Source organism: Streptomyces sp. NPDC024632, from assembly GCF_055559175.1.
Genome location: NZ_JBVHLD010000016.1, coordinates 172,790 through 215,877 on the forward strand (window position 1 = coordinate 172,790; position 43,088 = coordinate 215,877).

General features: G+C 73.2%; 37 protein-coding genes, 1 rRNA gene and 1 pseudogene. 10 read left to right on the plus strand and 29 right to left on the minus strand.

Annotated features, from left to right (window positions below; genetic code table 11):
• Positions 1-141 precede the first annotated feature (141 nt).
• Positions 142-843, minus strand: a complete 702-nt coding sequence (locus ACZ37P_RS29065) for a transglycosylase family protein (RefSeq protein ID WP_355333479.1) — start codon at positions 841-843, stop codon at positions 142-144.
• 217 nt (positions 844-1,060) lie between these two features.
• Positions 1,061-1,690 (minus strand): transglycosylase family protein, encoded by a 630-nt coding sequence (locus tag ACZ37P_RS29070; RefSeq protein WP_391048586.1) that lies wholly within the window; start codon positions 1,688-1,690, stop codon positions 1,061-1,063.
• 477 nt (positions 1,691-2,167) lie between these two features.
• Between ACZ37P_RS29070 and ACZ37P_RS29075 the strand changes: the two genes are divergently transcribed.
• Together ACZ37P_RS29075 and ACZ37P_RS29080 are read left to right on the plus strand one after the other, a co-directional pair.
• Positions 2,168-2,980 (plus strand): hypothetical protein, encoded by an 813-nt coding sequence (locus ACZ37P_RS29075; protein ID WP_355333484.1) that lies wholly within the window; start codon positions 2,168-2,170, stop codon positions 2,978-2,980.
• A 196-nt stretch (positions 2,981-3,176) separates the two neighbouring features.
• Positions 3,177-3,425: a hypothetical protein gene (locus ACZ37P_RS29080; protein WP_355333486.1), complete on the plus strand. Its 249-nt coding sequence runs from the start codon at positions 3,177-3,179 to the stop codon at positions 3,423-3,425.
• Positions 3,426-3,464: 39 nt separating this feature from the next.
• Here ACZ37P_RS29080 and der read toward each other — a convergent pair whose 3' ends face one another.
• From der to ACZ37P_RS29105, 5 genes are all read right to left on the minus strand, one after another.
• Complete coding sequence (gene der / locus ACZ37P_RS29085) at positions 3,465-4,931, minus strand: ribosome biogenesis GTPase Der (protein WP_401725229.1); 1,467 nt, start codon at positions 4,929-4,931, stop codon at positions 3,465-3,467.
• A 90-nt stretch (positions 4,932-5,021) separates the two neighbouring features.
• A complete protein-coding gene (locus ACZ37P_RS29090) occupies positions 5,022-5,717 on the minus strand; it encodes a lysophospholipid acyltransferase family protein (protein WP_467349348.1) in 696 nt (231 codons plus the stop codon).
• A complete protein-coding gene (gene cmk / locus ACZ37P_RS29095; protein WP_355333492.1) occupies positions 5,675-6,352 on the minus strand; it encodes a (d)CMP kinase in 678 nt (225 codons plus the stop codon). The genes ACZ37P_RS29090 and cmk overlap by 43 nt, the downstream gene beginning before the upstream one ends.
• 326 nt (positions 6,353-6,678) lie before the next feature.
• Positions 6,679-7,764, minus strand: a complete 1,086-nt coding sequence (locus ACZ37P_RS29100; RefSeq protein WP_355333494.1) for a prephenate dehydrogenase — start codon at positions 7,762-7,764, stop codon at positions 6,679-6,681.
• A 303-nt stretch (positions 7,765-8,067) separates the two neighbouring features.
• Positions 8,068-8,544: a YidB family protein gene (locus ACZ37P_RS29105; RefSeq protein WP_467349350.1), complete on the minus strand. Its 477-nt coding sequence runs from the start codon at positions 8,542-8,544 to the stop codon at positions 8,068-8,070.
• Between the two features lie 136 nt (positions 8,545-8,680).
• Here ACZ37P_RS29105 and ACZ37P_RS29110 point away from each other — a divergent pair, with 136 nt between their 5' ends.
• Together ACZ37P_RS29110 and ACZ37P_RS29115 are read left to right on the plus strand one after the other, a co-directional pair.
• Positions 8,681-9,043, plus strand: a complete 363-nt coding sequence (locus ACZ37P_RS29110) for a DUF952 domain-containing protein (protein WP_391048597.1) — start codon at positions 8,681-8,683, stop codon at positions 9,041-9,043.
• A gap of 135 nt (positions 9,044-9,178) precedes the next feature.
• Positions 9,179-9,892, plus strand: coding sequence for a nucleotidyltransferase domain-containing protein (locus tag ACZ37P_RS29115; protein WP_391048599.1), 714 nt, complete (start codon positions 9,179-9,181; stop codon positions 9,890-9,892).
• Positions 9,893-9,994: 102 nt separating this feature from the next.
• On the opposite strand, the gene ACZ37P_RS29120 is transcribed toward ACZ37P_RS29115, so the two are convergent.
• The 9 genes from ACZ37P_RS29120 to ACZ37P_RS29160 form a co-directional block, all read right to left on the minus strand.
• The gene (locus ACZ37P_RS29120; protein ID WP_188285806.1) at positions 9,995-11,128 is read right to left on the minus strand and encodes a pseudouridine synthase; all 1,134 of its coding nucleotides are present in this window, start codon (positions 11,126-11,128) and stop codon (positions 9,995-9,997) included.
• Positions 11,128-11,820 (minus strand): SMC-Scp complex subunit ScpB, encoded by a 693-nt coding sequence (gene scpB, locus ACZ37P_RS29125; protein WP_391048602.1) that lies wholly within the window; start codon positions 11,818-11,820, stop codon positions 11,128-11,130. The genes ACZ37P_RS29120 and scpB overlap by 1 nt, the downstream gene beginning before the upstream one ends.
• The gene (locus tag ACZ37P_RS29130) at positions 11,817-12,896 is read right to left on the minus strand and encodes a segregation and condensation protein A (protein WP_391048605.1); all 1,080 of its coding nucleotides are present in this window, start codon (positions 12,894-12,896) and stop codon (positions 11,817-11,819) included. Before ACZ37P_RS29130 ends, scpB begins: the two co-directional genes overlap by 4 nt.
• Before the next feature lie 85 nt (positions 12,897-12,981).
• On the minus strand, positions 12,982-13,698 hold the full coding sequence (locus tag ACZ37P_RS29135; protein WP_391048607.1) for a hypothetical protein: 717 nt from the start codon (positions 13,696-13,698) through the stop codon (positions 12,982-12,984).
• Entirely contained in the window at positions 13,683-14,645 is a 963-nt protein-coding gene (locus tag ACZ37P_RS29140; protein ID WP_355333513.1) for a ParA family protein, read from the minus strand. Before ACZ37P_RS29140 ends, ACZ37P_RS29135 begins: the two co-directional genes overlap by 16 nt.
• Before the next feature lie 377 nt (positions 14,646-15,022).
• Positions 15,023-16,138, minus strand: coding sequence for an alanine dehydrogenase (gene ald, locus ACZ37P_RS29145; RefSeq protein ID WP_355333609.1), 1,116 nt, complete (start codon positions 16,136-16,138; stop codon positions 15,023-15,025).
• 151 nt (positions 16,139-16,289) lie between these two features.
• Positions 16,290-18,887, minus strand: a complete 2,598-nt coding sequence (locus ACZ37P_RS29150) for a tetratricopeptide repeat protein (protein ID WP_467349354.1) — start codon at positions 18,885-18,887, stop codon at positions 16,290-16,292.
• Positions 18,888-19,077: 190 nt separating this feature from the next.
• Positions 19,078-19,701, minus strand: a complete 624-nt coding sequence (locus ACZ37P_RS29155) for an NUDIX hydrolase (protein ID WP_355333518.1) — start codon at positions 19,699-19,701, stop codon at positions 19,078-19,080.
• A gap of 74 nt (positions 19,702-19,775) precedes the next feature.
• Positions 19,776-21,446, minus strand: a complete 1,671-nt coding sequence (locus ACZ37P_RS29160) for a CTP synthase (protein WP_391048675.1) — start codon at positions 21,444-21,446, stop codon at positions 19,776-19,778.
• 591 nt (positions 21,447-22,037) lie between these two features.
• On the opposite strand from ACZ37P_RS29160, the gene ACZ37P_RS29165 reads away from it, so the two are divergent.
• On the plus strand, positions 22,038-23,855 hold the full coding sequence (locus ACZ37P_RS29165; protein WP_391048613.1) for a glycoside hydrolase family 15 protein: 1,818 nt from the start codon (positions 22,038-22,040) through the stop codon (positions 23,853-23,855).
• Between the two features lie 21 nt (positions 23,856-23,876).
• On the opposite strand, the gene ACZ37P_RS29170 is transcribed toward ACZ37P_RS29165, so the two are convergent.
• The 7 genes from ACZ37P_RS29170 to ACZ37P_RS29200 form a co-directional block, all read right to left on the minus strand.
• Positions 23,877-25,007 (minus strand): glycosyltransferase family 4 protein, encoded by a 1,131-nt coding sequence (locus tag ACZ37P_RS29170; protein WP_467349369.1) that lies wholly within the window; start codon positions 25,005-25,007, stop codon positions 23,877-23,879.
• A 141-nt stretch (positions 25,008-25,148) separates the two neighbouring features.
• Positions 25,149-25,994 carry a hypothetical protein gene (locus ACZ37P_RS29175; protein WP_391048616.1) on the minus strand — a complete coding sequence of 282 codons (846 nt, stop codon included), beginning with the start codon at positions 25,992-25,994 and terminating at the stop codon, positions 25,149-25,151.
• A 760-nt stretch (positions 25,995-26,754) separates the two neighbouring features.
• Positions 26,755-28,506: a DNA repair protein RecN gene (recN, locus tag ACZ37P_RS29180; RefSeq protein WP_391048619.1), complete on the minus strand. Its 1,752-nt coding sequence runs from the start codon at positions 28,504-28,506 to the stop codon at positions 26,755-26,757.
• Between the two features lie 376 nt (positions 28,507-28,882).
• Positions 28,883-29,842, minus strand: a complete 960-nt coding sequence (locus tag ACZ37P_RS29185; RefSeq protein WP_355333527.1) for an NAD kinase — start codon at positions 29,840-29,842, stop codon at positions 28,883-28,885.
• Entirely contained in the window at positions 29,839-30,645 is an 807-nt protein-coding gene (locus tag ACZ37P_RS29190) for a TlyA family RNA methyltransferase (RefSeq protein ID WP_391048624.1), read from the minus strand. The genes ACZ37P_RS29185 and ACZ37P_RS29190 overlap by 4 nt, the downstream gene beginning before the upstream one ends.
• A gap of 10 nt (positions 30,646-30,655) precedes the next feature.
• On the minus strand, positions 30,656-30,970 hold the full coding sequence (locus tag ACZ37P_RS29195; RefSeq protein ID WP_391048627.1) for a hypothetical protein: 315 nt from the start codon (positions 30,968-30,970) through the stop codon (positions 30,656-30,658).
• Positions 30,963-32,057: a histone gene (locus ACZ37P_RS29200; protein ID WP_391048630.1), complete on the minus strand. Its 1,095-nt coding sequence runs from the start codon at positions 32,055-32,057 to the stop codon at positions 30,963-30,965. The genes ACZ37P_RS29195 and ACZ37P_RS29200 overlap by 8 nt, the downstream gene beginning before the upstream one ends.
• Positions 32,058-32,218: 161 nt before the next feature.
• On the opposite strand from ACZ37P_RS29200, the gene ACZ37P_RS29205 reads away from it, so the two are divergent.
• Positions 32,219-32,566, plus strand: a complete 348-nt coding sequence (locus ACZ37P_RS29205; protein WP_467349371.1) for an SCP2 sterol-binding domain-containing protein — start codon at positions 32,219-32,221, stop codon at positions 32,564-32,566.
• A 250-nt stretch (positions 32,567-32,816) separates the two neighbouring features.
• On the opposite strand, the pseudogene ACZ37P_RS29210 reads toward ACZ37P_RS29205, so the two are convergent.
• The 3 genes and pseudogenes from ACZ37P_RS29210 to ACZ37P_RS29220 all read right to left on the minus strand — a co-directional run.
• Positions 32,817-33,614, minus strand: a pseudogene (locus ACZ37P_RS29210) (ABC transporter ATP-binding protein); the annotation flags it as partial.
• Positions 33,615-33,868: 254 nt separating this feature from the next.
• The gene (locus tag ACZ37P_RS29215; protein WP_467349358.1) at positions 33,869-34,903 is read right to left on the minus strand and encodes a FecCD family ABC transporter permease; all 1,035 of its coding nucleotides are present in this window, start codon (positions 34,901-34,903) and stop codon (positions 33,869-33,871) included.
• On the minus strand, positions 34,900-35,865 hold the full coding sequence (locus tag ACZ37P_RS29220; protein ID WP_401856360.1) for a FecCD family ABC transporter permease: 966 nt from the start codon (positions 35,863-35,865) through the stop codon (positions 34,900-34,902). The genes ACZ37P_RS29215 and ACZ37P_RS29220 overlap by 4 nt, the downstream gene beginning before the upstream one ends.
• A gap of 197 nt (positions 35,866-36,062) precedes the next feature.
• Between ACZ37P_RS29220 and ACZ37P_RS29225 the strand changes: the two genes are divergently transcribed.
• A complete protein-coding gene (locus ACZ37P_RS29225) occupies positions 36,063-37,106 on the plus strand; it encodes an ABC transporter substrate-binding protein (RefSeq protein ID WP_391048636.1) in 1,044 nt (347 codons plus the stop codon).
• 4 nt (positions 37,107-37,110) lie between these two features.
• Positions 37,111-38,013 carry a siderophore-interacting protein gene (locus ACZ37P_RS29230; protein WP_391048638.1) on the plus strand — a complete coding sequence of 301 codons (903 nt, stop codon included), beginning with the start codon at positions 37,111-37,113 and terminating at the stop codon, positions 38,011-38,013.
• Between the two features lie 204 nt (positions 38,014-38,217).
• Here ACZ37P_RS29230 and ACZ37P_RS29235 read toward each other — a convergent pair whose 3' ends face one another.
• Complete coding sequence (locus tag ACZ37P_RS29235) at positions 38,218-39,237, minus strand: HAD-IIA family hydrolase (RefSeq protein ID WP_391048641.1); 1,020 nt, start codon at positions 39,235-39,237, stop codon at positions 38,218-38,220.
• Between the two features lie 75 nt (positions 39,238-39,312).
• Here ACZ37P_RS29235 and ACZ37P_RS29240 point away from each other — a divergent pair, with 75 nt between their 5' ends.
• Complete coding sequence (locus ACZ37P_RS29240; RefSeq protein ID WP_391048644.1) at positions 39,313-40,590, plus strand: DUF1015 domain-containing protein; 1,278 nt, start codon at positions 39,313-39,315, stop codon at positions 40,588-40,590.
• Between the two features lie 142 nt (positions 40,591-40,732).
• Here ACZ37P_RS29240 and ACZ37P_RS29245 read toward each other — a convergent pair whose 3' ends face one another.
• Positions 40,733-41,740 carry a hypothetical protein gene (locus tag ACZ37P_RS29245; RefSeq protein ID WP_467349361.1) on the minus strand — a complete coding sequence of 336 codons (1,008 nt, stop codon included), beginning with the start codon at positions 41,738-41,740 and terminating at the stop codon, positions 40,733-40,735.
• A gap of 30 nt (positions 41,741-41,770) precedes the next feature.
• On the opposite strand from ACZ37P_RS29245, the gene ACZ37P_RS29250 reads away from it, so the two are divergent.
• Positions 41,771-42,895: a hypothetical protein gene (locus tag ACZ37P_RS29250; RefSeq protein ID WP_467349363.1), complete on the plus strand. Its 1,125-nt coding sequence runs from the start codon at positions 41,771-41,773 to the stop codon at positions 42,893-42,895.
• Positions 42,896-42,996: 101 nt separating this feature from the next.
• Here ACZ37P_RS29250 and rrf read toward each other — a convergent pair.
• A 5S ribosomal RNA gene (gene rrf, locus ACZ37P_RS29255) occupies positions 42,997-43,088 on the minus strand; the annotation flags it as partial.

The window sequence follows — 43,088 nt, forward strand, 5'->3', positions numbered from 1 at the left end:
GCGTGGTCGTCCCTTTTTTCCTTTCCCCCCGTGGGACGCGTTTCGCTCGCCCCGCACGACAGACCGGAGCACCCGCGCCCCCCCCCTTTCCCGACCCCCCCACGGACGGGTGAACGGGGTTGACTCGGGTGGGCCGCCGCGTCAGTTGACGGTGAGGACGGTTCCCGCGATCAGCCGGTCGGGGTCGGGGCCGATGAGGTCCTTGTTGAGCTGGTAGAGGTACTGCCAGCCCCCTTGGGTTCCATAGGAACGGGCAATGGCCGACAAGGTCTCGCCGCTCTTGACGGTGTGCACGATGTGGCGGTGGCCGGTGAAGCCGTTGCGCCGCGCGCAGACCGGCCAGGCGTTCCAGCCCTGCACCTTCAGCACTTCCTCCGCGACCGAGATCTGCTCGGCGGGGGTGGCGAGGTCGGCGCGCCGGGCATAGGCGCGACCGCCGAACAGCTCCCAGGTGGGCTGCCAGAACTGGAGGCCGCCGTAGTAGCTGTTGCCGGTGTTGATGTGCCAGTTCCCGCTGCTCTCGCACATGGCGATCCGGTCCCAGACGGTCGGGGACCCGGCGGCGGCCCGCGCGGCCTGGAAGGCGATGGCCGCCTGTACCGACGGCACCGACTGCGGGGACCCGCCGGACCGCTCGGGCTGCTGCGGCTGTCCCGGCCGCTCCACGGGCGGTGGGACGGCCGGCGCGCCCTGGGCGGCCGTCGCGGGTGGCGCGGCGGCCACCGGCAGCAGCACGGCCGCACCGAGCGCGGCCAGCGTGGCGGCGGCGCGTGCGACGGCCACGGCGACGCGCACCGAGGCACGCGGGGAGACGATATGACGATAAGACGACTGATCGCTCATCGGGCCACGCTAAGCACGGCCGCACCCCGGATCGGGGGCATCGCGTCCGTACGTCGCGCGTACCCCACCCGGTCGGACCACAACGGGGTGGGGCACACGGGGGAACGCGGCGGGTCCGGTTTACGGCGGCCTTACGACGCTCCGGCACCGAACGAGCGCGGTCCCGGGGCGCCCCGGCCGGGCGGGCGCCCGAACCGCCCCTCCGGCGGACGGTCCGTCACCAGTGCGGCCACCACGCCGGAACGACCGGGCCCTGACCCCGCTCCGCCGGGCCACGCACGACGGCGATCAGGGCGGTGCGTGTCGCGTTGCGGTCGGCCCGGCCCTCGGCGGCCGACTCGTAGCGCGGCATGGTCCGCCGTACGACCTTCGCCGGTTCCCGCTTCTTCGGCTCGGCGGCGGGCTTGACGGTCTTCCTGACGGGCTTGTCGAGGGACTTGCCCGTCGACTTCGAGGACGGCGTGCCCGCGGACGGCGTGCCCGCGGACGGCGCGTCCCCGTAGGCTCCCGCGCGGCGCGAGCAGACGGGCCAGGCGCCCCAGCCGCTGGCGCGCTGGAGCTTTGTCGCTATGGCGATCTGCTGCTCGCGGCTGGCGAGGTCCGCGGTCGGCGCGTACGCGGTGCCGCCGTAGGACCGCCAGGTGCCGGGGGCGAACTGGAGTCCGCCGTAGTAGCCGTTGTGGGTGTTGATGTGCCAGTTCCCGCCGCTCTCGCACTGCGCGATACGGTCCCACACCCCGTTGTCGGCCGCCGACGCCTCTCCCGCGGCGGCCAGCACGCCCAGCGGCGCCAGTGCGGCGACGCCGGTCAGGAGCGCGGTGTGCCGGTACTTGCAGTTCAAGACCATGGATTCCCTCTCCACGGACCCGGGTGTCCCCCCTGCTGCGTCACGACGGGCGCCGCTCCCCCACGGATGCGGCGCCCGTCCGAACCCGGGCGGTGCGATTTGCACACGGCGGGCGAATCTAGGCAGCCGCACCCCCTCGCACCAAACAATTGCCGTCCGCCGCAGGCCAGTTGAGGGTTACCGGCGGTAAGAAGACGAGGTTTACGGGTGATTGGCGCGTACGTATCGTCGTAAATGAGGATCTAAACGGCGCGCTCCGTGAGTAGCCTCACAGGCCCAACTTTCGTCACCCACACGGCCGTTCGACGCTGCGTGAGCGATTCGCCGGGAATCTCACCCTCGGCGACCGGTAACGGAATACATCCCCCCGCAAAGCGTGACTCCCACCACAGATCATCCGTTGTCACTATGCGCCGGGACAGGTCCGGCGTTCCGGCCGGATTCGTGACCGCACCACCGCACTTCAAGGAGACTCCCGTGCCGCCCATGCTCGACGTGAGTGACGAGGTACGAGCCGAGATCGGCGACGAGGAGACCCAGCGGCTCCTCAACGGCGCCAACGCTCCTGGCACGTACGACTGCACGTCCTGTCGCACCCCCGGGGACACCGGGCAGGAGCGGACCAGCACCGTGCTCTTCGTGGGCGACGAGACGGCGGTCCTCGCCTTCGCGCACGCCGCCTGCATCCCCTCGCAGGTCGTCCCGGTCACCGAGGAGCAGTTGCAGGGCGCCGTCCGCAGCATCGGCGGCCCCGAGACGGCGGCGGGGCCCTCGATCGGCGGCCAGGCCGACGCGCCGCCCGTGGAGACCGCGCCCCGGCAGGCGGTGCTCGGCATCACCTGCGGTCTGATCATCGTCGAGGAGACGCTGCGCCCGGCGCTCGTGATCGAGCCCACCGGGCCGGTCGCACGGGTCGGCGCCACCGGCGCGGGCGACGACTTCCTGCCGCTGCTGATCGAGCAGGGCTTCATGCCGCAGCTCGACCTGGAGGTGCCGCCGTCGCCGCTGTCGGGCTGGTCGGTGCTGCTGGCCACCGGGCGGCTGCACGCCGTGCTCCAGCCCGGCGCGGGCGGCACCCCCGGCACCGCGTGGTGGCAGGCGCACCAGCCGCTCCAGGTCAGCGACGGCTGGCGGAACGCCGTCAACCGGACCAACGAGGTGTACGTCTACGCCGCCCCGGCCGGTTCCATCGGCCGTCAGCCGCGCGAGGACCTGATGCGGGACGCCCTGGCCAGGGCGTGCTCGCGGGGCCTGCTGGTGGCCGCGACGATGCCGCTGTCGGGGACCTGAGCCACCCGTCTCACCGGAAACGAGGGGCGTGTACGGGACACCGTGCGCGCCCCTTCCGCGCGCCCACTGCCGCCCGGGTCAAAGATCTGCAATTCAACCGACTGGCCCGCATCCCGGACAACACCGGCTCGTTGGCACATACGTGCACACCTTTGACACCTCCTCCCGGGCCCCTTTCCAGCGCTACATCCCGTCCATGCGCAGCGCGCTGGACGCGACCGGGGGCGGTGCCACAGAAACACCCATCTACGACGCGCTCTACTCGGAGTACCAGCGGCTCTTCCGCACGCTGCCCGGCGACCGGACCGGCGAGGAGGCGTTGCAGTTCAACGGCTTCACCACCTGGCACGCGGAGCAGCCGGCGTACGCCCCCGGCAGGCACCGCGGCAACGGCCCGGCGGCGCTGCCGCCGGGCCGTCCCGACAATCGGATGCCCGGGCTCTGACCCCGGGAGCCCCCGGCTCGCGGGGGCCCGTGCGCGCCGCTACTTCTTGCGCCCGCGCTTCTCGCGGACCCGCACCGACACCTGGATCGGCGTACCGGCGAAGCCGAACTCCTCGCGCAGCCGACGCTCGATGAAGCGCCGGTAGCCCGCCTCCAGGAAGCCCGAGGCGAACAGCACGAACCGCGGCGGCTTGATGCCCGCCTGCGTCCCGAACAGGATGCGGGGCTGCTTTCCGCCGCGGATCGGGTGCGGGTGCGCGGCGACCAGCTCGCCCAGGAACGCGTTGAGGCGGCCGGTCGGCACCCGGGTCTCCCAGCCCGCGATGGCCGTCTCGATCGCCGGGACCAGCCGCTCCATGTGCCGCCCGGTGCGCGCCGAGACGTTGACCCGCGGCGCCCACTGCACCTGCACGAGGTCCTTCTCGATCTCGCGCTCCAGGTAGTAGCGCCGCTCCTCGTCCAGCAGGTCCCACTTGTTGTACGCGATCACGACCGCGCGGCCCGCCTCGACGGCCATGGTGATGATCCGGGTGTCCTGCTCGGCCAGCGTCTCACTGGCGTCCACCAGGATGACCGCGACCTCGGCCTTCTCCAGCGCCGCCGCCGTACGCAGCGACGCGTAGTAGTCCGCGCCCTCGGTGAGGTGGACGCGGCGGCGGATGCCCGCGGTGTCGATGAACTTCCAGGTGACACCGCCGAGCTGGATCAGCTCGTCCACCGGGTCGCGGGTGGTGCCCGCGACCTCGTTGACGACCACCCGGTCCTCGTTGGCCACCTTGTTCAGCAGGGACGACTTGCCGACATTCGGGCGGCCGATGAGCGCGATCCGGCGCGGGCCGCCGACGACGTCGCCGAAGGTCAGCGCGGGCGCCTCGGGCAGCACCTCGATGATGGCGTCGAGCAGATCGCCGGTGCCCCGGCCGTGCAGCGAGGAGACCGGGTAGGGCTCGCCGAGGCCGAGGTTCCACAGCGCGGCCGCGTCGGCCTCGCCGGACGGTCCGTCGACCTTGTTGGCGGCCAGCACGACCGGCTTGCCCGCGCGGCGCAGCAGCCGTACGACCGCCGCGTCGGTGTCGGTGGCGCCGACGGTGGAGTCCACGACGAAGACCACCGCGTCGGACGCCTCGATGGCGAACTCGGCCTGCGCCGCCACGGAGGCGTCGATGCCGAGGACGTCCTGCTCCCAGCCGCCGGTGTCCACGATCTTGAAGCGGCGGCCGTTCCAGTTCGCCTCGTACGTGACGCGGTCGCGGGTGACGCCCGGCTTGTCCTCCACGACCGCCTCGCGGCGGCCGATGATCCGGTTGACCAGCGTCGACTTGCCGACGTTGGGACGGCCGACCACGGCGAGCACCGGCAGCGGGCCGTGCCCGGCCTCGGCCAGGTCGTCGGCCACCTCTTCGAGGTCGAAGCCCTCCTCGGCGGCAAGCTCCATGAACTCGGCGTATTCGGCGTCGCCGAGCGCGCCGGTCCCGCCGTGCTCGGTCTGCTCGTCTGCGTGGTCCATGAGGTATCTCCGTCGATCAACTGTGGCGGCTGCGGTAACCAGTGTGGTGCAGCCGGTGCGGTTCGGCCTGCGCGTTTTCCGTCTGCGCGGTCAGCGGCCGGTGGCTTGCTTGGCGTGCGCCAGGTGGGCGGTGAGCCGCTCCTGGATGCGCAGCGTGGCGGCGTCCATCGCGCTGCGGGTGCGGCGCCCGCTGCCGTCGCCCGCCTCGAAGGGCTCCCCGAAGACGACGTCGATCCGCGAGCGCAGCGGCGGCAGCGCCGGGACCGCCCGGCCCTTGGCGGTGCTGCCGAGGACGGCGACCGGCACGACGGGCGCGCCGGAGCGCACCGCGAAGTACGCCAGACCCGAGCGCAGCTCGGCGAAGTCGCCGTCGCCCCGGGTGCCCTCGGGGAAGATGCCGAGCATCCCGCCGCGCTCCAGGACGCCGAGCGCGGAGGTTATCGCCGTACGGTCGGCGGTCTCGCGGTCGACCTTGAGCTGCCCGATGGAGCGCAGGAACGGGTCGAGCGGCCCGACGAAGGCTTCCTTCTTCACCAGGAAGTGCAGCGGGCGCGGCGAGATGCCGATCAGCATCGGGCCGTCGATGTTGTGCGAGTGGTTGCCCGCCAGGATGACCGGGCCGTGCGCCGGTACCCGCCAGGCGCCGAGCACCCGGGGCCGCCACAGGCCGTTCATCAAGACGATGCCGATCCGGCGTCCGACGGCCGCTCCGCGCGGTCCCGGCGCCGTGCCCTGCTCTGCGGTCACCTGGGCGCCCGCTTCTCCTCGACCAGAGTGACGATGCACTCGATGACCTGGTCGAGGGTGAGGTCGGTGGTGTCGACCTCGACCGCGTCGGCGGCCTTGGCCAGCGGGGAGGTCTTGCGGCCCGAGTCGGCCGCGTCCCGCTTGATGAGCGCGGCCCGGGTGTCCGCGACGCTCAGCGCGCCGTTCAGCTCGCCGCTGCGGCGGGCGGCGCGGGCCTCGGCGGACGCGGTGAGGAAGATCTTGACGGTGGCGTCAGGGAAGACGGTCGTGCCGATGTCCCGGCCCTCGACCACGATGCCGCCGGGGGACGCGGTGGCGGCGGCGCGCTGCAACTCGACCATCCTGGCCCGTACCTCGGGGACCGCGCTGACGGCGCTGACCGCGGCGGTGACCTCCTGGGTGCGGATCGGGCCCGAGGCGTCCACGCCGTCCACGGTGATGCCGGGGGCCGCCGGGTCGTGGCCCGCGACGATGGCGGGCTTGCCCGCGCAGTCGGCGACGGCCACCGGGTCGTTGACGTCGATGCCGTTGCTCAGCATCCACCAGGTGATCGCGCGGTACTGCGCCCCGGTGTCGAGGTAGCTCAGCCCCAGCTTCGCCGCGACCGCCCTGGACGTGCTGGACTTGCCGGTACCGGAAGGGCCGTCGATGGCGACGATCACCGGATTTTCCACAGCGGGTGGCCTTCCTCGTGCGCGGAGCGGGGGGCGGGCGGGCCGGCCGAGGGGCCGGATGCCATTCCCCCAAGGTTACCGGCCGCCCGCGCGCCGGAACGCCACGGGTTTTCCCTGCCGGGACGGGCACGGGGCCGGGGTGCCGGGCCGGGTGCCCGTCACGCTCGCGCCCGGGTGTGCCGGGTGAGCCATGTGCGCCCTGTGCGCTCTGTGCGCCCTGTGCCCGCGTACGGTCCTGCGGCTGACCCGTCCGGCACGCGTCCGATCCGTACCGCCGGAGCCCGGCCGCGCCCTGACCGTGCCACCGCCCGGCCCGCGCCGTACGTCTACTGCCGGATCGACCAGCCGCGTTCGCGCAGTGCCACGGTCAGGGCGGGCGCGGTGCGCGGCTCGACCATGAGGTGCACCAGACCGGCCTGCTGTCCGGTGGAGTGTTCGATGCGGACGTCCTCGATGTTGACGCCCGCCGCGCCCGCGTCGGCGAAGAGGCGGGCCAGCTCGCCCGGCTGGTCGCCGATGAGGACGGCCACGATCTCGTACGCCTTGGGCGCCGTGCCGTGCTTGCCGGGGACCTTGGCGCGGCCCGCGTTGCCGCGCCGCAGGATGTCCTCGATGCCCGCCGCGCCGCCGCGCCGCTTGTCCTCGTCGGCGGACTGGAGGGCGCGCAGCGCCGCGACCGTCTCGGTCAGGTCGACGGCGACGTCGGCGAGGACGTCGGCGACCGGTCCGGGGTTGGCGGCCAGGATGTCCATCCACATGCCGGGCTCGGAGCCCGCGATCCGCGTGACGTCGAGGATGCCCTGGCCGCACAGGCGTACGGCGGTGTCCTCGGCGTGCTCCAGGCGGGCCGCGACCATGCTGGAGACGAGCTGCGGGGTGTGCGAGACCAGGGCGACGGCCCGGTCGTGGGCGTCGGCGTCCATGACGACGGGGACGGCGCGGCACAGCGCGACCAGTTCGAGGGCGAGGTTGAGCACCTCGGTGTCGGTGGCCGGGGTCGGGGTGAGCACCCAGGGGCGGCCCTCGAAGAGGTCGGCGGTCGCGGCCAGCGGCCCGGAGCGCTCGCGGCCCGCCATGGGGTGGGTGCCGATGTAGTGGGTGAGGTCGCAGCCCAGCGCCTCCAGGTCGCGGCGCGGGCCGCCCTTGACGCTGGCGATGTCGAGGTAGCCGCGGCCGAGGCCGCGGGTCAGCGCGTCGGCGAGGGTGGCCGCGACGTGGGCGGGCGGCACGGCGACGATCACGAGGTCGACCGGGCCCTCGGGCTCCCCCGTGGTGCCCGCGCCGAGCGAGGCCGCGGTGCGCGCGGTGCCCGGGTCGTGGTCGGTGAGGTGGACGTCCACACCGCGCGCGGTGAGCGCGAGGGCGGCGGAGGTGCCCATCAGGCCGCTGCCGACGACCAGGGCGGTCCTCACTGGGCGACGCTCCCGGAGGCGTCCCGCTCGGGTCGGCCGCTCCCGCGGACCGTTCGTACCGCCACGTCACTGCTCCCTCGGCTGCTCACGTACCTGCCGACCAGGGTAGTCACCGGGGGCGGGGCGCGAGACGGACGCCCGCACTGCGAGACGCGCGCCGCGGGCGTACGGGCTGCACGGGCGTACGGGCTGCACGGGCGTACGGGCGTACGGGCGGCGCGGGCGTACGGGCGGCGCGGGCGTACGGGCAAGGCCCCCGGGGCGGCCGGGTACGCGAGCCGGACCGCCACGGGGGCGGGGACATTACTTGCCGAGGCCGCCGAGCTTGCCGAGCTGCCTGCTGATGACGTCCTGGAGGGACTCCCCCTGCGGGACCTCGCCCTCGGGCGTCAGCTTGTCCACCGCCTCGGGGAGGCTGCCCGCGAGGTGGTCGGCGGCCTCCTGCGGGGAGACGCCCGCGTCCTGCGCTGCCTTCTGGAGGGCGTCGTCGGGAAGCGCCTGGGCGATCTGGTCGCCGGTGACGGGCTTGTTGTCGCCCTGGCCCACCCACGACCTGGCCTGCTCGCCGAGGCCGGACTTGTTGAGCATGCCCAGCAGCCCTTCGAGGGGGTTGCCCGAGGCGCCGTTGGCCGCGGCGGCGCCGGTGCCACCGGCCGCGCCCTTGCCGCCGAGCTGGCCCAGCAGCGAACCGAGGAGGCCGCCCGCGCCGCCGGAGGAGGAGCCGCCCTTCGCGCCGCTGAGCAGAGTGCCGAGAAGGCTTCCGAGGTCGTTTCCCGCCATGGTCTCGTCCCTTTCAGGAGTCGGGCCGTCGGCGCGCGTCACGTCGCCCGGCACCGAACACGGACAATGTCCCGCAAACCCGTCTCCGCCGCCACTTGCCACCGCCTCACCTGCCCGGACCAGGTAGAACTTCCCCATGCTCTTCCACTTGGTGCCGCTGGACGACTGGCTGCACGCGCCCGAGCGCCCGTACGCCCCCGCCTCCCTGGACGAGGAGGGTTTTGTGCACTGCTCGCCCGACGAGGCCGTGACCCTCGCGGTGGCCGACGCCTTCTACCGGGAGGTGGCGGGGCCGCTGATGGTGCTGCTGATCGAGGAGGCCGCGCTGCGCGCCGAGGTCCGCTGGGAGGCGGCCGATCCGGCGCCGCCGCCCGGCGTTCCGGAGGGCACGGCCTTCCCGCACGTCTACGGCCCCATCGACCGGCCCGCGGTGACCGGCATGCTGGAGGTCGTACGGGATTCGTACGGCCGTCCGCTCGGGCTGACGGCCTGGTCGTAGTCCCGCTACGGCCCTCGGGATCTCCCCCGCCGCAGCGGTACCGTGGGCCCCGCCCTCACCGTCCGCAACGTGATCACCGCACGAAGCAGTGGAAACTCCGGCGCTTGGTCGGACTTCATGGCGATAATCGCCCTCATGCGCGATCCGCTGGGGCACGACCTTGTCCGGGACCACACGGTCTATGCCTGCGTCATGGGCTCGCGCGCCTTCGGTCTGGCCACCGACGGCAGTGACACCGACCGGCGCGGTGTGTACGTGGCGCCCACCGAATTGTTCTGGCGTTTCGACAAGCCGCCGACGCATGTCACAGGACCGCGGCACGAACAGTTCTCCTGGGAGCTGGAGCGATTCTGCTCGCTCGCGCTGCGCGCCAACCCCAATCTGCTCGAATGCCTGCACTCACCGCTGGTGGAGTACGCCGACCCGACCGGGCTCGAACTCCTCGACCTGCGCGACGCGTTCCTCTCCCGCCGCGCCGACGCCACCTTCCGCGGCTACGCCGCCCAGCAGCTCGGCCGCCTCGAAGCGGACATCCGCACCCACGGCCAGCCGCGCTGGAAGCACGCCATGCACCTGCTGCGGCTCCTGATGTCCTGCCGCGACCTGCTGCGCACCGGCCGCCTCACCATCGACGTGGGCGACCAGCGCGAGCGCCTGCTGTCCGTCAAGCGCGGCGAACTGAGCTGGGACGAGGTCCGCGCCTGGATGCGCACGCTCCACGAAGAGACCGACACCGCCGCCGCCCGCTCCCCCCTCCCCCCCGACCCCGACCGCCCCCGCATAGAAGCCTTCCTCACCCGCGTCCGCCGCACCTCAGCCACGTTCCCACTCCCCCCCAAGCCCGCGTAGCTCACCCGCGCGAAGGCGCCCGTCCATCTGGACGGACGCCCGCGCGGGTCCGCACTTCCAGGCCCGGCGGTCCGGCGGGGCCGGGGGCGTCCAGCGGTGGGGTTAGAGCTCGACCTCGTGCATCAGCATGCCGACCTCGGTGTTGGTCAGGCGGCGGAGCCAGCCGGACTTCTGGTCGCCGAGGGGGATGGGGCCGAAGCTGGTGCGGACCAGTTTGTCGACGGGGAAGCCCGCTTCGGAGAGCATGCGGCGGACGATGTGCTTGCGGCCCTCGTGCAGGGTGACCTCGACGAGGTAGTTCTTGCCGGTGTTCTGGACCACGCGGAAGTGGTCCGCGCGGGCCCAGCCGTCCTCCAGCTCGATACCGCTCTTGAGCTGCTTGCCGAGGTCGCGCGGGAGCGGCCCCTGGATCGCGGCGAGATAGGTCTTCTGCACGCCGTAGCGCGGGTGGGTCAGCCGGTGGGCCAGCTCGCCGTGGTTGGTGAGCAGGATCAGGCCCTCGGTCTCGGTGTCGAGCCGACCGACGTGGAAGAGCCGGGTCTCGCGGTTGGTGACGTAGTCGCCGAGGCACTGGCGGCCGTCGGGGTCCTCCATGGTGGAGACGACACCGGCCGGCTTGTTGAGCGCGAAGAAGAGATACGACTGGGTGGCGACGGTCAGCCCGTCGACCTTCACCTCGTCGTGGTCCACGTCGACCCGCAGGCCCTGCTCGGTGACGATCCGCCCGTTGACCTCGACGCGGTGCTGTTCGATCAGCTCCTCGCACGCCCGGCGCGAACCCATTCCGGCCCGCGCGAGCACCTTCTGCAGGCGCTCGCCCTCCTGCTCGGCGCCGGGGAAGGTCTTGGGCGTCTTGATCTGCGGCTTGCTGTGCCGCTCCCGGTTGCGCTCCTCGATCTGCGCGTCCAGCTCGCGCGGCCGGGCCGGCACCGGCTTGCGGCCGCGGTTGCCGGTCGGCTTGTTGCTGCCGGGCTTGGTACGCGGCATGCCGCCGGGCTTGTTCGCACCCGACTGGCCGGTGCTGCCCACGTCGTAGCGGCGCTCCTCGGGACGCGGCGTGCCCTTGGGCCGCTGGCTCTGGCCCTCACCGCGGCGCGCGTCCCCCGAGCGCCCGTCGCCCGAGCGGCCGTCGCCGCGCCGGTCGGCACCGCCACGCCGGTCGGCGTCACGGGGCCTGTCGCCTCCGCCGCCCCGCGGGTTCCGGTTGCCGCCGCTGTTCCTGTCGCTGCTTCGCATCAAGTGTCCGTTGTCGAGGTGTCGTCCGGCGCGTCCGGATCGAACGACGGAAGCCCCTCCTGGGACTCCGCCTCGATCGCTTCCGCCTCCGGCAGGAACGGTGCTAGCTCGGGCAGCTCGTCGAGGCTGCGCAGGCCCATACGTTCCAGGAAGTAGTTCGTCGTCCTGTACAGGATCGCACCTGTCTCGGGTTCCGTCCCACCTTCCTCGACCAGCCCCCGCTGGAGGAGGGTGCGCATGACGCCGTCGCAGTTGACTCCGCGGACCGCCGAGACGCGCGAACGGCTGACCGGCTGCCGGTACGCGACCACCGCCAGCGTCTCCAGCGCGGCCTGCGTGAGCCGGGCGTGCTGGCCGTCGAGGACGAACTTCTCCACGGCGGGCGCGAAGGCGGGCCGGGTGTAGAAGCGCCAGCCACCGGCGACCAGCCGCAGGTCGAAGCCGCGTCCCTCGCGGGTGTAGTCGTCGGACAGCTCGCGCAGCGCCCTGCCGACGGCCCGCCGCGGCCGTTCCAGGACCTTGGCCAGGTGCTCCTCGGTGGCCGGTTCGTCGACGACCATCAGCACCGCCTCCAGGGCGGGCTTCAGCTCCAGCTCGGCGGTCGCGGCGGCGAGCAGGCCCGCGGGCGCCGCCGTATCGCCTGCCGCGCCGGCCGCGGCAAAGGCCCCGGTGATATCCGACACGTCCGTCATTCCTCGGCCTCTCCCTGCTCGTGCTGCGGATCACGCACCGGCACTGACTCCGGAACCGGCACCGGTTCCGGCTTGCGCGCCGGAGCCGCCGCCTCCTGGTCGAACTCGTCGGTCACCAGCGGCGCCGCCGTGTCTTGTTCCCCGCCCGTCCAGCGGACCTGGAGCAGCCCCAGGGCCTCCTCCTGGTCCAACGCGACCGCCTTCTCCCGGTACAGCTCAAGGAGCGCGAGGAAGCGCGCCACGACCGTCAGCGTGTCCGGCGCGTCCTCGGTCAACTGCCCGAAACTGGCCACGCCGAGCTCCCGCAGCAGCGCGATCACCCGCTCGCCCTGCTCCCGGACGCTCACCAGCGGGGCGTGGATGTGGTCGACGTACACCTGCGGCTTGGGCTTGGGCAGCATCGCCTTCACCGCGAGCCGCGCGAAGCGCTCGGGGCCGATGCTGAGGACGACCTCGGGCAGCAACTCCGCGTGCTGCGGTTCGAGGCCGACGGTACGGGGGTAGCGCAGCGCCTCGTTGTCCAGCCGCTCGGCGAAGATCGCCGCGATCCGCTTGTACGCCCGGTACTGGAGCAGCCGGGCGAAGAGCAGGTCCCGTGCTTCCAGCAGCGCGAGGTCCGCCTCGTCCTCGACCTCGGCGGACGGCAGCAGCCGGGCCGCCTTCAGGTCCAGCAGGGTGGCCGCGACCACCAGGAACTCGGTGGTCTGGTCGAGGTCCCAGTCCGGGCCCATGGCGTGGATGTACGTCATGAACTCGTTGGTGACCTTCGACAGCGCCACCTCCGTGACGTCCATCTTGTGCTTGGAGATCAGCCCGAGCAGCAGGTCGAACGGCCCCTCGAAATTCGCCAGCCGTACGGTGAAACGGTCCCCTCCGGCCGGAGCCGGAGCCGGCTCGGCCTCAACGGCCTCCACGGCTTCGACCGCCGCCGCGGGCCCGGTCTCTTCCACCGCCTCTTCCACGGCCTGTTCCGCCACCGCGACAGGCGGCTCCGCTGTCACGGCAGGCGTCGGTTCCGCCTCGGCGGCGGCGCCGAGCCCGAGGCTGCGGCGGGGAGTGGCGGGTGAGGTCGGCATCGGGGTCCAGGGTACGAAGTGGTCTGTGCAGGCTACTCGCCGCAGCAGGCCATGCCCCGTTCCCCGACCGCGCGCCGTCGGGGCGTCAGCGGCCCCGCAGACGGCGTACGAGGATGCTCGCGTCGCCGCGCGACTCCAGATCGGCCAGCACCACGGCGACGGCCTCGCGGACGATCCGGCCGCGGTCGATGGCGAGCCCGTGCTCACCGCGCAGCACCAGCCGGGCGTGTTCCAGATCCATCAGCTCCTCGGCGGAGACATAGACGGTGATCTTCTCGTCGTGCCGCTCGCGCCCGCTGGGACGGCGGTTCTGCCGGGCGGCCTTGCGCCGCGCCTGCTGGGGCTGCGGCTGGGCGGTGATCGGGGGCTGGACCGGTGCGGCCTGCGGCTGCGGCGCGGGCGCGGTCATGGTGCCGGAGGAGGCGGCGGGCGACGGCATACCGGCCCGTTCGGCGGTCAGCGGGCGGCGTGAGGTCGGGATGTCCCGGCCGCCGTGTTCCGCGCTGTCCTCGCCCTGTCCCGCGGTGCCGGAGGGTCGTGTCCCTTCGTCGCCGTCCGCGGGATCGGCCGCGTCGTTCCCGGCGGCCGGGTCGGCCACCGGTACGGACCGCAGCCGGCCGTCCGCCTGCGTACCGTTCTGTCCTTCGCCCGGACCACCGGAGCCGCCGGAGCTCCCGGAACCACCGGAGCCGCCGGGGCCGGGGCCGCCGGGGTGCTGCCGTGGCTGCGGGGCCTGGAGCGCCGCTCCTCCGGTCGTCCGGAACAGCTCGTCGGCGCCCGGCAGACTCACTCGGCGTGGCACCGGGCGAGCACCTCCCTGGCGAGCTGGCGATAGGCGGCCGCGCCGACGGAGTTGGACGCGTAGGTGGTGATCGGCTCGCCCGCCACGGTCGTCTCGGGGAACCGCACGGTGCGGCCGATGACGGTGTGGAAGACGTGCTCGTCGAACGCCTCGACGACCCGGGCCAGCACCTCGCGGCTGTGCACGGTGCGCGAGTCGTACATGGTGGCGAGGATGCCGTCGAGCTCCAGCTCGGGGTTGAGCCGCTCGCGGACCTTCTCGATGGTCTCGGTGAGCAGCGCGACCCCGCGCAGTGCGAAGAACTCGCACTCCAGCGGAACGATCACCGAGTGCGCCGCGGTGAGCGCGTTGACCGTCAGCAGGCCGAGCGAGGGCTGGCAGTCGATGACGATGTAGTCGTAGTCGGCCATCAGCGGCTTGAGGGCGCGCTGGAGCGACGACTCGCGGGCGACCTCGCTGACGAGCTGCACTTCCGCTGCCGACAGGTCGATATTGCTGGGGAGCAGGTCCATGCCGGGCACCGCGGTCTTCAGCAGGCACTCGTCGGCCGCCAGTCCGCGTTCCATCAGCAGGTTGTAGACCGTGATGTCGAGTTCCATCGGGTTGACCCCGAGGCCGACCGAGAGCGCGCCCTGCGGGTCGAAGTCGACAAGAAGCACCCGGCGGCCGTATTCGGCCAGCGCCGCGCCCAGGTTGATGGTCGAGGTGGTCTTGCCGACCCCGCCCTTCTGGTTGCACATCGCGACGATCTTCGCGGGGCCGTGGTTGGTGAGCGGATTGGGGATCGGGAAGTACGGCAGGGGCCGGCCGGTGGGGCCGACGCGTTCGCGGCGCTGCCGGGCCGCGTCCGGGGCGAGGGTGGCCGCGTACTCCGGATCCGGTTCGTACTCGGCATCCGGGTCGTAGAACTGACCGTCCTGCAGGTCGTTGTCGTTGAAAGGCGCCATGGCGTAAGCAGGTTGCGTCTCTGTGTTCGTCTCGGGCCGGCGGGACTCGAAGGTGCGGACCGCGACGGAACCGACGGTCATTCCTGGTTGACCACCCCCGGGAGCAAATGTCGACTCATTCACAAGTCGTCTTACCTCCTTGGTGACCAGGAAACTTCTAGACAGGTCAGCGTGACTACAGCCGACGATTCGCGACTCTATGGCGTGTCGGTGGTCCACAGCAACACAATCCGCCGGACACGGCACGATGTGTCGGCAACCGAACACCCCGCTGTCAAGGGCGTAAGCACATGAACGGCCGGGCCTCGACACACAAGACCCGGCCGGTGGTGCGGTGTTGGCGCGATGTTGACGCGCCTGGTCACAGTGGCCGCCGGTCAGCCCAGCAGCGCGTGCAGGTCGGTGGAGTCGAGGCCGTGCGCCTCGGCCACCGGACCGTAAACAACTTGTCCCTCATGCGTGTTGAGACCGAGAGCGAGAGCCGCGTCACGTCGCAGCGCTTCGCGCCAGCCGCGGTTGGCCAGTTCGACGATGTACGGCAGCGTCGCGTTGGTCAGCGCGTACGTCGAGGTGTTGGGAACCGCGCCGGGCATGTTCGCGACGCAGTAGAACACCGACTGGTGTACGGGGAACGTCGGTTCGGCGTGCGTGGTGGGGCGGGAGTCCTCGAAGCAGCCGCCCTGGTCGATCGCGATGTCGACAAGGACAGATCCCGGCTTCATGCGCGAGACCAGCTCGTTGGTGACCAGCTTCGGCGCCTTCGCGCCCGGAATGAGCACCGCGCCGATCACGAGGTCGGCGTCGAGCACGGCCTTCTCCAGCGCGTAGGCGTTGGAGGCGATGGTCTGCACGCGGTTGCCGAACACCTTGTCGGCCTCGCGCAGTTTGTTGACGTCCTTGTCCAGCAGCGTGACGTGGAAGCCGAGTCCGAGCGCGATGGTGGTGGCGTGCCAGCCGGAGACACCGGCGCCGATGACGACGGCCTTGCCGGACTGGACACCGGGGACGCCGCCGGGCAGGACGCCGCGACCGCCGGCCGAGCGCATCAGGTGGTAGGCGCCGACCTGCGGGGCGAGCCGGCCGGCCACCTCGGACATCGGGGCGAGCAGCGGGAGCTGGCGGTTCGCGGTCTCCACCGTCTCGTACGCGATGGCGGTGGTGCCCGACTCCAGCAGCGCGTCCGTGCACGCGCGGGAGGCGGCGAGGTGCAGGTAGGTGAAGAGCGTCTGGTCCTTGCGGAGCCGGTGGTACTCCTCGGCGATCGGCTCCTTCACCTTGAGCAGCAGATCGGCCGTGGCCCACACCTCGTCGGCGGTGGCGAGGATGCCCGCACCGGCCGAGACGTACTCCTCGTCGGGGATGGACGAGCCGTCGCCGGCGCCCTGCTCCACGAAGACCTGGTGTCCATTGCGGACGAGTTCGTGCACGCCTGCCGGGGTGATGGCCACGCGGAACTCGTTGTTCTTGACCTCGCGGGGGATGCCCACCTTCACGTCGATCACGGTCCTTGCGCTCAGGGAAGAATGACCGCTTTGGGGCGGCAGAAAGCCAGTCTAGTGAAGGAAGACTCTCTGTCCAGCCTTACAAAGTGACCACTTTGGCCGAGACCATTGGCAGTTTCGTAGGTATACAGCGCGGCGATCGTCAGTTCGGCGCCGACTCGCCCTCGCTGAGCAGGCGGTTCGCGGCGGCGCGCTGGACCGTGGCACCGCTGGGATCGCCCAGCCGGTCGAGCGTGTCGGCGAGCCGCAGCAGGATCGCGCCCTCCAGCCGCCGCTCCCCCGCCTTGCGCGCCCAGTACAGCGCGTCGCGGCAGGTCCGCAGCGCGTCCTCCGGGTAGCCCGCGTACTCCTGCACCCGCGCGGCCTCGGTCAGCGCGCGGGCCTGCGCGCCCAGGTCGGCCAGCCGCCGGTACGCCCCGGCGGCGGCGCGCCATTCGCGCAGCGCGGGCCCGTACCGGCCGTCATAGGTGAACAGCGCGCCGATCCGGCCGTGCAGCCGGGCCTCGTGGAAGGTCTCGCCGCGTTCCTGGCGCAGCGCGAGCGCCCTGCCGTACCAGTCGGCGGCCCGCTGCGGGTCGTGCCGCTCCTGGTACGTACCGCCGAGGGCTTCCAGCACCCGGCCCTCGGCCTCCGCGTCGTCGCACTTGCGGGCCGCGCCCAGTGCGGCGCGGTACCGGTCGAGCGCCCGGTCGGAACGGCCCGCCGCCGCGTCCAGGTCGCCGAGATTGATCAGCGCCGCCGCCTTCTCCCGGTCCAGGCCGCGCCGCTCGGCGACGTCCAGGACCAGGCCGTGCAGTTCGTACTGCTCGGCCGCCATCGCGTTCCCGCCGGGGAAGGCGGCGAGCGCCTGCACCTGGGCGGCGATCAGCCGTCGGGCCAGGGTGTCCAGATCGCCGTCCGCGACGGCGACCCGCGCGGAGGCCAGCAGCGCGGGCAGCCGGGACCGCAGCCACTCGGCGGCCGTCGCGGGCGAGTCGAAGCTGAGGCTGCGCGGGCCGTCGTCCGGCAGCCGCATCCGCACGAGCGCCGAGCCGCACGACAGCAGCAGCCGTACGGTCCGCTCCAGCATCCTGGCCCGGGCCAGCCGGACCTCCTCCGGGCGGTCGCGGGATTCGAGCAGCCCGCGCAGCAGCGGCCCGAAGCAGCCGGGCAGGCGGTACTGCGGCGGCAGCTCGTCGCCCGTCACCGGACCCGGCGCCAGCAGTGCGCCGCCGACGAAGTCGTCGAGCGTGCTCTGCGCGGCGGCCACGGAACAGCCCGCGAGCGCCGAGGCGACCTGCGCGTCGACCATGCCCGCAGGTGCCAGCGACAGGAGTCGCAGCATCCGCGCGGCGGTCTGCGGCACGTCCTCGTAGACCAGCCGGAAGGACCGGACGAGTTCGCCCTGCGCGGTGGCGCGCGAGGGCGCCGTCCCGTCCGCTTCGGCCGAGGGCGCGGCGGGCGCGTCGGCCGAGACCGTACGCAGCCGGGTCGCGGCGTCCGCCACGGAGAGCGTCGGCCGGGCCGCGAGCCAGGCGGCGACCAGCCGCAGCGCGGTGGGGTGCCCGCCGATCTCCTGCACCAGGGCCTCGGCGGCGCGCGGGTCGCAGGTCACCCGGGTGGAGCCGATGCTGTGCGCGAGCAGTTCCACGGCGGCGGGCGTGTCGAGCCCGCCCAGCGTGCACGGCCGCACGTCCGGCACTCCGGGCAGCGGGCCGTCCGAGGTGACGACGACAAGACTGCCGGGCGCGTCGGGAATCAGCCCGTCGAGCTGATCGGCGCGCAGGACGTCGTCCAGGACGAGGAGCGTCTTGCGCGAGGTGGCGGCGGGGCCGCCGGACGGGGCGGCCGGGGCGGGAGCGGCGGGTGTTACGGGGGCGGCCGATCCGCCGGCTCCCGGAGTACGGGCGAGGGCTCGGCGGAGGGCGCGGACGGCCTGCTCGGCGGGTACGGGCTCCCCTTCCGGGGAGGTCATGCGCAGGAAGACCTGGCCGTCCGGGTAGTCCTCGGCCAGGTCTTCGGCCAGGCGCAGCGCGAGCGCGGTCCGACCGACGCCGGGGCGTCCGGCGACGAGCAGCACGCGCGCCCGCCCCTTCCCCTGCTTCCCGAGGCCCGGCCGTCCGATCTCCCCGCGCAGCTCCGCCAACTCCCTTTCCCGGCCCACGAATTGACCGTCGCCCCGGGCTCCCGCCCATACGGCGGCACCGACCCGCACCGTGACCTCGCCGGTCCGGCTCACCGGGCGGGCCGCGCCCGCGCCGACATCCGAAGGCGCGGCGGGCGCGGTCCCGGCCCTGGGGTCGGTCTTGGGGTCGGCCTTGCGATGAGGCGTGGGATCAGGCTTGGGGTCCGCCTCGACGTCGGCCCCGGTGTCCGCCCCGGACCCGTTCTCGGTTCCCGGCGCGACGGCGGCGGCGCGCTCGGCCTTCGCCGGACGCGCGGCCGGAGTGTCCGGTGCCGACTCGGACTCGGACTCGGGTTCCGGCTCGGCGTCCGGTCCGGCGGCGGTGCGTTCGGCTTTGGGGCCGGTCGCGGACGACGGCTCGGCGTCCTTCGCGGGCGACTGCTCCGGCCCGGACTCAACGTCGGTGACGGGCGGGGCCTCGGGGGCCGGGCCCTTGCGCGTCGGGGAGCCGGCGGAAGCCGACCGTCGGCGGCGGGCGCGCGCCTTGGCGGGTGCGGCGGCCGTGTCCGGTTCAGGTGCCGCCGGGGCGTCCGCTCCCGCAGGGGTCCCGTTGGGGTTCAGCGCCTGATCCGTCACGGCCTACGCTCCCGGCTCAGTGGGGTCGTCCGCGCGGGGCGCGGATGCGCGGGTACGCGGCTACGGCGACGAGCCTAGTTCACGCGGTCGGGCCGGTCCGGGGCTCCGACGCGGCCGACCGCGTAAATGATCACTCCATCGGATCATCGAGACCGATGAGGGAGCTGTGAAGAGGCTGGGGAGCGGACGGTCAGGGCGTGAAGGGCCGCGCGGGCCACGGCGACTCGGCGGGCCGCAGCGCGTCCAGACCGGCGCCGTTCATCGCGGCCTGGAGCGCGAAGACGCCCACGACCAGGCAATTGTTGTGCAGGTCGCCCGCGAGGATCCCGCTGACGAGGTCGGCGAGGGGGACGCGGGCCAGCTCCATGTCGGCCTCCTCCTCGGCGACCGCGAAGCGCTCGCCGTCCGCCTCGGAGACACCGCGCGCGAGGAAGATCCGTACCGCCTCGTCCGTACCGCCGGGGCTGGTGTAGACGTCGGTGAGGACCCGCCAGTCCTCGGCCTTGACGTGCGCCTCCTCGTACAGCTCGCGCTGGGCCGCGTGCAGCGGATTCTCGCCGGGGATGTCGAGCAGTCCGGCCGGGATCTCCCAGAGCTTCTGCCGTACGGGGTGCCGGTACTGGCGCAGTACGAGGACGCGGTCGGCGTCGTCGAGGGCGAGGACGGCCACCGAGCCGGGGTGGACCTGGTAGTCGCGGACGGCGGTGGTGCCGTCGGGCATGACCACCTCGTCCGTGCGTACCGACGTCTTCTTGCCGGTGAACGGCGTGGAGGTCACGGTGACCCGCCACTCCTCCTGAGTGTCCTTCAGCATGCTGCGCCTTCCGAGTCCGTGACCGTACCGAGTGACCGGGAGCGGGCGCCGGGCCCGCTCCCGTAACGCCGCCTTCAGCCCTGCCGCTCCTGCGGGTCCTGCTGCTGGCGCGCGACCGCCGCCTTGACCAGCCCGGCGAACAGCGGGTGGGGCCGGGTGGGGCGGGACTTCAGTTCGGGGTGCGCCTGGGTGGCGACCAGGTACGGGTGCACCTCGCGCGGGTACTCGACGTACTCGACGAGCTTGTTGTCGGGCGAGGTGCCCGAGAAGACGATGCCGGTCGCCTTCTCCAGCTCGGCGCGGTAGGCGTTGTTCACCTCGTAGCGGTGGCGGTGCCGCTCCTCGACGTACGGCTGGTCGCCGTAGACCTCGCGGACGATGGAGCCCTCGGCGAGCTTCGCCGGGTAGGTGCCCAGGCGCATCGTGCCGCCGAGGTCGCCCTTGCCGTCCACGATGTCGAGCTGCTCGGCCATGGTCGAGATGACCGGGTGTCCGGTGCCGGGGTCGAACTCGGTGGAGTTGGCGTCGGCGATCCCGGCGAGGTTGCGCGCGGCCTCGATGACCACGCACTGCAGGCCGAGGCAGAGTCCGAGCAGTGGGACGCGGTTCTCACGGGCGAAGGTGATCGCGGTGACCTTGCCCTCGACGCCTCGGTCGCCGAAGCCGCCGGGCACGCAGATCGCGTCCACGTCGCCGAGCTGCGCCGCCGCGCCCGCCGGGGTCCGGCAGTCGTCGGAGGTGACCCACTTGACGTGCACCTTCGCGTTGTTGGCGAATCCGCCGGCGCGCAGTGCCTCGGTCACCGACAGATAGGCGTCGGGCAGGTCGATGTACTTGCCGACCAGCGCGACCTTCACCTCGTGGGCGGGCTCGTGCACCCGCTTGAGCAGGTCGTCCCACTGGGCCCAGTCCACATCGCGGAAGGGCAGGTCCAGCCGCCGGACGACGTACGCGTCCAGGCCCTCGGTGTGCAGCACCTTGGGGATGTCGTAGATGGAGGGCGCGTCGATCGCGGCGACCACCGCGTCCTCGTCGACGTCGCACATCAGCGAGATCTTCCGCTTGATGGCGTCCGGCACATGGCGGTCCGCGCGCAGCACGATCGCGTCGGGCTGGATGCCGATGTTGCGCAGCGCGGCCACCGAGTGCTGGGTCGGCTTGGTCTTCAGCTCGCCGGAGGGGCCGATGTACGGCAGCAGCGAGATGTGCACCACGAAGACGTTGTCCCGGCCGACCTCGTGCCTGACCTGGCGGACCGACTCCAGGAACGGCAGCGACTCGATGTCGCCGACCGTGCCGCCGACCTCGGTGATGACGACGTCCACGTCGTCGGTGGCCATCCGGCGGATACGGGACTTGATCTCGTTGGTGATGTGCGGGATCACCTGCACGGTGTCACCGAGGTACTCGCCGCGCCGCTCCTTGGCGATCACCGTGGAGTAGATCTGGCCGGTGGTGACGTTGGCGGAACCCGCCAGATTGACGTCGAGGAAGCGCTCGTAGTGACCGATGTCGAGGTCGGTCTCGGCGCCGTCGTCCGTGACGAAGACCTCGCCGTGCTGGAAGGGGTTCATGGTGCCCGGATCCACGTTGAGATAAGGATCGAGCTTCTGCATGGTGACCCGCAGGCCCCGTGCCTTGAGCAGCGCCCCGAGGCTGGAGGCCGTCAGGCCCTTGCCGAGAGAGGAGGCCACACCACCGGTGACGAAGATGTGCTTCGTCGTGGATTTCGGCGCATTCTTCAGAAAAGCTGCCAAGAGGGGGCTCCCGTGGTCGCGAGGTGAGGGTCGGGACGGCGTTCGTGCTTGGGAGCGCCGTCGCGGCGGTTCAGTGGTTCATCCCACCGGCCCACGGGCTACCAGGGTATCAGCGACCCCGGCCGCCGAATGATGCGCCACGGCGGCCGGCGGTCACGACCGATGACTTTCGCCACTCCGGGCCGCCACCGCCCGGCCGCCGGACGGCCTCCGGACGGCCATCGGGCGGTCGCCCGGCGGTCTTGGTGAGGTCTTCGTGAGGTCTTCGGGCAGCTTTCGTGCGCTCTTCTGGCCGTCGAAGCGCCGTCGAAGGGCCGTAGTAAGGCCGTAGTAAGGCGTTGTAGCGCAGCCGCGGGGCCGTCGCGGAGCCGCCGCGGGGCCGGTACACCCGACCGGCGGAGCGAAGATCGCGGAGACATGCGCACGCCCTCCTCGGACGACGTATCCTGCACGGACGCATTGCTACGAGCCGACCGGCACGGCACTATCCCCGCCCAGTTCCCGGATCATGAGCTCGTCCAAAATCCCCAGACCGCAAGACCGTCCCCAGCGGGGGCGGCGCCTGTCGTTCGACTGGAGTTGCACGTGGCCGGGCTCATCGAGGACTACGCCCTCATCGGTGATATGCAGACCGCCGCACTGGTCTGCCGGGACGGCACGGTCGACTGGCTGTGCCTCCCCCGGTTCGACTCGCCCGCCGTCTTCGCCGGACTGCTCGGTACCGAGCAGCACGGCTTCTGGCGGCTCGGCCCCGCGCACGGCAAGGACGACCAGCCGCCGGCCGCGACGCGCCGCAGGTACCGGGGCGACTCGCTGGTGCTGGAGTCCGAGTGGGACACCGAGCGCGGCACGGTCCGTGTGATCGACTTCATGCCGCCGCGTGACGGCGCACCGCAGGTCATCCGGATCGTGGAGGGCGTGCACGGCCGCGTCCCGATGCGCTCCGCCCTGCGGATGCGTTTCTCCTACGGGCAGATCACGCCGTGGGTGCACAAGGTCGGCGACCGTACGGTCGCGGTGGCCGGGCCCGACTCCGTGTGGCTGGACACCGATGTCGACACCTACGGCCAGGATCTGACGACGTACTCCGAGTTCACCGTCGCTCCCGGCGACCGCATCGCGTTCACCATCAGTTGGGAGCCGTCGCACAAGCCGCAGCCCTCGCTGCCGGAGCCCGAGGCGTCGCTGACCGCCACCGAGGACTTCTGGCGCGAGTGGGTCGAGCAGTGTACGTACACCGGCCCGTACCGGGACGCGGTGGTGCGCTCGCTGATCACGCTCAAGGCGCTGACGTACGGGCCGACCGGCGCGATCGTCGCCGCGCCGACCACCTCGCTGCCCGAGGACATCGGCGGGGTCCGCAACTGGGACTACCGCTTCACCTGGCTTCGCGACGCCGCGATCACCCTGTCCTCGCTGCTGCGCACCGGCTACCGCGACGAGGCCCGCGCCTGGCGCGAGTGGCTGCTGCGCGCGGTGGCGGGCGACCCCGAGAACCTCCAGATCATGTACGGCATCGCGGGCGAGCGCGAGCTGGGCGAGAACGAGCTGCACTGGCTGCCCGGTTACGAGGGCTCCTCCCCCGTGCGGATCGGCAACGGCGCGGCCCACCAGCTCCAGCTCGACGTGTACGGCGAGGTCACCGAGGCCCTGCACCTGGGCCACATGACGGGCCTGGCCCGCAACGACTACGCGAGCGTCCTCCAGCTCAAGCTGATCCGCTACCTGGAGAAGCACTGGAACGAGCCGGACGAGGGCATCTGGGAAGTCCGGGGCCCGCGCCGCCACTTCGTGCACTCCAAGGTGATGGCCTGGGTCGCGGTCGACCGCACCGTCAAGCTCATCGAGTCCGGCGAGGTCGACGGCCCGCTGGAGCGGCTCAAGGAGCTGCGCGAGGACATCCACTACGACGTGTGCGAGAAGGGCTTCGACCGGGAGCGCAACACCTTCACGCAGTCCTACGGCTCCAAGGAGCTGGACGCCTCGCTGCTGCTCATCCCGCAGATGGGCTTCCTGCCGCCGGACGACAAGCGGGTCATCGGCACCATCGAGGCGATCCAGCGGGAGCTGTCGACCGAGGACGGCTTCGTCCTGCGCTACCCCGTCTCCAGCGGCGCCGACGGCGAGGAGAATCTGGACGGCCTGCCCGGCGACGAAGGGGCGTTCCTCGCCTGCTCGTTCTGGCTCGCCGACGACCTCGCGATGATCGGCCGGGTCGAGGAGGCGCGCAAGCTCTTCGAGAAGCTGCTGGCGCTCCGCAACGACCTGGGTCTGCTCGCCGAGGAGTGGGACCCGCGCCGCAAGCGCCAGGTCGGCAACTTCCCGCAGGCGTTCAGCCATGTGCCGCTGATCGACACGGCGCTGCGGCTCACCGCCACCGGCGCGTTCCGCGCGTAGCGGGTCCCGGACCCCGGTCCGTCAGACCTGCGTCAGCTCGTCGTAGACGCTGAGCACCTGGGCCACCGTGTCGTCCTCGGTGGGCCAGGTGGCGGCCTGGGCGCGGCCCGCCACGGACAGGGCGGTACGGCGGCCGGGGTCGGCGAGCAGGGTGACGACGACGCGGGCGAGGGCCGCCGCGTCGCCGTAGGGGACGAGGACGGCCGCGTCGCCGACGAGTTCGGGGGTGCCGCCGACGGCGGTGGCAATCAGCGGGACGCCCGCGTGCAGGGCTTCCTGGGCGATCAGCGGGCGGGCCTCCCAGCGGCTGGGCAGCACGACGAGGTCGGCGGCGGCGAGCAGTTCCGGCACGTCGTCGCGGCGGCCGAGCAGGACCACCGGGAGCTGTTCCGCCTCGATCCGCTTCTCCAGGGCCGCGCGCCTACTGCCCTCGCCCGCGACGGCGACCAGCGGCGGCGGTTCGAGACCCGTCCAGTGGGCGGCGGCGTCCAGCAGCAGGTCGTAGCCCTTGTGGGCTTCGAGGCGGCCGACGGCCAGCAGCAGCGGGCGGTCGATCGCGCCGAATTCGGCGCGGGTCTTGTGGGTGTGCCGCTCGCCGTCGCCGGGCAGGCGCGGCGGCGGGGCGACCGGGCGCGGTACGGCGGCCGGTGCCAGCCTGACGTCCTTGGCGCCGAGGTGGCGGGCCCGGTCGACGAGTTCGGCGCAGACGCCGAGGACGACGGTGGCGCCGCGTACCGCCCGGCGCTCCAGCCAGCGCAGCAGCGCGGCGCGGCCCGCGCCGTCGTGTTCCGCGGGGGCGCCGCCGTGCCAGGTGAGGACCAGTGGGGTGCTGCGGCCGCCGAGCGCGATCGCGGCCAGCAGTCCGGCGCGCAGGCCGTGCGCGTGGACGATTCCGGCGCCGGAGAAGACGGCGCGCAGGGCGGCGACGGCGGGCGCGTCGGTGGCGGCGGCGGCCCTGCGGCCGATGTCGAGGGGTACGAAGCGGGCGCCGGTGCCGGAGAAGGCGTAGTCGGCCTCGGCGGCGGGGGGCCCGCAGACGGTGACCGCGACACCCCGCGCCACGAGCCCGCCCGCCAGCGAGCTGACGTGCGCTCCCGACGTCGTGCCCATGACGTGCACGGCGTGGAGCTGCCCCTGGAAGGGGGTGGACATGCTGCTCACGCGGGGCACTGCTCCTGACTCGGCACGGGACGGCGGGTGTTGGCGGGTACGGGCAACCCCTCCAGGATGCCAGGCCGCACCCGCGGGTCACCGGTCACGGTCGCGCTCAGGCCCGCTCACCCGCCCTTGGGATCACCCATACGGGTGTGCCACGCGGCCCCAGGAGTCAACGTGCCGCACTCCGGGCGCGTTCCACAACCGCTCGTGGGAGGAGATCCGGTCGCCCGCGGCGGTCATCGCGATGAGCGCCGCCGCGTGCAGCAGCAGCCCGGTCCTGCCGTTGGCGACGACGATCGCCGCGCCCAGCGCCGCGCCGAGCGCGTGGGCGCCGCCGTCGCCGAGCATCGTCCGCTCGCTGAGGTCGTCGCCGAGTACGGCCGCCGCGGCGCCCACGGGGGCCGCGGCCAGCACTCCCGCGGGGCCGCGGCGCAGCAGGCCGGGCACGCCGACGGCGATGACCGCCTTCGCGGCGCGGCCGGGCGAGATGTCCACCAGGTTCACCGCGTGCGCGCTGCCCGCGATGACGACGCCCGCGAGCAGTTGGTCGAAGGGCCGCACCTTGAGCAGGGTGCCCGCGGCGAGCCCGGCCGCGCCGATGCCGAGGAGTTTCACGGCGCCCGAGGTGAACCGGCCCTCGCGCAGTGCCTTCAGATGCGCGCCGAAGCCGCGTTCGTCGGGCGAGCCGGCCTGGTCGTCGTAGGCCCCGCAGGCGCCCGCGGCCAGTGCGGCGCCGACGGCCGCGATCCGGGAGCGTACGGTCAGGCCGCGCGCGGTGCCCAGGGCGGTCGCGGCCCCGGCCGCGGCGGCCAGGCCGCCGTACAGCTCCACACCGCGCCCCGCGTAGTTGCTGCGCTGCCACATCCGGGCCTCGACCGGGGGCCGCCTGCGCAGCTCCGCGTAGGCCGCGCGGGTCGCACCGGCCGCCGCCATGCCGACGGACAGCCGTCCCGACCGCCCCTTCCAGCCACGCCTGCTCATCCCGCTGCCTCCACGTCGTCGCCGTCGTCCGCTCGCGGCCAACCGCCGCGCCCGGCTGCGCAATTACCCGGCCCGCACAGCCTTCCCCGCCACGCCCCCGGAAAGCCGTCTCCGCGCGCTCCCGCCGCGCGCGGCACATTATCCGACCGCGCCGATGTCCTCCGGACCCGGACCACCAAGGGCCCTCAGACCCGCCCGACCGACGCGCCGCGTCCGGCCCCGCCCCTGTCCCGGACCGCCAAGGGCCCTCCGCGGCCGAGGTGCCGTACCGCCCTCGCCGCACCCCGGCGCACCCGGCCTCCTTCGACAGGCCGCCACCCGACCGACCCTCACCCTCCCGCCGCCCGCCGCCCGCCGCCGCAACGACTGACGGCCACGCGCCCCCCGCCCGCCCGGGCGGTGCACCCGCACGTCGCCATCCGGACCTGCGGTCCCAGGCCCGCTCCTCGGGCAGCTCCGACCGGAACGGCCGGGCCTCAGCGCCACGGCTGACGCCCCCGGCGGCACCGGCCTGCCTCCGGACGGCCACGCGACCTCACGCCAGGACCGGCGGCGCAGCCGGACCTCGGCGTCCGGGCCCGCTCCTCGGACCGCCGCGAGACCCCGTCCACGTCCGAGCGGAGCGGTCGGGGCTCAGCGACACGGCTGGCGCTCCCGCCCCGGCCTGCGCCGGACCGCCGCGAGACCTTGGGCACGTTCGACCGGGGCGGTCAGGGGCTCGGCGACGCGGCTGGCGGCAGCGGGCCGGGGTGTCGGGGGGTCAGCGGGCCGCCTTGGCCGCGGCGAGGAGTTCCTCGGCGTGGGCGCGGCCCAGTTCGGAGTCCTCGAGACCGGCGAGCATGCGGGAGAGCTCCTTCACCCGGGCCTCGCCCTCCAGGATGGTGACGCCGCTGCGGGTGACGGACCCGTCGTTGGTCTTCTCGACCAGGAGCTGCCGGTCGGCGAAGGCCGCGACCTGCGGGAGGTGGGTGACGACCACGACCTGCGCGGTACGGGCCAGGCGCGCCAGGCGGCGGCCGACCTCGACGGCCGCCTTGCCGCCGACTCCGGCGTCCACCTCGTCGAAGAGGTACGTCGGCACCGGGTCGGACCCGGCGAAGACCACCTCGACGGCGAGCATGACGCGCGACAGCTCACCGCCCGAGGCGCCCTTGGCGATCGGCCGGGCCGGGGAGCCGGGGTGCGGGGCCAGTTGCAGCTCCACCTCGTCGGCGCCGGTCGGGCCGAAGGCCACGGCCCGGCCGCCCACCTCGATCCCGGCGTCGGGCTCGGCCGTCTCGGTCTGCCGGATCGCGACGCCGACACGGGCGTGCGGCATCGCCAGCTCGGCGAGTTCCGCGGTGACGGCGGCTGCGAAACGGTCCGCCGCCTCGCCCCGCGCGTCGGTCAGGTCCTGGGCGAGCGCGCCCAGCTCCGCGCGGAGCGCGTCCCGCTCCGCGGTGAGTCCTTCGATCCGCTCGTCGTCGCCCTCGAGTTCGCCGAGCCGCGCGGCGCTCTCCTCGGCCCAGGCCAGCACGCCGTCGATGTCGACGCCGTACTTGCGCGTCAGATGCGCCAGTACGGACCTGCGCTCCTCGACGGCCGCGAGCCGCAGCGGGTCGGCGTCCAGATTGTCGGCGTATCCCGCAAGCTCGCCCGAGACGTCACCGAGCAGGATGCCGATCTCTCCGAGCCGGGCCGCCAGGCCCGCCAGCTCCGGGTCGTGCGCGCTGACCGCGTCCACCGCGCGCTGCGCCCCCGCGACGAGGGTGCCCGCGTCCACGCCCTCCGGGTCCTCCGGGTTCCCCGCGAGCGCCGCGTGCGCGATGGCCGCCGCGCTCGCCAGCGCCTCGGCGTGGCCGAGGCGGGCCGCCTCGGCGGCCAGTTCGGTGTCCTCGCCCGCGACCGGCTCGGCCGCCGCCACTTCCTCGATGCCGAACCGCAGCAGGTCCGCTTCCTGCGCGCGCTCCCTGGCCCGCGTTGTCAGCTCGTCCAGCTCCGCGGCGACCTCCCGCAGCCTGCGGTAGGCCGACCCGTACTTCGCCAGCGGCGCCGCGACGGCGTCGCCCGCGTACCGGTCCAGGGCCTCGCGCTGCCGCGCCGGGCGCAGCAGGCCCTGCTGGTCGGTCTGGCCGTGCACGGCCACCAGGTCGTCCGCCAGCTCGCCGAGCAGCCCGACCGGGACGGTACGGCCGCCCACGAACGCCCGTGAGCGGCCTTCCGCCGAGACGGTACGGCTGATCAGCAGCGCGCCGTCGTCCAGCTCCGCGCCCGCTTCCTCCGCCCGTACGGAGGCCCGGTTGCCGGGGGCCATCGTTATCCGGCCCTCGACGGACGCCGCCTTCGCGCCGATGCGTACCAGCGCAGGATCGGCCCGGCCGCCCAGGAGCAGGCCGAGGCTGGTCACGACCATGGTCTTGCCCGCACCGGTCTCGCCGGTCACCGCGGTGAAGCCGGGTGAGAGTTCCACCACGGCGTCCTCGATGACCCCGAGCGACCGGATTCGCATTTCCTCCAACACGGGTACGACCATACGAGGTTTGCGCCCCGCCGCGCGACGGTCCCCTGCGGGGGGCGGTGCGCATCTCCGGGGCTCGGCCCCGAACGGGTCACCCTTGTGGAGTGGGCAACCGTCTTCCGAGGCGCGGTCCCGGGCCCTTCTTCGCCGGGGCGGCACACCGGCCTTTTCAGGGGCGGCTGGGGCTGCGCGGCCCGCCGAAGCGCTCCCGCGGGGCACCACCGGCCCCAGCGGGGCAGACCGGCTGTTCTCGGGCCGACGGCCCGGTGGGGGCTGGTCGCGCGGTTCCCCGCGCCCCTAAGAACCAGGCCCTGCGCAAGGGCAGCGTCCTGTCCTCACGCCCGCGACGGGCACCCGCCTGCGCGTATCGAACGGTCCGCCGTCAGGCGGGTTATTGGGGGGCGCCGCGCCATCCGGCGACGGGGAGGGCGAATTTGGCGACGAGACGGTCCGTGAAGGAGGCGTGGTGGAGCCGGGCCAGCCGCACGGGCACGGCGCCCCGGCGGACTTCGACGCGGGCACCGGCGAGAAGCTCGACGGTGCGGCGGCCGTCGCACCACAGGACGCCGTGCGGCGTCTTGGGCTGGACCTCGACGGCGAGGACGGAGCGGGGCGAGGTCACCAGGGGCTTGGCGAAGAGGGCGTGGGCGCTGATGGGCACCATCAGGAGCGCTTCGACCTCGGGCCAGACGACGGGCCCGCCGGCCGAGAACGCGTAGGCGGTGGAGCCGGTGGGGGTGGCGCAGACGACGCCGTCGCCGCCGAAGCGGGAGACCGGGCGGCCGTCGACCTCGGTGACGACCTCCAGGAGGCGTTCGCGGGACGCCTTCTCGACCGAGGCCTCGTTGAGCGCCCAGTCGGTGTGCACGATGTGCCCGTCGTTGCGGACCAGGACGTCGAGGGTCATCCGCTCCTCGACCTCGTACTCGCGGGTGACGACGCGGTCGACGACCTTGTCGAGGTCGTCCCGCTCGGCCTCGGCGAGGAAGCCGACCCGGCCGAGGTTCACGCCGAGCAGCGGCACCCCGGAGGCGCGGGCGAATTCGGCGCCGCGCAGCAGTGTGCCGTCACCGCCGAGTACGACGATCAGCTCGCAGCCCTCGACGGACTCGGGCCCCGGCTCCGTGACGTGCTCGACCTCGGCGGGCAGCGGCAGGTCCGCGGCCTCCTCGGCGAGCAGCCGTACGCCGATCCCGCACCTCAGCAGCCCCTTGACCACGCGTTCCGCACTGCGGATGGCGGCCGGGCGGCCGGTGTGGGCGAGCAGGAAGACGGTACGGGCGCCGCCCGGTCCGCACTGCGCGTCGCGTCCGGCTTCGGATCCGGTTCCGGATTCGGTCTTGGTGGTCAACGGGGCCCCTCCGCCACAGCACGGTCGACATCGGCCGGGTCCAGAGGAGGCGCACCGGCCCGCAGCCACAGAAAATATTCCACATTCCCGGACGGTCCGGGCAGCGGACTGGCCGTGACGCCCAGCACCCCGAGCCCCAGCTCCGCCCCCTGAGCGGCGACCTTGCGTACGCTCTCGGCCCGCAGCTGGGTGCTGCGGACGACGCCACCGCTGCCCAGTCGTTCCCTACCCACCTCGAACTGCGGCTTCACCATCAGTACGAGATCGGCGTCGGGCGCGGCGCACCGTACGAGCGCGGGCAGCACCAGACCGAGCGGAATGAACGACAGGTCGCCGACGATCAGGTCGACGGGGGTGCCGTCGATGTGGTCGAGCGTCAACTCGCGGACGTTCGTACGGTCCTTGACGGTGACGCGGTCGTCGCTCTGCAACGACCAGGCCAGCTGGCCGTAGCCGACGTCGACCGCGACGACCTCGGCGGCGCCCGCCCGCAGCAGCACATCGGTGAAGCCGCCGGTGGACGCGCCCGCGTCGAGCGCCCTGCGGCCCTCGACGGTCAGCCCGCGCGGCTGGAACGCGGCGAGCGCGCCGGCCAGCTTGTGGCCGCCGCGCGACACGTAGTCGGGTTCGTCGGCGTCCCGCGCCACCACCACGGCGGCGCTGGTCTCCACCTGCGTGGCCGCCTTCGTGGCGGTCGCGCCGCCGACGGTCACCCGCCCGGCGGCGATCAACTGGCTTGCGTGCTCCCGCGAGCGCGCGAGACTCCGGCGCACCAGCTCGGCGTCGAGTCGGCGTCGTGCCACCACGTACGGTTCAGCTCCTGTTCTCGTCCAGCGCGGCGAGTGCGTCCCGCAATCCGCGGTGCGCGTCCTCGTACACCTCTATGTGTCCCGCGGTCGGCAGTTCGTCGGCGTCCGACAGCCGGGCAACCGCCGCGTCCACGTCGGCATTCCCCGTCTCCCGCAGCACCACGCCGAGCGGTACGGGACCGGCCGCCTCCGGCAGGGCGTGAACGGCTCCGTACGCCGGTCCGACCGCGTCGGCGTCCTGCGCCGGTACGGCGTCCGGCGCCTCGTCGCCGTCCGGTGCCGGTGCGGCACCGGACGGCCCGAAATCGAGGTCACTCACCGCCGTTACCCGCCTCAGGCCCCGGTGCGGACTTCTTCGCGGGCGTGGCCTTCTTCGCGGCGGGCGCCTTCTTGGCCGCGGCCTTCTTCGTCGTGGCCGTCCTGGCCGTCGCCGACTTCTTCACCGCGGCGGTCTTCTTGACGGCGGACGCCTTCTTCGCCGCGGGGGCCTTCCTGGCTGCCGTCTTCTTGGCCACCGTCTTCTCGGGTGTCGCCTTCTTCGCCGTCGCCTTCTTCGCCGGGGCGGTGCCTTCCGGCTGTTCCGGCGTCGCGGGGGCCGCGGGCGCCGGAGGGGCCGCCTGGGCCGGGGTGGGCCTGGCCGGAGTGGTCTTGCGGGTGGCGGACTTCTTCGCGGGCGCGGTCTTCTTGGCCGCGGCCTTCTTGGCGGACGCGGTCTTCGTGGCGGCCGGGCCCGTACCCGCGGTGGCGGTCTTCCGGGTCGGGGCGGCCTTCTTCGCCGCCGGAGAGGCCGGGGAAGCCGGAGCGGCCGGAGAAGGAGTCGTCGCCGACTTCCTGGCCGCCGTCTTCCGCGCCGAAGGCGCCTTCTTCGCCGCCGCCTTGCGGACCGCGGTCGACGCCGTGCCCTTGGGAGCGGTCGCCGCGGCCGGGGCCGCCTTCTTCGCGGGCGCGGCGGCGGGCGCCGCGTCCGGCTCGACCTTGACGTGCTGGACCGGCGGGGCGGCGCCGCGCCGGGGAGCCGCCTCCGAGGGCCGGGCCTGCCCGGCACCGCTGTCGGCCGTGTCCTCGTCGGTGGACTCCAGGTTCCCGATGCGCCGTTCGAGCGTTTCGAGGACGACGCCGACCTTCGTCACTTCGTCGGCGAGGCGGCCGACCCGGCTCATCGTCTTGTCGACTTCGTCACGGATGAGTCCGAGCAGCAGGTCACGGTTGGCCCGGCCCGAGGCCATCAGCTCGTCGGCGAGGGTCTGGACTTCGGCCGGAATGGCGGAGCCGATCCTGCGCTGGACGGCGTCGACGTCTATTCCCGTCTGGTCGAGCAGCTCCCTCGCCGCGTCGATGGTGCGCCGCCGGGTGGCCTCGGTCAGGCCGCCCGCGATCTGTAGACAGGTACGCAGCGCGTCCCGCATCGCTCACACTCCTCGCCTCGCCGTTGACGTATCCGGTCACGACGCTACCGCGTATCGCGACCGCGGCCCGAGCACGGTGCCCCGCGGTGCTGCGGTAGCGTCGTCCGGACGTGCGCGCGGACCGCGCACGATCCGGCACGATCCAGAAGGACACCGCACCGATGGCGACGATCGAGGAGTGCCGCAGCGCGCTCGACCGACTGGCGGCGAACCTCGCCGACGCCGAGGGCGGCGTGCGCTCAGCCGCCGCCATGGACCGCTCCCTGAGCTGCCGGATCACCGATCTGGACGTGACCTTCGTGGGGCGGCTGTCCGGCGGCCGGATCAAGGATGTGACGACCGTGCCGGGCACGCCCGCCGACAAGGCGCAGATCAGGCTGACCATGTCGGGCGACGACCTGGTCGCCCTGGTCGGCGGCGAGTTGAACTTCGCCAAGGCGTGGGGCAGCGGCCGGGTCAAGCTCCAGGCCGGCCTGCGGGACGTCCTGCGTCTGCGGTCTCTGCTGTAAGCGGGCCGGGCGCGGAATCACCGGATCCGGATACGGAACCGGCTGCCGACGCGGAGTCACGCGCGGCACCTGACCCGGAATCCGACACCGTGCCCAGCCCCGAGCCTGGCACGGCATCAGACCCGGCCCCCGGCACGGAACCAGGCCCGGAACCGGGCACGGAATCGACGGGGTCGGAGCCCGTACCGGACTTGACGCCGGGAGCCGGTTCCGAGTCCTGGCCCGGCTCGGCGTCGGTGAGGGTCGCGCCGGCCGCCACCGCACCGGCCCGCCGCGCGGCGGGCACCACCAGCGGCGTACCGCTCTCCGGGTCCTCGATGATCCGGCAGCGCACCCCGAAGACCCGCTCCACCAGCTCCGCGGTGATGATCTCGGCGGGCGGCCCCTGCGCCTCGATCCGGCCGTCGCGCATGGCGATCAAATGAGTGGCGTAGCGCGCGGCCTGGTTGAGGTCGTGCAGGACGGCGACGAGCGTACGGCCGCGCTGTTCGTGGAGTTCCGCGCAGAGGTCGAGCACGTCGAGCTGGTGCTGGATGTCGAGGAAGGTGGTCGGCTCGTCGAGCAGCAGCAGCGGGGTCTGCTGGGCGAGGGCCATGGCGATCCAGACGCGTTGCCGCTGTCCGCCGGACAGTTCGTCGACATAGCGATCGGCCAGGGCGGTGACGCCGGTCGCCGCCATCGATTCGTCGACGATTCGCTCGTCCTCGGGCGACCACTGCCGCAGCAGCCCCTGGTGCGGGTACCGGCCGCGCGACACCAGCCCCGACACGGTGATCCCGTCGGGCGCCACCGAGCTCTGCGGGAGCAGCCCCAGCGTCCTGGCGACCGCCTTCGCGGGCAGCGTGCCGATGGCCTGGCCGTCCAGCAGGACCTGGCCCGCGGCCGGCTTCAGCAGCCGCGACAGCGCGCGCAGCAATGTCGACTTGCCGCAGGCGTTCGGTCCGACGATGACGGTGAAGGACTGGTCGGGTATGGCGACCGACAGCTCCTTCGCGATGACCCGCTGGTCGTACGCGAGAGTGACGGACTCGGCGGCGAGGCGGGTCATGCGGGACGCTCCGTGTTCTGCCGAAGGGGTTTGGCGGGTGGTGTCTGCCGGTGGCCGCGGCTGCTTCCGTCGGCCGCCGCGGCGCGGTCTCAGCCGCGCTGTGAGCGCCGTACGCTCGGGGCCGGCCGCGCCCTGCATACGCTCCGGGTCCGACGTGCCCTGCGTACGCTCCGGGTCCGACGTGCCCTGCGTACGCTCCGGGCCGACCGCGCTCCGCGCGTTCTCCGTACGCTCCTCGCGTTCCGTACGCGTCCTCATATCCGTCCGGCCCTCCGCTCCGCGATCAGCAGCCACAGCAGATAGCCGCCGCCGAGCACGCCGGTGGCGACACCGACCGGCACCTGGCCTGAGCCGAAGGCGCGTTGGGCGGCCAGGTCGGCGGCGACGAGCAGCGTGGCGCCCAACAGCGCGGACGACAGCAGCGAGACACCCGGCGAACGGGTCAGGCGCCGGGCCAGTTGGGGCGCGGTCAGCGCGATGAAGGCGATGGGGCCCGCCGCCGCGGTGGCGGACGCGGTGAGCAGGACGGCGCCGAGTACGACGATCAGCCGGGTGCGTTCCACGCGGACGCCCAGCGCCGCCGCCGCGTCGTCGCCCATCTCGCTGATCCGCAGCGCGCGTCCCTGGGACAGCAACAGGGGCATGAGGACGCCGCAGGCGACGAGCAGCGGCCAGACCTGGTTCCAGTCGCGGCCGTCGAGGGAGCCGGTGATCCAGACGATCGCGCGGGCGGCGTCCACGAAGTCGGCCTTGACCAGCAGATAGCTGTTGACGGCCGACAGCACGGCCGAGGCGCCGATGCCGATCAGCACCAGCCGGTAGCCGTGCACCCCGCGCTTCCAGGCCAGCACGTAGACGGCGATGCCGGTGAGCAGTCCGCCCGCGACCGCGCCGATGGAGACCTGGTAGGCGCTGCCCTTGAGCAGCACGATGACGATCAGCGCGCCCGCGGCGGAGCCCTGGCCGAAGCCGATGACGTCGGGGCTGCCGAGCGGGTTGCGGGAGACGGTCTGGAAGGCGGCGCCCGCCATGCCGAGCGCGGCGCCGACGAGCAGCGCCACGATCACCCGCGGCAGCCGCAGGTCGCGGACGATGAACTCCTGGGCGGCGGTGCCGTGTCCGGTCAGGGTGCGGACGACGTCGAGCGGGGCGATGGCGTAGTCGCCCGTGCCGATCAGGACGACGGAGACGGCGAGGGCCGCGAGCAGCAGGACGCAGGAGACGACGGCCGCGCGCCGGTCGAACCGGACGGACAGTCCGCCGCGGGTGCGCAGTACGGGTTCTCTCACAGTTCGGCCATCCTTCGGCGGCGTACGAGGGCGATGAAGACCGGTCCGCCGAGGACCGCGGTGACGATGCCGACCTGGAGTTCGGCCGGGCGGGTGATGAGCCGTCCGACCACGTCAGCGCCGAGCAGCAGCACCGGTGACAGCACGGCCGCGTAGGGCAGGATCCAGCGCATGTCGGGTCCGGTGATGCCGCGTACGACGTGCGGCACCATCAGGCCGATGAAGACGATCGGCCCGCAGGCGGCGGTGGCCGCGCCGCACAGCAGCGTGATGGAGATCATCACCAGCACGCGGGTGCGGGTCAGTTTGGCCCCGAGGCCGCGGGCGGTGTCGTCGCCGAGCGCGACGGCGTTGAGCGGCCGGCCGCTGATGAACGCGAGTACGGCGCCGGCCAGGAGGAACGGGGTCACGTAGCGGACGGTCGCCATGTCGGCGGCGGCGAGCGAGCCGACCTGCCAGAAGCGCATCCGGTCCAGGGCCGCGTTGTCGCTGAGTTCGACGGCGGTCGTCCAGCCCTGGAGCACGGCGGTGACCGCGGTGCCCGCGAGGGCGAGGCGGACCGGGGTCGCGGACCGGCTGCCGCCGATGACGTAGACCAGCGCCGAGACCACGGCCGCGCCGCCGAGGGCGAACCACACGTAACCGCTCATGCTGGTCACGCCGAAGAAGCTCATCGCGGAGACGACGGCCGCCGCGGCGCCCGCGTTGACGCCGAGCAGTCCGGGGTCGGCGAGCGGGTTGCGGGTGAGGGCCTGCATGGCCGCGCCCGCGACACCGAGCGCGGCGCCGACGAGGAGTCCGAGGACCGTACGCGGCAGCCGCAGTTTGCGGATCACCACGTCGTTGTCGGTGCCCGCGTAGTGGAACAGCCCGTGCCAGACCTGGTCGACGGGTATGTCCTTGGCGCCGATGGCGATGCTCGCGAGGGCCACGACGACCAGCAGGCCGACGGCGGCGAGCAGTCCGGCGGCGCGTTTCGCGTTCGCCCGCGCGACGCTGCCGCGGCGTTCGACGGCCGGTGGGCCGGCGACCTGCTGTCCGGTGACCGGAGCGGGTGGGGAGTGACGATCGACCAACACGGTGATTAGGTTAGCCTAACCTGGCCACCTCAACTCCGAGCAGAGCGGCTGTCTTGATGAATCCCCCTCGTTTCTCACCCATGTCCGGAATGTCGCGGCGCGGCGTGCTCGCCGTGGGCGGCTCCGTCGGTATCGGCGCCCTGCTCGCGGCTTGCGGCGGCTCCTCCGACAAGGACTCCAAGGACTCGGGCGCCGACTCCGGCGGCACGGCGGACTCCGGCGCCAAGACCCCCGCGGGCCCCTGGTCCTTCACCGACGACCGCAAGACCACGGTGAAGCTCGACAAGACCCCCGCCAAACTGGTCGCCTACGTCGGCGCCGCCGCCGCGCTGCACGACTACGGCGTCGAGTGCGTCGGCGTCTTCGGCCCGACCACGGTCAAGGGCGGCGGCGCCGATGCCCAGGCGGGCGACCTCGACGTCAGCAAGCTCACCGTGGTCGGCAACACCTGGGGCGAGTTCAACATCGAGAAGTACGCGGCTCTCTCCCCCCAACTGCTGATCAGCCACATGTACGAGGCGCCGACCCTCTGGTACGTGCCGGACGAGAGCGCCAAGAAGATCCTCGGCATCGCGCCCAGCGTCGGCATCAGCCTCAAGGGCGTCCCGATCACCACCCCGCTCCAGCGGTACGCCGAACTCGCCGCGTCCCTGGGCGCGGACATGAACTCGACCACCAACGCCGCCGCCAAGGCCCGCTTCGAGAAGGCGTCCGCCGATCTGCGCGCCGCCGCCAAGGCGTCCGGCGGCATCAAGGTGATGGCCGCCTCCGGCAGCGCCGACTCCTTCTACGTCTCCACCCCGCCCTCCGCGTCCGACCTCAGCTACTACAAGAGCCTCGGTGTCGACTTCATCGTCCCCGACAAGGTCGAAGGCGGCTTCTTCGAGACGCTGAGCTGGGAGAACGCCGACAAGTACAAGCCCGACATCATCATGCTCGACAACCGCACCGCGACCCTCCAGCCCAAGGACCTGGCGGCCAAGCCCACCTGGGCGCAACTGGCCGCCGTCAAGGCCGGACAGGTCATCGGCTGGCCGAGCGAGCCGATCTTCTCGTACGACAAGTGCGCCGCCCAGATCGAGGCGCTGACCAAGGCCATCGCCGGTGCGAAGAAGGTGAGCTGACGCCGTGTCCACCGCGCCCTACCTCTTCTTCCACCCCCGCGTCCTGCGCACCGAGCGGCTGTCGCCCACTCTGGTACGGATCGTGCTCGGCGGCGACGACCTGGCCGGCGTCGTGAGCGGCGGCCGGGACCAGCGCTTCAAGCTCTTCCTGCCGCAGCGGGGCCAGACCCGCCCGGTGCTGCCGGAACCGCTCGGCGCCGACTGGTACGCCGACTGGCGCGCCCTCGACCCCGACGTCCGCGGCATCATGCGGACGTACACGATCCGCGCGGTCCGCCGCGACCCGCTGGAATTCGACATCGACTTCGCCCTGCACGGCGACCTCGGCCCCGCCTCCCGCTGGGCCCAACAGGCCAAGCCCGGCGACCCGGTGAGCATCCTCGCCCCGGCAGGCGAGGACAACGGCGGCGTCGACTTCCAGCCGCCCGCCGGTACCGACTGGGTGCTGCTGACCGCCGACGAGACCGCGCTGCCCGCCGTGGCGAGCATCCTGGAGTGGCTGCCCGCGGGCATGCCCGTCAAGGTCTGGATCGAGGTCGCCCACCCCGACGACCGCATCCCGCTGACCACCGACGCCGACGCCGACATCACCTGGCTGGTACGGGAACACCCCGGCGCCGACCGCACCGCCGCGCTGCTGGCCGCCGTCCGCGACGCCGGGGACCTGCCCTCCGGCACCCCCTACGCCTGGATCGCGGGCGAGGCCGCCTCGGCACGCGCGCTCCGCCGCCACCTGGTCAACGACCGCGGCATCGACCGCAAGGCGATCAAATTCACCGGCTACTGGCGGCACGGCGTCACCGAGGACGACCTGCTGGCGGCGGCCGTCGCGCAAGCCGAAGCCGAGGCCGGAGCCGAGGCCGAGGCGGGCGCGAAGAGCGAGGCCACGGCGGACGCGGACGCCTGACCCGGCCGCGCGCCACGGGGCGCGCACCGCATGGCGCACCGCGTCAGGCGGGCGGGTGCGGCGCGGTCAGACGCGCCCGCGCGGGTCAGCCGGGCTCAAGTGCCGGGCCGGGCCCGCATCATGGAGCCCGCCTCAGAGCCCTGACCGGGCTCAGAGCGCCGGCCCGCCTCAGAGCCCCGGCCCGCCGCAAAGTCCCAGCCGGGCTCAAAGGCCCAGCCGCGCAAGTGCCTTGTCCGCGTCCAGGCCGCATGTGCCGTCGCCCGCCGACGTCCAGGCCGCGGCGCACAGCGCGCGCAGTCCGTCGAGCGCGTCGCCGTCACCGTCGAGCACGAGCGCGTCCGAGGCGGCGGAGGCGGTCCAACCCCCGCAGCGGAAGCCGCCGTCGGCCGCCGTGACCTCCGGCTGCGCGGCCAGCAGCCCGCGCAGGTCGGCGGCGACATACGTGGGACGGTGGCGCGGCTCGGCGGCGAGCAGGTGGGCCGCGTCCGTCACCCCGGTCAGTACGAGCAGCGAATCCACCTCGCCTGCGTACGCGCCCTCGATGTCCGTGTCGAGCCGGTCCCCCACCACCAGGGGCCGCTTCGCCCCCGTCCTGATCACCGTCTCGCGGTGCATCGGCGGCAGCGGCTTCCCCGCGACCTGCGGCTCACCGCCGGTCGCGATCCGTACGACCTCCACCGCCGCGCCGTTCCCCGGCGCGATCCCGCGCGCGCTCGGAATCGTCAGATCCGTGTTGGACGCGAACCACGGCACGCCCCGGTTCACCGCGTACGCCATCTCCCCGAGCTGCGACCACCGCAGGTCGGGCCCGTACCCCTGCACGGCCGCCACCGGCTCGTCGTCCGCCGACTCCACCGGCCGCAGCCCGCGCTCGCGCAGCGCCGCGAACAGCCCCTCGCCGCCCACCGCGAGCACCTTCGCCCCCTCCGGCACCTGATCGGCGATCAGCCGCGCCACCGCCTGCGCCGAGGTGATCACCTCGGCGGCCTCCGCGGGCACCCCGAGGTCCGTGAGGTGCTCCGCGACGGCCTGCGGCGTACGCGAGGCGTTGTTCGTCACGTAGGCGAGACGCATCCCGTGCCCGCTCGCCGCGGCCAGCGACTCGACCGCGTGCGCGATGGCGTCACCGCCCGCGTACACGACCCCGTCGAGGTCGAGGAGCGCCGTGTCGTACGCCGTGTCCAGCGGTCCTTCGGTGCCGTTCGGACTGGTCCGGTGGGTCATGACGGGCTCGCTCCTCGGGGTGTCGTCGATGACCCCGATCATCCCTCATGGCCGCCCCGGACATAGCATGCGCTGATGACCAACTCCGGACTCAACGGCGAGCACGGCCTGCGTCTGAAGCCCTTCCGCGGGCTCCGCTACGTACGACAGCGCGTCGGCAGCCTGGCCGCGGTGACCTCACCGCCGTACGACGTCGTCGTACGCCCCGACGGCCAGCGGCGGTTGGAGACGGCCGACCCGCACAACGTCGTCCGGCTCATCCTCCCCGAGGCCGAGACACCGGCCGCCCGGCACGGCAAGGCCGCCAGGACCCTCACCGCCTGGCTCGACGAGGGCGTCCTCGCCGCCGACCCGCTGCCCGCCCTCTACGTCTACGAACAGCGCGACGGCGACCACCTCCAGCGCGGGGTGATCGGCGCACTGCGGCTCACACCGCCGGAGGACGGCGTCGTCCTGCCGCACGAGGACGTCATGCCCGGCCCGGTCGCCGACCGCGCGGCCCTGATGCGCGCGACCGGCGCCAATCTGGAGCCGCTGCTGCTGTCCTACCGCCAGGGCGACGCGACGGCCGCCGTCATCGACCGCACCGCCGCCGACGCCGAGCCGCTGCTGGCCACGGTCACCGAGGACGGGGTACGGCACCGGCTGTGGGCGCTCACCGACCCCGCCGACCACGCGGCTGTCGAGGCCGATCTCGCGTCCCACCAGGCCCTGATCGCCGACGGCCACCACCGCTGGGCGACCTACCGGCTGCTCCAGTCGGCCCACCGCCCCGGCACCCCCTGGGACTACGGCCTCGTCCTGCTGGTCGACACCGCCCGCTACCCGCTGCGGGTACGTGCCATCCACCGCGTCCTGCCGCGGCTGCCGCTGGCCGACGCACTGGAGGCCGCCCGCACCACCTTCCGCGTACGGCCGCTGCCCGGTCCTTCGCTGGACGGCGCGCTCGACGCGCTGGCGCAGGCCGCGGACGACGGCAACGCCTTCCTGCTCGCGGGCGACGGCGGCTTCCACCTGCTGGACCGGCCCGACCCGGCGGCCATCGAGCGCGGCGTACCGACCGACCGCCCCGCGCGATGGCGCCGCCTGGACGCCGCCGTCCTGCACAGCCTGCTGCTCGACGATGTCTGGAAGGTCCCCGACTCCCCCGAGGACATCCGCTACATCCACGACACGGCCGCCGCCGTCGGCCTCGCGGAACGGCTGCACGGCACGGCCGTCCTCATGCACCCGGTGCACGAGGACGTCGTCCGCGACCTCGCCCGCCAGGGCGTGACCATGCCTCGCAAGTCCACGTCCTTCGGCCCGAAACCGGCGAGCGGACTAGTGATGCGCAGCGTAGAACTCGACTGATCCGGCGCCTCGTCCGGGTCGGGGCGGAGCCGGGTCGGAGGTGGGGCGGAGTCGAGGCGCGGCCGGGTCGTAGCCGGGCATACGAAAGGGCGGCACCCGCGGTGTGCGGATGCCGCCCTTTCACGTGGGACGCGTGCGGGTGTCAGTCCTCGTCGTCGCTCTTCGGCTCGCCGTGTGCGGCGGGCTCGCGGAACGGCGAGTCGAGGAAGGAGGACGGGGCGGCGCCGTCGGCCGCCTCGGCCTTCTGCTCGGCCTTCTCGGCGTCGTCGGAGCCCTCTGCGTCGTGGGCGCCTTCGTCGTCGTCCTCGTCGTCCGAGTCGTCCTCGTCCTGCGCGGACTCGTCGGTACCGCCGACGGGCTCCTCGGAGGTCTCGGAGGTCTCGTCGTCGTCCTCGTCGGAGACGTCGTCGTCCGAAACGTCGTCGTCCGAAACGTCGTCGTCCGTGTCGTCGGCGTCGTGCTCGTCGTCCGCCGCCTCGTCCGCCGTGTCCGGCCGCTGGGGCTCGGACTCGGACTCGGCCGCGTCGTCCTCGTCGATGGCGTCGACGAATTCCACGCCGTCGAGCTGGGCGAGGCGGTCGGAGGCGTCGGTGGTGCCGTTGTGGTCGGCTTCGAGCGCCTTCGCGAACCAGTCGCGGCCCTCGCGCTCACGGCCGACGCGCAGCAGCGCGTCCGCGTAGGCGTACCGCAGGCGGGCGGTCCACGGGTGCACGGCGTTGGACGCCAGCTCGGAGCTCTGGAGGGTGACCACCGCGGCCTCGTCCTGGCCCATGTCCTGCCGGGCCCCGGCCGCGACCAGGCGCATCTCGACCTGGCCGGCCTTGTCCAGCTTGTGCACCTCGGGGGCGCCCGCCATCTCCAGCGCGCGCTCCGGACGGCCGAGACCGCGCTCGCAGTCCGCCATCACCGGCCACAGGTCGACGGTGCCGGTCATCCGCCGGGTCGCCCGGAATTCGGCCAGCGCCTCGGCGTACCGCTCACTGGCGTACGACGCGAAGCCCGCCGCTTCCCTGACGGCCGCGACGCGGGACGCGAGACGCAGCGCGACGCGCGAGTACGCGTACGCCTGCTCGGGCTCCTCGTCCAGCAGCCGGGCCACCATGACGAGGTTGCGCGCCACGTCCTCCGCGAGCGTCTTCGGCAGACTCATCAGCTCCTGGCGCACGCTCGGGTCGATCTCGTGGCCGGTGACCTCGTCAGGGATCGGCAGCCTGCGGACGGGCTCCCGCTCCTCACGGCGGTCGTCCCTGCCCCGGTTCTCGAACCGGCCGCGGCCTTCGACCACGGGGCGACGCCCCTGGCCGCCACGGTCCCGGTCGTCGTCCCGGCGCGGGCCACGCGGACGGTCGTCACGGCGGTCATCGCGACGGTCGTCGCGGGGCCGGTCGAAACGGGGACGGTCGTCGTCGCGGCGCGGACCGCGCGGGCGGTCGTCACGCGGGCCGTCGAAACGGGGCCGGTCGTCGCGGGGCCTGTCGTCCCTGCGGAACCCGCCACCGCCGCCACCGGGGCGGTCGTCACGCGGGCGGTCGTAGCGCGGCCGGTCCTCACGGGGACGGAAGCCGCCGCCGGACCGGTCGTCGCGCCGGTCGTCACGGGGCCTGTCGAAGCGGGGGCGGTCGTCACGGGGCCTGTCGTCACGGGGACGGTCCTCGCGCGGGCGGTCAAAACGAGGCCGGTCGTCACGCGGGCGGAAGCCACCGCCGCCACCGCCGGAGCGGTCGTCGCGGGGGCGGTCCTGACGGGGGCGGTCGTCCCTGGGACGGTCGTCGCGGGGGCGGTAGCCGCCGCGGTCGTCCTCACGGCGCGGGCCACGGGGACGGTCGTCACGCCGGTCGTCACGCGGACGGTCGTCACGACGGAAACCACCGCCACCGCCGGGACGGTCCTCACGCGGACGGTCAAAACGAGGCCGGTCGTCACGCGGGCGGAAGCCACCGCCGCCACCGCCGGAGCGGTCGTCGCGGGGGCGGTCCTGGCGCGGACGGTCGTCGCGGGGGCGGTCGTCACGGGGACGGTAGCCGCCGCCGGCCGGAGGACGGCCACCACTGTCGCGGCGGTCGTCGCGCGGGCGGTAGCCGCCACGGTCGTCTTCGCGGCGCGGGCCCCGCGGACGGTCGTCACGTCGATCGTCGCGACGGAAGCCGCCGGTGGGACGGTCACCGTCCCGCCGCGGACCGCTGCTGCGGTAACCCCCGCGGTCGCCGCCGCCGTTCGGGCGCGAGTCCCGGCGTTCGGGACGCTCGGGCCGGTCTTCAGGCGAGTTGGGCATCGACGTGACTCCTGTCGGATCGTACTGCTGTAGTGCGAGTCTCTCGCCATGACGGAGAGGACGCGCACCGAAGAACAACGAAAAAAGACCCCCGGTCCCAGCGCTTAGGCCAGGACCGAGGGTCCATAAAGATTGTTCGGCGGTGTCCTACTCTCCCACAGGGTCCCCCCTGCAGTACCATCGGCGCTGAAAGGCTTAGCTTCCGGGTTCGGAATGTAACCGGGCG

Excerpts from the sequence above, each read along its gene's own strand:
- ACZ37P_RS29140 (WP_355333513.1), bottom strand. The coding sequence starts at position 14,645 with ATGGCGCCTTTCAACGACAACGACCTGCAGGACGGTCAGTTCTACGAC.
- ACZ37P_RS29130 (WP_391048605.1), bottom strand. The coding sequence starts at position 12,896 with ATGCCGACCTCACCCGCCACTCCCCGCCGCAGCCTCGGGCTCGGCGCC.
- ACZ37P_RS29080 (WP_355333486.1), top strand. The coding sequence starts at position 3,177 with ATGCGCAGCGCGCTGGACGCGACCGGGGGCGGTGCCACAGAAACACCC.
- ACZ37P_RS29235 (WP_391048641.1), bottom strand. The coding sequence starts at position 39,237 with ATGACCCACCGGACCAGTCCGAACGGCACCGAAGGACCGCTGGACACG.
- ACZ37P_RS29225 (WP_391048636.1), top strand. The coding sequence starts at position 36,063 with ATGTCCGGAATGTCGCGGCGCGGCGTGCTCGCCGTGGGCGGCTCCGTC.
- ACZ37P_RS29120 (WP_188285806.1), bottom strand. The coding sequence starts at position 11,128 with ATGCGAAGCAGCGACAGGAACAGCGGCGGCAACCGGAACCCGCGGGGC.
- ACZ37P_RS29065 (WP_355333479.1), bottom strand. The coding sequence starts at position 843 with ATGAGCGATCAGTCGTCTTATCGTCATATCGTCTCCCCGCGTGCCTCG.
- ACZ37P_RS29155 (WP_355333518.1), bottom strand. The coding sequence starts at position 19,701 with ATGCTGAAGGACACTCAGGAGGAGTGGCGGGTCACCGTGACCTCCACG.
- ACZ37P_RS29245 (WP_467349361.1), bottom strand. The coding sequence starts at position 41,740 with ATGAGTCTGCCGAAGACGCTCGCGGAGGACGTGGCGCGCAACCTCGTC.
- ACZ37P_RS29240 (WP_391048644.1), top strand. The coding sequence starts at position 39,313 with ATGACCAACTCCGGACTCAACGGCGAGCACGGCCTGCGTCTGAAGCCC.
- ACZ37P_RS29200 (WP_391048630.1), bottom strand. The coding sequence starts at position 32,057 with ATGCGGGACGCGCTGCGTACCTGTCTACAGATCGCGGGCGGCCTGACC.
- ACZ37P_RS29115 (WP_391048599.1), top strand. The coding sequence starts at position 9,179 with ATGCGCGATCCGCTGGGGCACGACCTTGTCCGGGACCACACGGTCTAT.
- ACZ37P_RS29110 (WP_391048597.1), top strand. The coding sequence starts at position 8,681 with ATGCTCTTCCACTTGGTGCCGCTGGACGACTGGCTGCACGCGCCCGAG.
- ACZ37P_RS29070 (WP_391048586.1), bottom strand. The coding sequence starts at position 1,690 with ATGGTCTTGAACTGCAAGTACCGGCACACCGCGCTCCTGACCGGCGTC.
- ACZ37P_RS29205 (WP_467349371.1), top strand. The coding sequence starts at position 32,219 with ATGGCGACGATCGAGGAGTGCCGCAGCGCGCTCGACCGACTGGCGGCG.
- ACZ37P_RS29105 (WP_467349350.1), bottom strand. The coding sequence starts at position 8,544 with ATGGCGGGAAACGACCTCGGAAGCCTTCTCGGCACTCTGCTCAGCGGC.
- ACZ37P_RS29170 (WP_467349369.1), bottom strand. The coding sequence starts at position 25,007 with ATGTCCACCCCCTTCCAGGGGCAGCTCCACGCCGTGCACGTCATGGGC.
- recN (WP_391048619.1), bottom strand. The coding sequence starts at position 28,506 with ATGGTCGTACCCGTGTTGGAGGAAATGCGAATCCGGTCGCTCGGGGTC.
- ACZ37P_RS29175 (WP_391048616.1), bottom strand. The coding sequence starts at position 25,994 with ATGAGCAGGCGTGGCTGGAAGGGGCGGTCGGGACGGCTGTCCGTCGGC.
- der (WP_401725229.1), bottom strand. The coding sequence starts at position 4,931 with ATGGACCACGCAGACGAGCAGACCGAGCACGGCGGGACCGGCGCGCTC.
- scpB (WP_391048602.1), bottom strand. The coding sequence starts at position 11,820 with ATGACGGACGTGTCGGATATCACCGGGGCCTTTGCCGCGGCCGGCGCG.